This window comes from Streptomyces achromogenes subsp. achromogenes (assembly GCF_000720835.1).
In the GTDB taxonomy this organism is placed as follows: domain Bacteria; phylum Actinomycetota; class Actinomycetes; order Streptomycetales; family Streptomycetaceae; genus Streptomyces; species Streptomyces achromogenes.
Map to the genome: position 1 here is coordinate 112,320 of NZ_JODT01000012.1, position 56,661 is coordinate 168,980.

51 protein-coding genes (2 of these 51 running past the window's edge) are annotated in these 56,661 nt (G+C 73.1%); 16 read left to right on the forward strand and 35 right to left on the reverse strand.

Going from position 1 to position 56,661, the window contains the following annotated elements:
- Positions 1-329 carry the end of a DUF72 domain-containing protein gene (locus tag IH25_RS0114170; RefSeq protein ID WP_030608542.1) on the forward strand. Its footprint begins 442 nt before the window's first position, so only the last 329 of its 771 coding nucleotides appear in the window; the start codon falls outside the window, past its left edge; it ends in the stop codon at positions 327-329.
- Positions 330-378: 49 nt separating this feature from the next.
- Here the strand turns inward: IH25_RS0114170 and IH25_RS0114175 are convergent, their stop codons facing one another.
- Positions 379-750, reverse strand: a complete 372-nt coding sequence (locus IH25_RS0114175) for a GntR family transcriptional regulator (RefSeq protein ID WP_030608545.1) — start codon at positions 748-750, stop codon at positions 379-381.
- Positions 751-822: 72 nt separating this feature from the next.
- Here IH25_RS0114175 and IH25_RS0114180 point away from each other — a divergent pair, with 72 nt between their 5' ends.
- Positions 823-1,752, forward strand: coding sequence for a GNAT family N-acetyltransferase (locus IH25_RS0114180; RefSeq protein ID WP_030608549.1), 930 nt, complete (start codon positions 823-825; stop codon positions 1,750-1,752).
- Positions 1,753-1,757: 5 nt separating this feature from the next.
- Here IH25_RS0114180 and IH25_RS0114185 read toward each other — a convergent pair whose 3' ends face one another.
- The gene (locus IH25_RS0114185; RefSeq protein WP_030608552.1) at positions 1,758-2,378 is read right to left on the reverse strand and encodes a class I SAM-dependent methyltransferase; all 621 of its coding nucleotides are present in this window, start codon (positions 2,376-2,378) and stop codon (positions 1,758-1,760) included.
- Positions 2,379-2,515: 137 nt separating this feature from the next.
- On the opposite strand from IH25_RS0114185, the gene IH25_RS40655 reads away from it, so the two are divergent.
- Complete coding sequence (locus IH25_RS40655) at positions 2,516-2,653, forward strand: hypothetical protein (RefSeq protein WP_107058380.1); 138 nt, start codon at positions 2,516-2,518, stop codon at positions 2,651-2,653.
- Between the two features lie 32 nt (positions 2,654-2,685).
- On the opposite strand, the gene IH25_RS0114195 is transcribed toward IH25_RS40655, so the two are convergent.
- On the reverse strand, positions 2,686-3,165 hold the full coding sequence (locus IH25_RS0114195) for a GNAT family N-acetyltransferase (protein WP_051753926.1): 480 nt from the start codon (positions 3,163-3,165) through the stop codon (positions 2,686-2,688).
- A 169-nt stretch (positions 3,166-3,334) separates the two neighbouring features.
- Between IH25_RS0114195 and IH25_RS0114200 the strand changes: the two genes are divergently transcribed.
- Positions 3,335-4,336, forward strand: coding sequence for a lytic polysaccharide monooxygenase auxiliary activity family 9 protein (locus tag IH25_RS0114200; protein WP_030608590.1), 1,002 nt, complete (start codon positions 3,335-3,337; stop codon positions 4,334-4,336).
- A gap of 50 nt (positions 4,337-4,386) precedes the next feature.
- On the opposite strand, the gene IH25_RS0114205 is transcribed toward IH25_RS0114200, so the two are convergent.
- The 10 genes from IH25_RS0114205 to IH25_RS0114250 form a co-directional block, all read right to left on the reverse strand.
- Positions 4,387-5,253 (reverse strand): esterase/lipase family protein, encoded by an 867-nt coding sequence (locus tag IH25_RS0114205; RefSeq protein WP_030608609.1) that lies wholly within the window; start codon positions 5,251-5,253, stop codon positions 4,387-4,389.
- Positions 5,254-5,419: 166 nt separating this feature from the next.
- Entirely contained in the window at positions 5,420-6,388 is a 969-nt protein-coding gene (locus IH25_RS0114210; protein WP_030608622.1) for a DNA polymerase Y family protein, read from the reverse strand.
- Positions 6,385-9,927 carry a DNA polymerase III subunit alpha gene (locus IH25_RS0114215; protein ID WP_030608625.1) on the reverse strand — a complete coding sequence of 1,181 codons (3,543 nt, stop codon included), beginning with the start codon at positions 9,925-9,927 and terminating at the stop codon, positions 6,385-6,387. The genes IH25_RS0114210 and IH25_RS0114215 overlap by 4 nt, the downstream gene beginning before the upstream one ends.
- 200 nt (positions 9,928-10,127) lie before the next feature.
- Positions 10,128-11,030: a S1 family peptidase gene (locus tag IH25_RS0114220; protein ID WP_030608628.1), complete on the reverse strand. Its 903-nt coding sequence runs from the start codon at positions 11,028-11,030 to the stop codon at positions 10,128-10,130.
- Between the two features lie 244 nt (positions 11,031-11,274).
- Positions 11,275-12,057 (reverse strand): DUF1684 domain-containing protein, encoded by a 783-nt coding sequence (locus IH25_RS0114225; RefSeq protein WP_030608631.1) that lies wholly within the window; start codon positions 12,055-12,057, stop codon positions 11,275-11,277.
- A gap of 22 nt (positions 12,058-12,079) precedes the next feature.
- Positions 12,080-13,381, reverse strand: coding sequence for an NtaA/DmoA family FMN-dependent monooxygenase (locus tag IH25_RS0114230; RefSeq protein ID WP_030608634.1), 1,302 nt, complete (start codon positions 13,379-13,381; stop codon positions 12,080-12,082).
- A complete protein-coding gene (locus IH25_RS0114235) occupies positions 13,378-14,460 on the reverse strand; it encodes an LLM class flavin-dependent oxidoreductase (protein ID WP_030608637.1) in 1,083 nt (360 codons plus the stop codon). Before IH25_RS0114235 ends, IH25_RS0114230 begins: the two co-directional genes overlap by 4 nt.
- A gap of 52 nt (positions 14,461-14,512) precedes the next feature.
- Positions 14,513-15,274 (reverse strand): amino acid ABC transporter ATP-binding protein, encoded by a 762-nt coding sequence (locus IH25_RS0114240; protein WP_030608640.1) that lies wholly within the window; start codon positions 15,272-15,274, stop codon positions 14,513-14,515.
- A complete protein-coding gene (locus IH25_RS0114245) occupies positions 15,271-17,052 on the reverse strand; it encodes an FAD/NAD(P)-binding protein (protein ID WP_030608643.1) in 1,782 nt (593 codons plus the stop codon). Before IH25_RS0114245 ends, IH25_RS0114240 begins: the two co-directional genes overlap by 4 nt.
- Positions 17,049-17,906, reverse strand: coding sequence for an amino acid ABC transporter permease (locus tag IH25_RS0114250; RefSeq protein ID WP_030608645.1), 858 nt, complete (start codon positions 17,904-17,906; stop codon positions 17,049-17,051). Before IH25_RS0114250 ends, IH25_RS0114245 begins: the two co-directional genes overlap by 4 nt.
- A 438-nt stretch (positions 17,907-18,344) precedes the next feature.
- Between IH25_RS0114250 and IH25_RS0114255 the strand changes: the two genes are divergently transcribed.
- Positions 18,345-19,265 (forward strand): ABC transporter substrate-binding protein, encoded by a 921-nt coding sequence (locus IH25_RS0114255; protein WP_037654926.1) that lies wholly within the window; start codon positions 18,345-18,347, stop codon positions 19,263-19,265.
- A gap of 299 nt (positions 19,266-19,564) precedes the next feature.
- Complete coding sequence (locus tag IH25_RS0114260; RefSeq protein WP_030608651.1) at positions 19,565-20,002, forward strand: cell division protein SepF; 438 nt, start codon at positions 19,565-19,567, stop codon at positions 20,000-20,002.
- A gap of 37 nt (positions 20,003-20,039) precedes the next feature.
- Here the strand turns inward: IH25_RS0114260 and IH25_RS0114265 are convergent, their stop codons facing one another.
- Both IH25_RS0114265 and IH25_RS0114270 read right to left on the reverse strand, forming a co-directional pair.
- The gene (locus tag IH25_RS0114265; protein WP_030608654.1) at positions 20,040-21,233 is read right to left on the reverse strand and encodes an acyl-CoA dehydrogenase family protein; all 1,194 of its coding nucleotides are present in this window, start codon (positions 21,231-21,233) and stop codon (positions 20,040-20,042) included.
- 145 nt (positions 21,234-21,378) lie between these two features.
- Positions 21,379-23,004 (reverse strand): MFS transporter, encoded by a 1,626-nt coding sequence (locus tag IH25_RS0114270; RefSeq protein WP_030608657.1) that lies wholly within the window; start codon positions 23,002-23,004, stop codon positions 21,379-21,381.
- A gap of 260 nt (positions 23,005-23,264) precedes the next feature.
- Here IH25_RS0114270 and IH25_RS0114275 point away from each other — a divergent pair, with 260 nt between their 5' ends.
- Together IH25_RS0114275 and IH25_RS0114280 are read left to right on the forward strand one after the other, a co-directional pair.
- Positions 23,265-24,527 (forward strand): glycosyltransferase family 39 protein, encoded by a 1,263-nt coding sequence (locus IH25_RS0114275; RefSeq protein ID WP_030608660.1) that lies wholly within the window; start codon positions 23,265-23,267, stop codon positions 24,525-24,527.
- 238 nt (positions 24,528-24,765) lie between these two features.
- Positions 24,766-25,791: a phosphatase PAP2 family protein gene (locus IH25_RS0114280; protein ID WP_030608663.1), complete on the forward strand. Its 1,026-nt coding sequence runs from the start codon at positions 24,766-24,768 to the stop codon at positions 25,789-25,791.
- A 109-nt stretch (positions 25,792-25,900) separates the two neighbouring features.
- On the opposite strand, the gene IH25_RS0114285 is transcribed toward IH25_RS0114280, so the two are convergent.
- On the reverse strand, positions 25,901-26,116 hold the full coding sequence (locus IH25_RS0114285) for an I78 family peptidase inhibitor (RefSeq protein ID WP_030608666.1): 216 nt from the start codon (positions 26,114-26,116) through the stop codon (positions 25,901-25,903).
- A 425-nt stretch (positions 26,117-26,541) separates the two neighbouring features.
- On the opposite strand from IH25_RS0114285, the gene ctaD reads away from it, so the two are divergent.
- Positions 26,542-28,224, forward strand: a complete 1,683-nt coding sequence (gene ctaD / locus IH25_RS0114290; RefSeq protein ID WP_030608668.1) for an aa3-type cytochrome oxidase subunit I — start codon at positions 26,542-26,544, stop codon at positions 28,222-28,224.
- Between the two features lie 72 nt (positions 28,225-28,296).
- On the opposite strand, the gene IH25_RS0114295 is transcribed toward ctaD, so the two are convergent.
- Entirely contained in the window at positions 28,297-28,992 is a 696-nt protein-coding gene (locus IH25_RS0114295) for a LysM peptidoglycan-binding domain-containing protein (RefSeq protein WP_030608670.1), read from the reverse strand.
- A gap of 545 nt (positions 28,993-29,537) precedes the next feature.
- Here IH25_RS0114295 and IH25_RS0114300 point away from each other — a divergent pair.
- Together IH25_RS0114300 and IH25_RS0114305 are read left to right on the forward strand one after the other, a co-directional pair.
- Positions 29,538-30,329, forward strand: a complete 792-nt coding sequence (locus tag IH25_RS0114300; RefSeq protein ID WP_030608673.1) for a hypothetical protein — start codon at positions 29,538-29,540, stop codon at positions 30,327-30,329.
- A gap of 79 nt (positions 30,330-30,408) precedes the next feature.
- Positions 30,409-30,804, forward strand: a complete 396-nt coding sequence (locus IH25_RS0114305; RefSeq protein ID WP_030608676.1) for a hypothetical protein — start codon at positions 30,409-30,411, stop codon at positions 30,802-30,804.
- 64 nt (positions 30,805-30,868) lie between these two features.
- Here IH25_RS0114305 and der read toward each other — a convergent pair whose 3' ends face one another.
- The 5 genes from der to IH25_RS0114330 all read right to left on the reverse strand — a co-directional run bounded on the left by der (position 30,869) and on the right by IH25_RS0114330 (position 35,274).
- On the reverse strand, positions 30,869-32,350 hold the full coding sequence (der, locus tag IH25_RS0114310) for a ribosome biogenesis GTPase Der (protein ID WP_030608679.1): 1,482 nt from the start codon (positions 32,348-32,350) through the stop codon (positions 30,869-30,871).
- An 83-nt stretch (positions 32,351-32,433) separates the two neighbouring features.
- Positions 32,434-33,021, reverse strand: coding sequence for a lysophospholipid acyltransferase family protein (locus IH25_RS0114315; RefSeq protein WP_051753928.1), 588 nt, complete (start codon positions 33,019-33,021; stop codon positions 32,434-32,436).
- A 62-nt stretch (positions 33,022-33,083) separates the two neighbouring features.
- Positions 33,084-33,779 carry a (d)CMP kinase gene (gene cmk, locus IH25_RS0114320; RefSeq protein ID WP_030608685.1) on the reverse strand — a complete coding sequence of 232 codons (696 nt, stop codon included), beginning with the start codon at positions 33,777-33,779 and terminating at the stop codon, positions 33,084-33,086.
- A gap of 176 nt (positions 33,780-33,955) precedes the next feature.
- A complete protein-coding gene (locus IH25_RS0114325; RefSeq protein ID WP_030608688.1) occupies positions 33,956-35,041 on the reverse strand; it encodes a prephenate dehydrogenase in 1,086 nt (361 codons plus the stop codon).
- The gene (locus IH25_RS0114330; protein ID WP_030608706.1) at positions 35,038-35,274 is read right to left on the reverse strand and encodes a chorismate mutase; all 237 of its coding nucleotides are present in this window, start codon (positions 35,272-35,274) and stop codon (positions 35,038-35,040) included. The genes IH25_RS0114325 and IH25_RS0114330 overlap by 4 nt, the downstream gene beginning before the upstream one ends.
- A gap of 146 nt (positions 35,275-35,420) precedes the next feature.
- On the opposite strand from IH25_RS0114330, the gene IH25_RS0114335 reads away from it, so the two are divergent.
- Together IH25_RS0114335 and IH25_RS0114340 are read left to right on the forward strand one after the other, a co-directional pair.
- Positions 35,421-35,897, forward strand: coding sequence for a Rieske (2Fe-2S) protein (locus IH25_RS0114335; RefSeq protein ID WP_030608709.1), 477 nt, complete (start codon positions 35,421-35,423; stop codon positions 35,895-35,897).
- A 22-nt stretch (positions 35,898-35,919) separates the two neighbouring features.
- Entirely contained in the window at positions 35,920-36,663 is a 744-nt protein-coding gene (locus IH25_RS0114340) for a nucleotidyltransferase domain-containing protein (RefSeq protein ID WP_030608713.1), read from the forward strand.
- Here IH25_RS0114340 and IH25_RS0114345 read toward each other — a convergent pair.
- From IH25_RS0114345 to IH25_RS0114395, 11 genes are all read right to left on the reverse strand, one after another.
- On the reverse strand, positions 36,589-37,338 hold the full coding sequence (locus IH25_RS0114345; protein WP_030608715.1) for a nucleotidyltransferase domain-containing protein: 750 nt from the start codon (positions 37,336-37,338) through the stop codon (positions 36,589-36,591). The two genes, IH25_RS0114340 and IH25_RS0114345, sit on opposite strands and share 75 nt — an antisense overlap.
- Before the next feature lie 4 nt (positions 37,339-37,342).
- Entirely contained in the window at positions 37,343-38,350 is a 1,008-nt protein-coding gene (locus tag IH25_RS0114350) for an ADP-ribosylglycohydrolase family protein (protein ID WP_030608721.1), read from the reverse strand.
- Between the two features lie 64 nt (positions 38,351-38,414).
- On the reverse strand, positions 38,415-39,476 hold the full coding sequence (locus IH25_RS0114355) for a pseudouridine synthase (protein WP_030608724.1): 1,062 nt from the start codon (positions 39,474-39,476) through the stop codon (positions 38,415-38,417).
- Between the two features lie 13 nt (positions 39,477-39,489).
- On the reverse strand, positions 39,490-40,107 hold the full coding sequence (scpB, locus tag IH25_RS0114360; protein ID WP_030608727.1) for an SMC-Scp complex subunit ScpB: 618 nt from the start codon (positions 40,105-40,107) through the stop codon (positions 39,490-39,492).
- Positions 40,104-41,246, reverse strand: coding sequence for a segregation and condensation protein A (locus IH25_RS0114365; protein WP_030608729.1), 1,143 nt, complete (start codon positions 41,244-41,246; stop codon positions 40,104-40,106). The genes scpB and IH25_RS0114365 overlap by 4 nt, the downstream gene beginning before the upstream one ends.
- Before the next feature lie 18 nt (positions 41,247-41,264).
- Entirely contained in the window at positions 41,265-41,813 is a 549-nt protein-coding gene (locus tag IH25_RS0114370; RefSeq protein WP_078844237.1) for a hypothetical protein, read from the reverse strand.
- A complete protein-coding gene (locus tag IH25_RS0114375) occupies positions 41,798-42,931 on the reverse strand; it encodes a ParA family protein (RefSeq protein ID WP_078844238.1) in 1,134 nt (377 codons plus the stop codon). Before IH25_RS0114375 ends, IH25_RS0114370 begins: the two co-directional genes overlap by 16 nt.
- A 425-nt stretch (positions 42,932-43,356) precedes the next feature.
- Positions 43,357-44,481: an alanine dehydrogenase gene (gene ald, locus IH25_RS0114380; RefSeq protein WP_030608735.1), complete on the reverse strand. Its 1,125-nt coding sequence runs from the start codon at positions 44,479-44,481 to the stop codon at positions 43,357-43,359.
- Between the two features lie 135 nt (positions 44,482-44,616).
- Positions 44,617-46,692, reverse strand: a complete 2,076-nt coding sequence (locus IH25_RS0114385) for a tetratricopeptide repeat protein (protein ID WP_030608738.1) — start codon at positions 46,690-46,692, stop codon at positions 44,617-44,619.
- A gap of 181 nt (positions 46,693-46,873) precedes the next feature.
- Positions 46,874-47,500 (reverse strand): NUDIX domain-containing protein, encoded by a 627-nt coding sequence (locus tag IH25_RS0114390; RefSeq protein WP_030608740.1) that lies wholly within the window; start codon positions 47,498-47,500, stop codon positions 46,874-46,876.
- An 87-nt stretch (positions 47,501-47,587) separates the two neighbouring features.
- Positions 47,588-49,237, reverse strand: a complete 1,650-nt coding sequence (locus IH25_RS0114395; RefSeq protein WP_030608743.1) for a CTP synthase — start codon at positions 49,235-49,237, stop codon at positions 47,588-47,590.
- 542 nt (positions 49,238-49,779) lie between these two features.
- On the opposite strand from IH25_RS0114395, the gene IH25_RS0114400 reads away from it, so the two are divergent.
- Both IH25_RS0114400 and IH25_RS0114405 read left to right on the forward strand, forming a co-directional pair.
- Positions 49,780-51,582, forward strand: a complete 1,803-nt coding sequence (locus tag IH25_RS0114400; RefSeq protein ID WP_030608746.1) for a glycoside hydrolase family 15 protein — start codon at positions 49,780-49,782, stop codon at positions 51,580-51,582.
- 84 nt (positions 51,583-51,666) lie between these two features.
- Entirely contained in the window at positions 51,667-53,028 is a 1,362-nt protein-coding gene (locus IH25_RS0114405; RefSeq protein ID WP_030608749.1) for an FAD-binding oxidoreductase, read from the forward strand.
- A gap of 9 nt (positions 53,029-53,037) precedes the next feature.
- On the opposite strand, the gene IH25_RS0114410 is transcribed toward IH25_RS0114405, so the two are convergent.
- Complete coding sequence (locus IH25_RS0114410) at positions 53,038-54,651, reverse strand: flavin monoamine oxidase family protein (protein WP_030608752.1); 1,614 nt, start codon at positions 54,649-54,651, stop codon at positions 53,038-53,040.
- Between the two features lie 9 nt (positions 54,652-54,660).
- Positions 54,661-56,169 (reverse strand): APC family permease, encoded by a 1,509-nt coding sequence (locus IH25_RS0114415; RefSeq protein WP_030608755.1) that lies wholly within the window; start codon positions 56,167-56,169, stop codon positions 54,661-54,663.
- A gap of 223 nt (positions 56,170-56,392) precedes the next feature.
- Between IH25_RS0114415 and IH25_RS0114420 the strand changes: the two genes are divergently transcribed.
- Positions 56,393-56,661, forward strand: partial view of a PucR family transcriptional regulator gene (locus IH25_RS0114420; protein WP_030608756.1) — the 5' end (the start) only. The gene runs 1,378 nt beyond the window's last position; only the first 269 of its 1,647 coding nucleotides appear in the window; it begins with the start codon at positions 56,393-56,395; its stop codon lies off the right edge, out of view.

The following is a 56,661-nucleotide window of genomic DNA, read 5'->3' on the forward strand; positions in this document are numbered from 1 at the left end:
TGCGCGAGGTGCTGGTGTCCCGTGGCGCGGCCCTGTGCTGGGCGGACGTCCTGGCCCGCCCGGCCGGCCCGTTGTGGCGCACCGCCGACTGGGGTTACGTCCGCTTCCACCAGGGCCGCGCCCGGCCCTGGCCGCGCTACGGCCGGCGCAGCCTGGAGACCTGGGTGGACCGCGTCGCGACGACCTGGTCCGCCGACCGGGACGTGTACGCGTACTTCAACAACGACCCGGGCGGCGCGGCGGTGCGGGACGCGGTGGTGTTCGGCGGGGCGGCACGCCGGGCGGGGCTGACGGTGACGAGAACACCGGAGCCGGCGAGCCTCGGGTAGGCCCGCCCCGCCGGTGACGAGAACGGTGCGGGGGAACGCGCGCCTCTCCTCAGTCCTCCCCGTAAGCCGCCCGCAGGGCGTCCCGCACGGCGCTCAGTGCCTGGTCCTCGCCGAGGCCGAGCCGCCGGACGCGCTCGGCGTACGCCTGGGCGGCCGAGGACGCCTCCCGCTCCGCGGCCGAGCCGGCGGCGGCGACGAACGTGCCGTTGCGCCCCCGCGTCTCGATCACCCCGTCACCCTCCAGCGCCCGGTACGCCTTGGCCACCGTGTTCACCGCGAGCCCCAGTGACTCGGCCAGCCCCCGCACGGTGGGCAGCCGGTACCCCACCGGGAGCGCCCCGGACCGCGCCTGCTCGGAGATCTGCGCCCGCACCTGCTCGTACGGGGGCGCGCTGTCATCGATGCGGATCTTCAGGCTCACGGGGCCGATTGTCCCGCACCCGCCGGAAAATGGGAGGCAGCCCGGCGGCCCGGCCTCGTACGGTGCGGTGCCATGACCGTCCTCGTGCGTGACCTGCGCCCCGATGTCCCGGCCGACGCGGAGGGCTTCGCCCGGGTACGCCGCCTCGCGCTGCCGTACATCCTGTTCACCCCGGACTCGGTGCGGCACACGGCCGCCCATGTCCATCCCGCCGCCCGTTTCCGGCCGCTCGTCGCGGAGGAGGACGGCGAGATCATCGGCACGGCGCAGGTCCACCTGCTCCACGACAGCCCCGAGCCGGGCCAGGGCGCGCTGAACATCTACGTCCGCCCGGACCGGACCGGGCGCGGGGCCGGCCGGCTGCTGGCGCGCGTCGCCGAGGAGTACCTGGCGGACCTGGGCGCGACCCGGCTGCTGGCCTGGGCCCTGGACGAGCCGGGCAACCGGGCCTTCGCCGAGCGGCACGGCTACCGGCCGGGCCGCGGCGCGCACTTCCTCCGGCTCGACCTGGCGCACGGCACCCTGCCGCCGCTGCCCGGGATCCCGCCCGGGGTCGAGTTGCGCACGGCCGCCGACTTCGCGGCCGATCCCCGGCCGCTGTTCGAGCTGGACGCGGAGACGGTGCGCGACGAACCGGGCGATGTGGACACCGAGTTCACGGACTACGACGCCTGGGTGGAGGAGGTCTGGCACCACCCGCTGCTGAACCGGGAGCTGACCGTGGTGGCCTGTGCCGACGGCCGGCCGGTCGCCTTCACCGTGGCCTACACCGACGGCGGCACCCGCTACTCGACGGCGATGACCGGCACCGTCCGCGCCCACCGCGGCCGCGGCCTGGCCAAGCTCGTCAAGGCCCACTCCCTGCACCGGGCCCGTGCCGCCGGCATCACCGAGGCGTTCACGGGCAACGACACCGGGAACGGTCCCATGCTCGCGATCAACAACTGGCTCGGGTACGAATTCCGGGCGCGCGAGGTGCGCTACATCCGCGAACTGGGCTGAGCGGGTCACACCGTGGCCACCACCGCGTACCGCTCGTCGTCCACCTCCTTGCCCCACAGCGCGCGGTGCCCGGACAGTCGCTCCACGCGCACGCGCGAGGCCAGCGGCTCCAGCAGGGCGGTGAGCCGCGCGGCGGGTATGCCGACCGGGGTGAGGGTTCCCCACACACCCTCGATCAGCACGATCCGGCCTCCGGGGCGCAGCAGGTCCCGCCAGTGCCGCAGCGCCCCGGCGGGGTCCGGCAGGGCCCACAGCACATGGCGGACCAGGACCGCGTCGAAGCGCCGCTCCCCCACCGGCGGGGCCGCCGCGTCCCCGCGCAGGATCTCGGCCGTGTGCCCGGCGAGCTTGGCGCGGGCCCGTTCGACCATCGCCGGGGACCGGTCGACGGCCGTCACCCGGTGTCCCTGCTCGACGGCGAGGAGCGAGAGGCTGCCGGTGCCGCAGCCGAGGTCGAGCAGGTCGGCGGGGTGGCCGGGAAGCCAGGCGCGCAGCCGCTCCGCCCAGGCCGCGCGCACCTCGGGGTCGCGCAGTCCGTGATCCGGCTCGTCGTCGAATCCGGCGGCCAGCGCATCCCAGTCCGCTTCCGGGGCACCAGCACCCCTGTGCGTGTTCTCGCTCTTCATGCCCAGAGGGTGACACACGCCACTGACAGTACGGACGTGACAGCCACCACTGACAAACCAGTACCGATGAGGAAATCTCCCGGAAAACGTCTACCTCCGTGACAACACGGAACCCGGTAGCCACGAAGGAGGCAGCGATGCGCCGCATGACCGTGCAGAAGAAGCCCCTGAAGCGGACGGACAGCCGCCGGATGTCCGAGGAGGCGGAAGAGACCCCGGCGGGACGGCCGGAGGTGCGCAAGGACATAGCGCGCACCTGGTGGCCCGACGCCTGACCCGAGGGCGGTTCAGTGCAGCAGCTTGCGGTTCAGTCCAGCAGCTTGCGGTAGTGGACGCGGTCGTAGGGGCCGTCGACCCGGCGGGCCACGACCTCGTAGCCGTAGCGCGGATAGATCTTCTGGTTCTCCCACATCATCGCGTTCGTATAGAGCCTGATCTCGCCCAGCCCGAGCGCACGCGCGCGTGCGTCGACGAAGCGCAGCAGGCGGCGTCCGACACCCGTGCCGTGGACGCGGGGGTGGACGGCGACGCTGTCCAGGAAGAGATGGTCGGCGAACGCCTCGACCACCACCAGCCCGACGACGGGTTCGCCGGTGACGAACACCTTGCCGGCGGCCACGTCCGCCGCGTGGTCGGCCTCCATGGGCTGGGGCACGACCCCGATGCGCTCGATGTAGTGGTGGTACGCCGCGTCCGTCACCGCCCGTACGGCGGGCACGTCCCGTGCGCCGGCCGGCCGGACCTGTTCCGTGCCGGTGTCACCTTGCGTGCCGGTGTCGCCTTCCATACCGCCGTGGCCCTTGTCGATCATGTGGCGCACGCTATCTGTCTGAGCTGAGTCTGAGCACTCCCTTAAGCGGAGCATAAGGATCTCCTCCGACGGCTCCCGACGGGCGTTCCGGCGCCGGCCCGGGGCTAACGTCGGATCACCCACGGACCGTTCGGAGGAGTTCCGCATGCCCAGCAGCCGCAAGGCCACCGCGTCCGCCGTCACCGTCGCCGCGCTCGGCCTGAGCGTGCTCACCACGTGGCCCGCGTCCGCGCACGGCACGATGGGCGACCCGGTCAGCCGGGTCGCGCAGTGCTACGCGGAAGGCCCGGAGAGCCCGGAGTCGGCCGCGTGCGAGGCGGCCGTGGCGGCGGGCGGCACGCAGGCCCTGTACGACTGGAACGGCATCCGGATCGGTGACGTGGCCGGGCGGCACCGGGAGTCGATCCCGGACGGCCGGCTGTGCAGCGCGGGCAACGAGGAGTTCAAGGGGCTCGACCTGGCCCGCGCCGACTGGCCGGCGACGCGCGTGCACGGCGGGTCGTACACGTTCAAGTACCGGGTGACCGCGCCGCACAAGGGCACGTTCACCGTGTATGCCACGAAGCCGGGGTACGACCCGGTGAAGCGACTGGCCTGGGCCGACCTGGATCTGGAGCACCCGGTGGCGCAGGTCACCGACCCCGTCGCGGCGGGCGGCTTCTACTCCTTCACCGGCACCCTGCCCGAGCGGTCCGGCCGGCATCTGCTGTACGCGGTGTGGCAGCGCTCGGACAGCCCGGAGGCGTTCTACTCCTGCTCGGACGTCGACTTCGGCGGCGCCGGCGGCGGCAGCGCTCCGGTGCCGAGCGCGTCCGCGCCCTCCGAGGAGCAGATCGCGGCCGGTGCCGACAAGTCGACGATCGAGCACCACGGGCACGGGGACGACGACGCGCGCACGTCGGCGGAGCCGACCGCCGCCGTCCCGGCGAACGCGGAACCGACCGCCGCCGGCCCGGCGGAGCAGCCTCCCGCACCACCGGCCAACCAGCCGGAAGCGGACGGGAGTTCGGTGCACCTCGCCGAGACGGGCGCGCCCGCCGGCACCTCCACCCTCGCTATCGGCGGCGCGGCGGCGCTGGCGGTCGGCTCGGCCGCGCTGTTCCTGTCGGTGCGGCGGCGCGCGGCGGGCGGCGGCCGGCGCCGGTGAGGCTCCGGGGCCTGTCCGGCGGCTCAGACCGGACAGGCCCCGGCGACGGCTCAGCCGAGGGCCGAGGCGCAGGTGGTGGCGGTGGCGTGGGCCGGATCGAGGGCGTTGGCCACCTCGTGGAAGGCGATCCGGTCGAACAGGCCGATCGCGAGGTGCTCGGACAGGTCGAGCGGGCAGAGGTCCTGGAGCAGGACGTTGCGGACGCCCGCACCGCTCAGGTACTGGGTGCGCCAGGGGGTGACCACCTCGTCGTACCGGGTGGCGATGACGGTGTAGCGCACGCCGGGGACGGTGTCGCCGCCCGCGTTGAGCCTGGTGAGGAAGTCGGAGCCGACGATCTGGTCGGCGAGGCCGGGGGTGGCGGCGTCGAGCAGGTCCTCGGCGCCGGGGAAGTACGGCAGCAGGTTGGTGAGGCCGTCCAGGTCGGTGCCGTGGTTGTCGGGGGCGATGCCGACGAGGGCGTGCACCTTGGCCGCTCCGCCGAGGAACTTCAGGTAGTAGCGGGGCATCATGCCGCCCTGGGAGTGGCCGACCAGGTCGGCCTCGGCGGCTCCGGTCGCGGTGAGCACCTTGTCGACGAAGGCGGACAGTTGCGCGGCCGACTTGTCGATGGGGCCGAGGCCGTGGAAGAGGGGCACCCCGGGAAGCTCGCCGTAGTCGAGGGAGTAGACGCAGTACCCGCGGCTCGTGAGGTACGGGGCGAGGCCGAGCCAGTTGTCGACCGAGTTGCCGAAGGTCCCGTGGACGAGGACGACGGGCCGGGGATGGGCGGCGGACGGCTTGCACGCGTAGTCGTTCCAGCCGCTGCTCGTCGCGGCGGTGCCGGAGGCACTGGCGGTGGCGGCCGGTACGACGGCGGCGGCGACGGCGAGCAGAAGCGCGGCGAGCGGTCTGACCACTCGCTTCCAGGGCAGCATCGTGTGATCTCCTTGCGGCTCAAGGGGAGGTGCACGGCCCACCCTGTGATCCGGATCACGGGATGCTGTTCACTCGTCAAGTTACGGTCGAGTAGTCCAACTGTGAAGTTACGCGGCAGTAAAAACTTGCAGCGCTAACCAGCCGGGAGCGCGCGGCGGGCGGGAGTCACGCCGCCAAGGCGCCCGGGAACACCGCCTGGGGGCCGAACTTCGCTCGGACCCGGTCTGCGGTTTCCTCGATGCGGCGGGTCTTTTCGTCCACCGGGTCGAAGGTGAGCTGGTGGGCGGCCTGGTCGGCGGGGGTCAGGTCCTCGGCGCGCAGGGCGAGCGCGCGGACCCGGGCGCGTTGCAGGCCCAGCGCCTCGTACATGCCGTAGGCCGTCCGCGTCAGGGCCGCCGAGTGCGCGGTCGGCTCCTTCAGGGCGCGGCCTCGCGTGGTGGCGGACCGGTCGGCGTAGCGCACGGTGAGGGTCAGGGTGCGGCAGACCTTCTCCACCGCGCGCAGCCGGGCGCCGATCTCCTCGGCGGCCGACAGCAGCGCCCTGCGGTGCCGGTCGGGGTCCAACTCGTCGAGGGGGAAGGTCCGTTCCGTCACCAGTGAGCGGGAGACGGCGTTCGGGACGACCCGGCCGCGGTCGATTCCGCTCGCCTTCTCCCGCAGTTCCCGGCCCGCCCGCGCCCCGATCAGCCGCTGGAGCGTGGACAGCGGCGCGGCGGCGACCCGGCCCAGGGTGTCCAGGCCGTACTCGTCCAGGGTGCGGGCGGTCGCCGCGCCGACGCCGGGCAGCGCGGTGACGGGCTTGCCGGCGAGGAACTCGGCGACGGCGTCCGCCGGCACCGCGCGGGTCACCCCGGGCCGGGCCTCGCGCAGCGCCACCCGGGCCAGCATCGGGCCCGGCCCGGCGCCGATCGCGCAGTCGACGCCGTACCGGGCGAGGGCCCGTACCCGGATCACCGAGGCCAGCTCCACCGCGTCACGCCCGAAGTACCGCTCGGCGCCGCGCAGATCGGCCAGCGCGCCGTCCGGCGGCAGCGCCTGCACCACCGGGGTGAACTCCTCCAGCAACCCGAGCAGCCCCGGCAGGGCCGCCTCGTACATCGGCGGCAGCTGGAAACGTACGCAGAGAATGGTCATCCCGCACTCCCCGGACTCTGGTGCCACAACTTCCGTATCGCCGCGGGACCTCGCGCGGCGTCCTCACCCGCGGGCCGCAGATCGGCCCAGGGGTGCAGCTCGTACCCGGTGGGCATGCGGATCGTCCGGTCCGCCGGCGGGTCCCGGTCCGCCCCCGGGTCGCGGGCCGCCATCGGGTCGCGGGCCGCGGAGCCGGCCGGTGCGGGCAGCCCCTCGGAGCCGGCGACCCGGGCCCGGAACGGACCGTCGCCGCCCTTCGCCGGTGTCCCGTCCGCGCCGGCCGGCGCGGCCAGCCGGGCCGCGACCCCGTCGAGCCCCTCCGCGCGCCGCACCTCCACCAGGTCGGCGAGGTTCCAGGCGGCGGAGCCGACCACGCTGAGGCTGCGCGGGCCGCGCCGCTGCACCACCCCGCGCACCAGCAGCAGCCAGGAGTGGAAGACGGTGTGGGCGCAGGCGTCGTGGGAGTCGTCGAAGAAGGCCAGGTCCACCAGCCCCGTGCCGTCGTCCAGGGTGGAGAAGATGACCCGCTTGCCGGAGCGGACGGGAGGAGTCTGGGTGGCCGCCTTGGCGCCCGCGACCAGCACGGTCTCCCCGTGCCGGGCCGTGCGCAGCCGGCGCGCGGAGACCACGCCCAGCTCGGTGAGAAACTCCCGGTGGTCGTCCATGAGATTGCGCGAGGCGTCCATGGACAGCACGCCCAGCTCGGCGCTGAGCCGCTCCTCGGGGGTCAGGTCCGGCAGCCCGGCCGGCGCGGTCTTCCGGCCGCCGGCCAGGGGGAGCTGGCCACCGCCGCCGCCCCGGGCCCCCCGGTGCAGCTCGGACAGGTGCAGTTGCAGATCGCGCCGGTTGGCGCCGAAGGCGTCCAGCGCGCCCACCTGGGCGAGCCGCTGGGCCAGCGGGCGGCTCGGCCGGGCCCGCTCCCAGAAGTCCACCAGTGAGGAGTACGGCTGCCCGTCCGCGATCCGCCGCGCCTCGGCCTCGCTGATGCCGTGGACGTCGCACAGCGCCAGCCGCAGCCCCCACCCCTTCGAATCAGACACCAGTTCGATCCGATGGGCGGCCCCGGAGACGTTCACGTCCAGCGGCAGGATCGGCACCCCGCGCCGCCGGGCGTCGGCCAGCAGCAGCCGCTTCGGGTACATCCCCGGGTCGTGGGTGAGCAGCCCGGCGTAGAAGGCGGCCGGGTGATGGGCCTTCAGCCACGCCGACTGGTAGGTGGGCACGGCGAAGGCGACGGCGTGCGCCTTGCAGAAGCCGTACGACCCGAAGGCCTCCACGATCTCCCAGGTCCGTCCGATCGTCTCCGCGTCGTATCCCCGGGCCGCCGCCCGCTGGGCGAACCACACCCGGATCCGGCCCTGCGAGTCGGGATCGGACAGCCCGCGCCGCACCCGGTCGGCCTCGCCCCGCCCGCAGCCGGTCATGATGGCGACGATGTCGATGACCTGCTCGTGGAAGACGACGACCCCGTACGTCCCCTTCAGCGGCTCCGCCAGGTCCGGGTGCGGATAGCGCACCGGCGCCCGTCCGTGCCGGGCCTCGATGAACGGCCGCACCATGTCGGCGGCGACGGGGCCGGGCCGGAACAGCGAGATGTCCACGACCAGGTCGTGGAAGGTGCTGGGCTGGAGCCGCCCCACCAGGTCCCGCTGGCCGGGCGACTCGATCTGGAAGCAGCCGAGCGTCTCGGCGGACCGGATCAGCCGGTAGGTCTCCGGGTCGCCGGGCTCCACCGCGTCCAGGTCGATCCGCTCCCCGGTGGCCCGCTCCACCTCGGCGACCGCGTGCGCCATCGCCGACTGCATCCGCACCCCCAGGACGTCCAGCTTGAGCAGCCCGAGGTCCTCCACGTCCTCCTTGTCGAACTGCGCCATGGGCAGTCCCTCGCCGCTGGTCGGCACCACCGGCGTACGGGCGGGCAGGGAGGCGTCGGACAGCAGCACCCCGCACGGGTGCATGGCGACCCCGCGCGGCAGCGCGTCGAGCGCCTCGACCAGCTCCCACAGCCTGCCGTACTTCTCCTTCTCCCCGGCGAGCCGCCGCAGTTCGGGCAGTTCCGCCAGGGCCGCGCGGGCGTCGCGCGCCCGGATGTGCGGGAAGGACTTGGCGATCCGGTCGATCTCGGCCGGGTCCATGGACAGCGCGGCGCCCACGTCCCGGATGGCGTGCCGGACCCGGTAGGTCTCCGGCATGGCGACGGTCGCGACCCGCTCGGTGCCGAACCGGCCGATGATCGCCCGGTAGACCTCCAGCCGCCGCGCGGACTCCACGTCGATGTCGATGTCCGGCAGCACCACCCGCTCCTTGGACAGGAAGCGTTCCATCAGCAGCCCGTGCTCGACCGGGTCGGCGTGCGCGATCCCGAGCAGGTGGTTGACGAGCGACCCGGCCCCGGAACCGCGGGCGGCCACCCGGATGCCCATCGCCCGTACGTCGTCGACCACCTGGGCGACCGTCAGGAAGTAGGAGGCGAAGCCGTGGTGGGCGATGATGTCCAGCTCGTGGTGCACGCGTTCCCAGTACGCGCGCCGTCCACCGTAGCCGAGCCGCAGCATGCCCGCCGCCGCCCGCGAGGCGAGCGCCCGCTGGGCGGTGCGCCGGCCGGCGCCGACGAGGTGCGGCTCGGGGAAGTGCACGCTGCCCAGGCCCAGGTCGTCCTCGGGGTCGACCCGGCACTCGGCGGCGGTGACCCGGGTCTGCTCCAGCAGCCGGTGGGCGGCCTGCCGCCGGAATCCGGCGGCCTCCACGATCCGCTCGGCGGCGTCCAGCATGGCCGGGGCGTCCTTCAGCCAGGCCTCGCCGGAGTCCAGCTCGCCCCGGGGGTCGATGGGCACCAGGCGCCGGGCGGCGTCCAGCACGTCGGCCACCGGTCCCTGCCCGGGGTCGGCGTACCGGACGGCGTTGCTGAGCACCGGCCGCACCCCCTGCTCGGCGGCGAACCCGACGGTACGGGCCGCCAGCCGCAGCGAGCCGGGGCCGGTGCCGGTACGGCCGTGCCAGACGGCCTCCAGCCGCAGCGCGTCGCCGTACACCTCGCGCCACGGGGCCAGCAGGGCCGCCGCCCGGTCGGGCCGGCCGGCGGCGAGCGCCCGCCCCACGTCCGAGTCCGGTCCGAGCAGCACCACCAGCGCGTCGCCCTGGTTGCCGGCCCACGGCAGCAGCGGGGTCCCGCCGCCCGCGTGCGCCGCGGTGACGAGCCGGCACAGGCCGGCCCAGCCGCGGGCGCCGCCGGCGGCGAGGAAGGTCACCCGGGGGTCCGACTCGTCCAGGAAGGCGCCGCCGCGCACCGGGCTGCGGCGCTTGTCGCGGCGTACGGGCTCCCTCGGCGCCACCGCCAGGTCCACCCCGAACAGCGGGCGGACGCCCGCCCCGGCGCAGGCCTTGGCGAAGCGCACGGCACCGGCGAGGGTGTCGCGGTCGGTCAGGGCGAGGGCGTCCATGCCCCGCTCCGCGGCGCGCTCGGCCAGCCGCTCCGGGTGGGACGCCCCGTACCTCAGGGAGAACCCGGAGACGGTGTGCAGATGCGCGAAGCCCGGCACACCCACCTCCCGCACACGTGAGCCCCGAAAACGACTCTCGAACATCAGTTCCCTACTGCTCTCCCCACCATACCTCCATTCCCGAACATGTGTACGACACCCGTTCGACCGCCTCCGACCTGCGCAAACGCGCCGCGATCCCACGACGAAGCCCCCGCACGCCGGGGCGTGCGGGGGCCGGGCCGGTCCGGGCGGGGGCGTCAGAAGACGTGCACCCCGTAGGCGCTCAGCGCCTCGGTGACCGGCTGGAAGAACGTCGTGCCGCCGGAGGTGCAGTCGCCGCTGCCGCCGGAGGTCAGGCCGTAGGCGACGGTGCCGCCGTACAGCGGGCCGCCGGAGTCGCCGGGCTCGGCGCACACGGTGGTCTGGATCAGGCCGGAGACGATGTCGCCGCCGCCGTAGTTGACCGTGGCGTTGAGCGCGGTGACCCGGCCGCTGTGCGTGCCGGTCGTGGAGCCGCGCCGGTAGACGGTCGTGCCCACCGACGGCGTGGCCGCGCTGGCGATGTCCTGGCTGCCCACGGCGCCCGACTTGGTCACCGAGCTGTTGGTGTAGCGCACGAGGCCGTAGTCGTTGCCGGGGAAGCTGGACCCGGCCGTGGTGCCGAGCGTGGTGGTGTGCGAGGAGTTCGACCACCAGGTGCCCGCGCCGTCGGTGCAGTGCCCGGCGGTCAGGAAGTAGTAGTTGCCGCTGGAGTCCTGGACGTTGAAGCCCAGCGAGCAGCGCCAGCTGCTCGCGTAGATGGCGTCGCCGCCGGAGATCAGCTTGTTGAACTTGCCCGGCGTGTGCTTGATCACCAGGGCGTCCGCGCCGGCCCCGGCCTGCTTCTTGATCTTGGCGATCTCGGCCGGGGACACCGTGCTGTCGACGGTGACGACGACACGGTTGGTCTTGGCGTCCACCGCCCAGGCCGTGCCGGGGACGTCGGCCTTGAGGACGGAGTCGCTCGCCCGGGTGAGCTGGGTGGCGCTGAAGGTGTGGGCGTCACTGGCGTTCGCGGTGGGGACGGCGAACGCCGCCGCGGCGAGGAAGCCCGCGGCCACGGCCGTCAGCCGGGTCCGTCTTGTGATGCCGCCGCGGGGAGTGGTGCGCTTGATCCTCACTTTTCGTTCCCTCCAAGGGAAGTCGGGGGCCCGCGTGGGGTCGGGGCCCGTGAGGCGCAGCCAGGAGCCCGACCGGGTTGCGATGTACATGCCCCTGACAAGCGCTGGGGTGGAGTATTCGGCCGAACGGCCGGTCGGCACAAGGGTGCCTTTCGGCCGTCGGCCCGGAACCACCCGAACGCGCGCGAGACACCACCGGGCCGGCCCCGCGCCCCCGGGGCGGGACCGGCCGGCGCGCCGCGGCTCAGCTCAGCCGGCGCTCCCCCGCCTCCACCGCCACGTCCAGCGTGTTGCCGGGGGCCGGCAGGGGGCAGATGAAGTGGTCGGCGAAGGCGCACGGCGGGAGCTGTGCGCGGTTGAAGTCGACGGTCACGCGCCCCTCGGCATCCGGCGCCGCCGGGAAGAGGAAGCGGAACCGGAAGCTGGTGTCGCCGCTGGTGGCGTCGGCGAACACCGCCCACAGGCCGCCGTCCGCCCGCCGCGCGACCTTCAGCGTCCGTTCCCGGCCGGCCAGCGGGAAGACCAGCTCACCGGCGAGCTCGAAGCCGCGCTCGCGGCCGTCGGCGTTGCCGAGCCGGATGGTGCGGGCGGAGTCGTACGGCGTGAACCGGCCCGGCACCGACCAGCGGGGGTCGTAGGGGGCGGCCTCGATGCCCCGGAAGGCCCGCCGGGCGGCGGCGGAGGGGTCGTACACCCGTACCCCCCACACGCCCTCGCGCACCAGGACGACCAGCCGCTTCTCCCCCAGCGCGACCCGTGCCCCGGCCTCCGGGCCGCTGTCGGCGGCCAGCCGGGTCTCGCCCGCGAAGGGCCGGCCGGCGACGGTGAGGCCGTCGGCCTCGACGGCGGTGAGCACCACTCCGTCCGGCTCCGCCACCCACTTCCCGGGAATGTCCGGAAGTCGACCATCCGGATAGTCCTCGATCCAGTGTGTCGCGGTCAGCGCGAGCGGCCCGTAGGGCGCCGAGACGCTCTCCACCCGCTCCTCGTGCCACTGCTTCCAGGCGTCGGACGCGTCCGTCGTCATCTCCTCGGTTCCTTTCCTCATGTCATCCGTCGTCATCCGTCGTCCCTCCCGGCACCCCGAGATGGGAGCGGAGCGTGTCGCCCCGGTATTCCGTGCGGAAGGCGGAGCGCTCCTGGAGCAGCGGCACCACCCGGTCCACGAACTCCTCCAGCCCGTCCGGGAGCTGCGGGGCCAGCAGGAAGCCGTCGGCGGCCCCCTCCTCGGCGTACCGGTGCAGTTCGGCGGCGACCGTGCCGGGCGTGCCGACGAAGGACTGCCGGCCGCTCGCCTCGATCACGGTCTCCCGCAGGGAGAGCCCCTTGTCCTCGGCCAGCGCACGCCAGCGCTCGGCGAGCGCGCGCGTACGGCGGTCCCGGGCGCGGGGTTCGCTCCGGGGCAACGGGCCGTCGGGGTCGTATCCGGACAGGTCCCTACCCCAGACCCGCTCCACCGCGCACAGCGCGTGAAGCGGAGTGATGAGCCGCCGTCTGATCCCGGCGGCCCGCTCCTGCGCCTCGGCCGCGGTGTCCCCGAGGACGACGGTGATCCGGGACATCACCTTCAGGTCCCCGGGGGCGCGGCCGTACGCCGCGAGCCGCCGTTTGACGTCGGTGTAGCGGGCGCGGGCCGGCTCCGCCGGGGCGTGCCGGACGAGGAGCACGTCGGCCCCGGCCGCGGCCGGCTCCCGGGCCCGCTCGGACTCCCCGGACCGGATCACCACGGGGTGGCCCTGGGGTGAGCGGGGCAGCCCGAACCCGCCCGCGATGTCGAAGTGCCGGCCCCGGTGGACGAACGGCCGGGGCACCCCCTCGGGGGTCCAGGAGTCCCATAACCTCCGTGCCGCGAGGACGAGTTCGGCGGCCCGGCCGTACGGGTCCGGGTGCCCGGCGAAGCGCCGGCCGTCACCGGTGCCGGGGTCCGCCGAGACCGCCACCCGCCAGCCCGCCCGGCCCGCGCTCAAGTGGTCCAGGGTGGCCAGCCTGCGGGCGAGTTCGTACGGCTGGGCGCGGGCGGCGTTCACGGTGGCGGCGAGGCCGAGCCGGGTGGTGACCCCGGCGAGCGCGTTCAGTACGGCGACCGGCTCCGGCCCGCCGGCCGGCGCCGGCTCGTGCGGCCGTCCCCGGTGCTCGGGCAGCGGCGGCTCCTCGTCCAGCAGCAGGAAGTCGAACAGGCCGCGCTCGGCGGTGCCGGCGAGCCGCTCGTAGGAGGCGAACGCCATCCGGGACCCGGCGCGGGTACCGGCCCACACGGCGTCGGGCCCCAGGCCGGCCGGGTCGTCGGCGCCCCCGTCGGGCCGGCCCGCACCCGGTGGCGCGGCCGCCAGGTGCAGCTGTCGTACGGTCATGACGCCCTCCGGGACACGGCCGGCGCCCCGGACGCGGCGTACCGGCCCGCGGGCCGGGCCAGGCCCAGGTGCTCGCGCAGGGTGCTGCCCGGGTAGAAGGTGCGGAACAGACCGCGGTGCTGGAGCAGCGCCACCGTGCCGTTGACCAGCCGCTCCAGGTCCCGGCGCGGTTCGACCGGGACGAAGTGGAAGCCGTCGGTGACGCCCTCGGCGTGCCAGGAGGCCACCAGCTCCGCGAGGTCGACGGGGCCGCCCCGGTACAGCGGCCCGTGCACGGTGGGGCGCGGCCCGCCACCCCCGTGGCCGGGTTCGGCGGCGTGTTCACCGTCGCCGAGGTCCACCAGCAGGCTCACCAGCACCCGCAGCGTGTCCGGGTCCCGTCCGAAGGCCCGCGCCTGCTCCCGCAGCCGGTCCCGTACGCCCGCGGCCTGGGCGGGTGAGGCCGCCCGGACCAGGGCGACGTCGGCGTGCCGGGCGGCGACCGCGCAGGCGTGGGCGTCGGTGGCGTCGACCACGCGGACCGGGTGGCCCTGCGGCGGCCGGGGCACGGTCGAGGGCCCCTGGACCGAGAAGCCGGTGCCGGTGAAGTCGACGCGGTGCACCCGGTCGCCGTCCAGGAAGCGGCCGGTGGCCTCGTCCCGGATCTCGGCGTCGTCCTCCCAGCTGTCCCACAGCCGCGCGGCCACGTCGGCCACCTCGTCCGCCTTCCGCCACAGGGCGTCGGCGGGGGCCGTGTGCCGGCGGCCGAACAGCCGGGCCTCGTCCTCGGTGACGGACACGTCGATCCGCCAGCCGGCCCGGCCCCGGCCGACCCAGTCCAGGGTGGCCACGGCGGCCTGCACCCACAAAGGCTCGGTGTGGGTGGTGGTGACCGTCGGCACCAGTCCGATCCGCCGGGTCGCGGGCGCCACCCGGCACAGCACGCCGAGCGCGTCGGGGCCGGGCCGGGCGAAGGAGTCGTCCAGCGTCACGAAGTCCAGCCCGCCGCCCTCGGCGAGCCGGGCCAGAGCGGCGAAGGCCCCGCCGTCGAACTCCCCCGGCAGATCGAGCGCGGCGGCGAGATGCACCAGCCCCCTCATGCCGGCCCCTCCCCCTGCACGTGCCGTTCCACCCTCACGTGCCGTTCCACCCTCACAGCACCTTCGCCAGGAACGTCCGGGTCCGCTCCTCGCGGGGCGCGCCCAGCACCTGCTCCGGGGTCCCCTGTTCCACGATCCGGCCGTCGGCCATGAAGACCACCGTGTCGGCGACCTCGCGGGCGAACGCGATCTCGTGGGTGACGACGATCATCGTGGTGCCCTGCGCCGCCAGGTCCCGGATGACGTCCAGCACCTCTCCCACCAGCTCGGGATCGAGCGCGGACGTCGGCTCGTCGAACAGCAGCAGTCTGGGCTCCAGCGCGAGCGCCCGCGCGATGGCCACCCGCTGCTGCTGTCCGCCGGACAGCTGGCGCGGATAGGCACCGGCCTTGTCGGCGAGCCCGACCCGCTCCAGCAGCCGGAGCGCGGTCTCCTCCGCCGCCTTCCGGGGCCGCTTCAGCGCGGACACCGGCGCCTCGGTGACGTTCTCCAGGACGGTGAGGTGCGGGAAGAGGTTGAAGTTCTGGAAGACGAACCCGATCCGGGTGCGCTGCCGCAGCACCTCGCGCTCGGACAGTTCGTGCAGCTTGTTCCCGGAGCGCCGGTAGCCCATCAGCGCGCCGTCCACGCTGATCTCGCCCCGGTCCACCTTCTCCAGGTGGTTGATGGTGCGCAGCAGGGTGGACTTGCCGGAGCCGGAGGGGCCGAGCACGACGGTGACCTCACCGGTGCGCACCTGGAGGTCGATGCCCTTGAGCACGTCGAGCGAGCCGAAGCTCTTGTACACCGACCGGATGTCGACCATGACGCTCATCGCGTGAGTTCCTTTGCTTGGGGGGCGGCGTCGGGGGCTGCCTGTGAGTTGAGGAAGAAGAGCGCCGCCCGGGCGGTCGCGTCGTTCTGCCGGAACGCGGGGCCGCCGGTGCGCGGCCGGGTGAACGCGCCGGGGGCGCGGACGTCGGTGTACGGGCCGAGGGCGAACCGCCGGGGGTGCGGGCGCCCGGCGGTGTCCAGGATCCGGCCGTCGCCGGGGTCGGTGCGGAGCAGTCCGTCGGGGGTCTCGGCGGCGCCGTCGGCGCGCAGCGCGCGCAGCAGGCCGTCCCGGGTCCGGCCGACGGCGGGGTCGGGCAGCCGGGCCTCCACCAGGGCCCGGGCGGTGACGGAGAAGCCCGGCACGGTGGGGCTGGCGGCCCGGAACACCCCGTCCTCGGCGGTGACGGTCATGTCCGCCCCGACGAACCGGAGCAGCCCGGCCCGGGACAGCGCGAGCATCTGCCGCAACCGGGGGCCGGGCGGTCCGGACGCCAGGTAGCTGAAGAACCCGTGCCACCAGGGCCCGATGTCGCCGAGCCGCACCAGTTGCCCGTAGACGGAGAGCAGTCCGAGGAAGACGGCCAGGTCGGGGCTGTGGGCGGGGTCGTGACGGCGGCGCAGGTCGGCCTCGATGTAGTCCCGCAGCCCGTCCTGGAAGGCGTCGTGCGAGGCGTACCGCACGCCCTCCAGCGGGTGGTCGAGCGCGGCCAGGTCGAGCCGGTCGGCGGGGTCGGGCACGGCGGCGGCGACCAGCGCCCGCAGTTCGGCGGGGCCGTCGGCCGTCGCGTACTTCTCCTCGAAGTCCGGCCAGGCCATCGCCGTACGCCCGGGGTGGGCGGTGAACAGCCGGTGGTAGTGGGCGAAGCCCAGCTCCTTCTCGACCAGCGGCCACACATCGCGCCGGAAGTCCGGGCCGCCGGGCCGGGCCAGCAGGGCGTCCACCTCGGCGGGGCCGAAGAAGCGGGGCAGCGGCGGCCGGTCGCCCGCGAGGTCGTAGCCGATCTTCGAGTGGTACGGCACTCCGCGCCGGGAGCCGACGTAGAGCACCGGCTCCCGCCCCGAGGGCAGATACGTTTCCCCCTCGTACCGTCCGCCGCGGCCCTCGGTGAGCAGCACCATCAGGTCGACGAATGCCAGTCCGAAGCCGCGGACGAGGACGGGTTCGCCGGGTCGCAGCGCGGACAGGTCGCTGTCGGCGGTGAAGTCGGGCGGCAGGTGCACCAGGCCGTGCCGGCGGGCGTAGGCGGCCAGCGCGGCCTGCTCGTCGTCGGGTTCGGCGTCCAGGTGGCCGAGGGCGAGGATCACCAGGTCGGCCGGGAGCGGGTGCGGCCGGCCGTCGAGCCACACCTGCTGGCGGCCCTCGCGGGGTCCGCTGATCCTGAGGGCGCGCCGGGGGTGGTGGTGGACGGTGACGTTCGGCGGCAGGGCGGCCCGGGCCTGTTCGTAGACCCAGCGCAGATACTGGCCCTGGAGCCGGCGGTCGGGGAAGACGCGGCCGTCGAGTCCGGCCCACTCGTGCAGGGTGGGGCCCGGGCGCACCGGGCCGTCCATGGCCACCGTGTCGTCGGTGAACATGGTGACGTCCTCGGCGTGCGAGTTCATCCACAGCAGCGGGGACTGCTCCTGGCGCCATATGCGTCCGCCGCCCGGCGGGTGGGGGTCGACCAGGTGGATGTCCAGGCCCTCGCCCGCGTACAGGGCGGGCGCGTTGGCGGCGAGGCGCTCGAGGACGCCGGTCCCCCGCGGCCCGGCCCCGACGATCACCAGCTGCTGCCTCATCGGGTCCGCTCCGTGCCGCGCGCGTAGCGCTTCTCCACGTAGTACTGGCCGACGCCGAGCAGCGAGGTGACCACGGCGTACCAGAGGGTGGCGACCATCAGCAGCGGGATCACCTGGTAGGTGCGGTGGTAGACCAACTGGGCGGAGAACAACAGGTCGTTGACGGCGATGATGCTGACGATCGAGGTGCCCTTGAGGGTGCCGATCAGCATGTTGGCGGCGGGCGGCACGATGGAGCGCATCGCCTGCGGCAGCACGATCCGCCACCAGCGCCGTCCGGGGCTCAGTCCGAGCGCCTGGGCGGCCTCGATCTGCCCGCGGTCGACGGAGAGGATGCCGCCGCGGACGACCTCGGCGGCGTAGGCGGCCTCGTGCAGGGTGAGGCCGACGATCGCGACGGCGACCGGGCTGAGCAGGTCGACGGTCTTCACGCCGAAGACCTGCGGGTACAGCGCCCCGATGTTGAACCACAGCAGCAGCTGCACCAGGATCGGGATGGACCGGAACAGCCATACGTAGCCCCAGGCGACCGCCCGCAGCACGGGGTTGGCGGACAGCCGGAACGCGGCGAGCAGGGTGCCGAGGGCGAAGCCGAGGGCCATCACCACGGCGGTCAGCCACAGGGTGAGCCACAGTCCGCGCAGGATGGCGTCCGAGGTGAAGTAGTCGGCGACGACGTCCCATTGGAACGCCTTGTTGCGCAGGACGGAGTTGACGGCGAACCCGAGCAGCACGAGGACGGCGACGGCCGCCGTCCACTGGCCCAGGCGGCGCCGCGGCACGATCCGCGGGGCGTCGGCGAGGTCGGGTGTCTTGGCCGGGGTGGGGACTTGGGCGAGGGTGTCGGATGACATGCGAAGGCTCCGTGACGCGTGAATCGTCGGAACGAAGGTGATGCCTTCACACGGGCGCGCCGCGCGGCGCGGATACGGCCGAGCCCCTCAGCAGGGCCGTATGCCGAGAGTACGGGGCCGTTTCGGTCCGCTGTCAAGGCTGTCCATACTGTGAGCCGTACATCTCAAGTCAGTTGACGCGGAACCGGATGCCTGTTCCACTTGGCCCATGCATCCACAGCAGTGGCTGGTCACCCGCTCCCACATCGACTTCGGTCGCGTGTGGTCCTCTTCCTGTTGAGCTGACCCCCTGCGCGCGCCCGCCGTTCCGGCGGGCCTCCTCGCGTTCTCTTGCTCCTTCCCCCGCCTTCACACGCGCCCCCTCCCCTCGCGTTTGTGCATATCCGTCTGCTCTCAGGAGACCGCTGACCGATGCGTACGCCCATTTTTCGGTATGTCATGCCCTTTACCGCCATCACATCGGCCGCCCTGCTGCTCACCGCCTGCGGTTCCGGTTCCGGCGGTACGGGCGGTACGGACGCCTCGGGAGTGGCGGCCAAGAACGCCGGGATACCCACCACCGACGTCGTCTCCGCCATCCGGAAGGACCCGGCCGCGGCGAGGCTGCTGCCCGCCGGCACCACGAGCCTGACCGTCGCCCTCAGCGTCGGCGGCACCCCGCCCGGCACCGCCTACCTGGGCGACGGCAAGACCCTGACCGGCCAGGACGTCGACTTCACCCAGGCCGTGGCCCGGGTGCTCGGCCTCAAGCTGAAGGTGGAGCAGGCGAGCTTCGACGCGATCCTGCCCGCCCTGGACAGCGGCAAGTACGACTTCGGCGCCAGCAACTTCGGCGTCACCGACGAGCGCCGCAAGACCGTCGACTTCGTCACCTACGTCAACGACGGCCAGGGCTTCGCCACCCGCAAGGACAGCGAGCTCACGAAGGTCACCGACCTGAAGCAGCTGTGCGGGCTGAACGTGGCGACGGGCGCCGGCACCACCTTCGAGGCCACGCTGGAGCGGAACAAGCACCTGTGCTCCGAGGCGGGCAAGAAGGCGTACCAGGTGCAGACCTACAGCGAGCCGAGCGCGGTGTGGTCCTCGCTCCAGCAGGGCCGCAGCGATGTGGTGATGTCCACGATCAACGGCCTGCGCTACGCCGTCACCCATCAGGGGGGTCTGAAGTTCCTCAACGAGTACCACCGCCTGGACGTCGGCTTCGCCTTCAAGAAGGGGTCGAAACTGGCACCGGCCTTCCAGGCGGCCGTCAACAAGCTGCTCTCCGACGGCTCCTACGAGCGGATTCTCAAGAAGTGGGGGACGACCGGCTCGGCGATCAAGGAGTCCCGCATCAGCCCGCCGGAACAGAGCGGCTGAACCGGTCAACTCACGGCCTGACGGGCCCCGGCGACCGGCCGGGGCCCGTCTGAGTGTCTGTCAGGATCACCCGGACGCACCTCTTCTCACCCGTCCGCCGCGAACAATCATATTTCACTCTCAGTCAGCAGCGGTGTGACTCACGGCCCTTGGGGCACAAGGACTCTCGACGGATCCGCTGTGCACCAGTACCGTCACAAACCCCCCGCGCGGCGTCTATCCACTTGGCGCGCCGTCCGCATCATGGATGACCATAGGGATGCGGAAAGCAAGAAGGACCGCTGTGAGAGGAGGCGTCCATGGGATCGGTACGCAAGGCGAGTGCATGGCTCGGCCTCGTCGACGACAACGATGACGAGCGCTATTACGACGACGACTACTCCGAGGGCACCGAGACCGGGGACGCCTGGGTCACCGACCCGCGCGTGCGGGTGGCCACGGACACCGCCGAGGACAAGGGCCGCCGGATCGGCACGGTGACCCCGGACAGCTTCCGGGACGCCCGCGCCATCGGCGAGCTGTTCCGGGACGGCGTCCCGGTCATCATGAACCTCACCAACATGGAGCCCGGCGACGCCAAGCGGGTCGTGGACTTCGCGGCCGGGCTGATCTTCGGGCTGCGCGGCTCGATCGACCGCGTGTCCAACCGCGTGTTCCTGCTCACCCCGGCCGACACGGAGATCATCAGCGGCGAGGCGTCCGCGCACCGCTCCGACGGCTTCTTCAACCAGAGCTGAGGCAGGGCCGCTCACCGGCCCCGCCCTGCCAGGGGGCTCACCGGAAGGCGTCCAGCCCGGTGAGCGCCTTGCCCAGCACCAGCTGGTGCATCTCGACGGTGCCCTCGTAGGTGAGCACCGACTCCAGATTGGTCGCGTGCCGCATCACCGGGTACTCCAGGGAGATCCCGTTGGCACCGAGGATCGTCCGCGCCGTACGGCAGATCTCGATGGCCTCGCGGACGTTGTTGAGTTTCCCGAAGCTGACCTGTTCCGGACGCAGCCGCCCGGCGTCCATCCGCCGCCCCAGATGGTGGGCGAGCAGAATACCCTTGTGCAGTTCCACGGCCATGTCGGCGAGCTTGGCCTGGGTGAGCTGGAAGCCGCCGATGGGCCGCCCGAACTGCTCCCGCGTCCTCGCGTAGTCCAGGGCCGCCTCGAAGCTGCTGCGCGCGGCGCCCATCGCGCCCCACACGATGCCGTAGCGGGCGTGCGAGAGACAGCTGAGCGGTCCGCGCAGCCCGGTGACCTCCGGCAGCACGGCGCCGGCGGGCAGCCGTACGTCGTCCAGGACCAGTTCGCTGGTGACGGAGGCGCGCAGGGACCACTTGTGCTTGATCTCCGGCGCCGAGAAGCCGGGGCTGTCGGTGGGCACGACGAAGCCGCGGATGCCCTCCTCGGTCTGCGCCCAGACCACGGCCACCCCGGCGACCGAGCCGTTGGTGATCCACATCTTGCGGCCATTGAGGATCCAGTCTCCCCCACCGTCGCGCTTGGCGTGGGTGCGCATCGACGCGGGGTCGGAGCCGTGGTCCGGCTCGGTCAGCCCGAAGCAGCCGATCACCTCGCCGGCCGCCATGCGCGGCAGCCACCGCTGCTTCTGCTCCTCGCTGCCGAACCGGTGGATGGCGTACATCGCCAGGGAACCCTGCACGGAGACCAGCGACCGGATGCCCGAGTCGGCCGCCTCCAGCTCCAGGCAGGCCAGCCCGTACTGCACGGCGCTCGCGCCCGCGCAGCCGTACCCGGTGAGCGACATGCCGAGGGCGCCGATCGCGCCCAGTTCGCGGGCGAGGTCCCGGATGCCGGGCAGCTCGCCCTTCTCGTACCAGTCGGCGACGTACGGCAGGACGCGGTCGGCCGCCCAGCCGCGGACCGTGTCCCGGATCGCCAGGTCCTCCGGTTCCAGCAGATCGTCGATGCCGAGCGGGTCGGCGGCATCGAACGGGGGCAGCTTCGCGGACGCGGACATGGGACACCCTCCGGGACGGAAACGCGACAAAACTAGCACCGCTAGTTACGGCTCTCCGGCCGACGTTACGGCGGAGCGTCCCCCACGTCCAGAGCGGACCGGCAGGGTGTCGCGCACGTCGGGGCAGCTCGGGGCGCAACCCGGGTCAGGCGGTGACCCGGGGTTTGCCGGCGGCCGGCTCCGCCTCCCGGGGGGCCGGCAGCTCCACCTCCGCGCCACCCGGTTCCTCGCCGCACTGCATGACCCACGGCAGCCGCAGCGCCAGCACCGCGCCCAGCAGCAACAACCCCGCGCTCACCAGCAGCGTCACATGCAGCCCGTGCACGAAGGAGTCGCGCGCCGCCCGGCGCAGCGCGGCCCCGGCGCCCCCGCCGAGCCGGCCGGACACCTCGTAGGCCTCGCCGAGCGAGTGGCCCGCCGCCTCCGCCGCGGACCGGGGCACGCCGGGCACCGAGCGGAGCCCCGGGGCGTAGGCCGCGTTCATCACGCTGCCCAGCAGCGCGATGCCGATGCCCGCGCCGAGCTGGTACGACGTCTCGCCGATCGCCGCCGCGCCCCCCGCCTGGCCGGCCGGGGCCTCGCTCAGCATCGACTCGTAGGCGCCGAAGAGGGTGGTCTCCAGGCCGAAGCCCAGCAGCACGAACCCGGCCAGCAACAGCGGCGGGTCGTCGGTGCCGCCCATCGCGGTCAGGGTCAGCACCGCGGCGGCCGTCAGACAGAACCCGGCGCACACCATCCGGCGCGGCCCGAAGCGGCGCAGCACCCGGGCGCCCGCCAGGCCCGCCGCCATCGCCGCGACGGTCAGCGGCAGCAGCCTCAGGCCGGTCTGCAGCGGGGACAGCCCGAGCACCAGTTGCAGGTACTGGGCGGCGACCAGCTCCAGGCCGACCAGCGCGAGCATGGCCAGCACGATGCAGCCCACCGAGGTGCCGAACGCGGGCCGGGTGAACATCCGCAGCTCCACCAGCGGGTGCGGGTGCCGCCGCTGGCGCCGTACGAAGAGGAAGAGGAGGGCAACGCCGGCCAGCAGGGGCAGCACGGTGAGCGGGCTCGCCGCCGCCTCACCGCCGCCGAGCCGCTTCACCCCGAGGACGGTGCCGAAGAGCCCGCCCGCCGCGAGCAGCGCGCCGGTCACGTCCCAGGGTCCGCCGTCCGTGCCCCGCGACTCCGGCAGCAGCATCCGGCCCACCGGAAGACTGACCAGCATCAACGGGATGTTGACCAGGAAGACCGAACCCCACCAGAAGTGCTCCAGCAGGAACCCGCCGAGCAGCGGTCCGACCGCCGCGCCGACCGCCGCCACCGCGCTCCACACGCCGATGGCGAGGGCGCGCTCCCGCCGGTCGGGGAAGACCTGCCGGAGGATCGACAGGGTCGCCGGCATGATCATCGCGCCGCCGGCGCCGAGCAGCGCGCGGGCGAGGACGAGCATCGGCGCGCTCCAGGCGAACGCGGCCAGGGCGGAGGCGATGCCGAAGAGGCCGTAGCCGAGCAGCAGCACCCGTCTGCGGCCGATCCGGTCTCCCAGGGTGCCGAAGAGGATCAGCAGCGAGGCGCAGACCAGCGGATAGACGTCGACGATCCACAGCAGTTCCACGGCGCCGGGCCGGAGGTCCTCGGTGACGGCGGGAACCGCGACGTGCAGCACGGTGGCGTCGAGGGCGACGAGCAGCAGGCTCACGCACAGGACGACGAGGACGACCCACCGGTCGGCACCGGCCCCGGCCGCCCGACGATGCCGCCCTACGGCAGCCGTGGTCGTCCCGGACATGTACGTACCTCCCAGATGATCCCTCGCGCGGGGCGGACCGACGGGGTGGAGACTGCCCGTCGTACGGCCGGAAGCGAGCGGTGTCTCCGGCCCGCGCGGACCCACGCGAGTGACTCGTCAGCGTACGCGAGTCGGCCGTGCGGACACGTGGCGGACCTCTCACACGCGTGAGGCAACCCGTGTGGCGTACCGCACGTCCCCGTCCCTCGACCGCGACCCGGCGGCCGGTCCGGTGCACGGCGCGGTCGATAATCGAGCCCGTGAGCGATCTTGAAACGCGCGTGGTCCCGGCCCGCGCCCCTCTCCCGCGCCGGGCGGCCCCGGCCCTGCTGGGCTACGCGGCGGTCCGCGCCCTGGGGCTGGCGGTGCTGGCGGGGTGGAGCGCGGCGCGCGGCAAGAGCGCGTACACGCTGCTGACCGCGCGCTGGGACTCGCTGTGGTACACGCGGGTCGCCGAGCTGGGCTACGGCTACGAGGTGCGGCTGCCGAACGGGGACGTCCACTCCAACCTGGCGTTCTTCCCGCTGCTGCCCTGGCTGGAGCGGCTGCTGCACGCCGTCGCCCCGCTGTCGTACGCGGACGCGGGGTTCGTGGTGAGCCTGCTGGCCTCGCTCGCCGCCGCGGCCGGGATCTTCGCCGTCGCGGACCGGCTGTACGGGCCCCGGGCCGGCTTCTTCGCGGTGCTGCTGTGGGCGGTGCTGCCGGTCGGGATCGTGCAGTCGATGGCGTACAGCGAGTCGCTGTTCACGGCGCTGGCGGCCTGGTCCCTCTACGCGGTGCTGACCGGGCGATGGGTGAGCGCGGGGGTGCTCGCGGCGCTGGCGGGGCTGACCCGGCCGGTGGGGGCGGCGGTGGTCGCCGCGGTGTGGACGGCGGGCGTGATCTCGTTCGTGCGAGAGCGAAGCGCACGGCACGCGCCGGGCGCACACCCCGACGCCCACGCCCCCGGCGCACACGGACCCGATGCCCACGCCCCCGGTGCGCCCGTTGTGGCACCGGCCGGCTCGTCCGCGTCCGGCGCCCCCGCCTGGCGGCGCGTGCTCGGCATGCTGCTCGCCCCGCTCGGGGCCGCCGGGTACGTCCTGTGGGTCGGCCGGCGCACCGGCGCGGGCCCGCTCGGCTATCTGGACGTCCAGGCCGGTTGGCGCAACGGCTTCGACGGCGGCTACGCCTTCGCCCGCTTCGTGGCGGGCCGGTTCACGTCCTTCCCGTCCGCCCTCGCCGGCCTCGGCCTGACCGCCGGCGTGGCCCTGCTGATCTGGCTGTACGTCACCTGTGTGCGCGGGCGCCAGCCGGCCGCGCTGCTGGTGTACACGGGCGTCGTCCTGGCCCTCGCCCTGTGCGCGTCGAGCTACTTCGGTTCCAAGCCACGGCTGCTGATGCCCGCCTTCCCCCTGCTGCTGCCGCTCGCCCGCGCCCTGGCCCGGTCGCGGCCCCGGGTCGCGGCCCTGGTCACGGCCGCGCTGGCGGGCGCGGCGGCGGTCTACGGGGCGTTCTGGCTGAACGGTTCCGGGCCGCCGTGATCGACTCCGCCGGCCCGGTGACGTCCGGGAGAATTCCACGCCAGGACCGGGTTAACGCATTCATAAGCGCCATATAAACAACACCCGGCGTGATCAAAGGAATTGGCCCGATCGGTCTCCCCGGATTGCGGAATCGCGGGAATTCTGGCCGCCCTTGAGAGGTTTCCCACATCACATCGTCATCACAAAGACGCAGTTTCGACCGGGAACACCGCTCACTCGCTGTAACGTCGATTGGGTGCGTACCGAACGAAACCTCACCCGGCGTCTGGACCGGGTGTTCGCCAGACTGGACCGGGAGCCGGAACGACCGGCCCACATCGATATGCCGCGGATGAGCCGGCACCGGGTCGTGCTGTTCTCGGCGACCCTGGCCTTCTACCTGGCGATCGTGTGGGCCGTCGTGACCACCTCCTGGCTCGTCCGGCTGGACTGGCAGGTCATGTTCTTCCGGCCGTACCAGCAGTGGCCGGAGATCCACGCGTTCCTCGACTACTACGTGGTGCTGGGCCAGCGCGGCCCCACCGCCGTGATGGTCGCGGCCTGGCTCGGCTGGCGCTCCTGGCGGCAGCACACCGTGCGCCCGCTGCTCACCCTCGCCACCTCGCTGCTGCTGCTGAACGTCACCGTCGGCGCCGCCAAGATCGGCATGGGACGGCTCGGCCCGCACTACGCCACCGCGATCGGCTCGAACGAGATGGGCCTGGGCGGCGATATATTCCCCAGCGGCCACACCGCCAACGCGGTCGTCACCTGGGGCATCCTGGCCTATCTGGCCTCCACCCCGAGAGCGCGCCGCTGGCTGTCGGCCCTCTCCGCGGTCACCTCGCTCGGCGTCGGCCTCACCACCGTCTACCTCGGTACGCACTGGCTGAGCGACGTGTTGCTGGGCTGGGCCGCCGGCCTGCTGATCCTGCTCGCCCTGCCCTGGTTCGAGCCGCTGATCGCCAAGGCCGAACTGTGGCTGTTCGACCTGCGCGACCGCTGGCGCGACCGCCGCCGCCGGCCCGCACCCGAACCCGTGGTCCCGGTCGCGCCGGTCGCGCTCCGGCCGCTCGGCACCCCGGCGGAGCAGCCGGCCCCGGCCCGTGAACCGGTCTCCCCGACCCGGGCCTCCCGGGGCCTGGCGCACCTGGCACCGGGACCGCACACCACCCGGTCGGAGCGCACCCCGGTCACCCCGGTGGGCAGCCGGCGCCCGCCGCACGCCGACCGCCTCCCGCGCGGCACGAGCCAGCCGGCCCGCCCCCTGACGGGCGGCTGACGAAGGGTCGGACGACGGGGCCCGGTACGCACCACCTCCCCCGCGCCGACGGCGAAGGCCCCGCTCCTGGGACAGGAGCGGGGCCTTCGCCGTACCGGCGCCGGGCGGGTCACCCCCGCCAGGCCCGGCTCACCCGGCCGTCCTGTACCTCGAAGTTCAGCCGTCCGGGCCGGTACTCCATGGTGATGATCGCACCCGGCGGCAGCGACCGTACCGTGGTCCAGCCGCGCCGCCGGGCGAGCCGTTCGGCGTGGGCGGCGTCCAGGCCGACGTACCCGTCCGGATTGTCCTGGGGCTCCGCTGGCGGAGTGGGAATCGGTGCCATACGGCCACGCTAGCCGGGTCCGGCCGGACAGGAGAAGCGGCCGTCCCCGGTCACATCTCCGTCACAGCTTCCGGACCCGGGTTTTGTCCGAAGTCCGTCACACGTGCGGGGGGTTTCCGTTCGGCTTACCGGGGTAATCGAACAGAATTCACGCGTGTCGGACGGCGCCTTCGAATTCCGCGGCGGAAAGTGCCGCAGTGGGGATCGGGGCGGACCCGGGGCGCGATTCCCCGCGCAATCCGGTGCGGTGCCACGGCATCTGACGCCACATGGGAAATTCACGGATCCAGCGCGACCGCCGGCCGCGTCCCGCCCCGGCGCACGGCCCGGCGGGCGACCGGGCGGCCGCTCGCGAGTACCCGTCCGCGGGCCGGGGCGGCCGGCGGGCGGGCCCGGGCGCGACGATGCGAAGGGGCGAGCGAGCGATGGGCACCGAGACCGCAGGGGTGACGGCACGTCCGGCGGGGCGCCACCGGGCCGGCCGGGTGGTGGTGGACTGGCTCTCCACCACCGACCACAAGAAGATCGGTCACCTGTACCTGATCACCGCGTTCGGCTTCTTCCTGGCCGGCGGGGTCATGGCGCTGCTGATGCGCGCCGAACTCGCCCGGCCGGGACTCCAGCTGATGGACAACAACCAGTTCAACCAGCTGTTCACGCTGCACGGCACGATCATGCTGCTGCTGTTCGCGACCCCGAGCTTCGCGGGGTTCGCCAACGAGCTGATGCCGTTGCAGATCGGCGCCCCGGACGTGGCCTTCCCCCGGCTGAACATGCTGTCGTACTGGCTGTTCACCTTCGGCGGGCTGATCGTGCTGGGCTCGCTGGTGGTGCCGGACGGGCCGGCCGCCTTCGGCTGGTTCGCCTACGCGCCGCTCAACGACGCCCACCACTCCCCCGGCGTCGGCCCGGACCTGTGGATCATGGGCCTGGCCCTGTCCGGCTTCGGGACGATCCTGGGCGCGGTCAACTTCATCGCCACGATCATCGGGATGCGGGCGCCGGGCATGACGATGTTCCGGATGCCGATCTTCACCTGGAACACGCTGTTCACGTCGATCCTGATCCTGATGGCGTTCCCGGTGCTGGCGGCGGCGCTGCTGGTGCTGGAGTCGGACCGGCGGTTCGGCTCGCAGGTGTTCCAGGCGGCGAACGGCGGGGCGCTGCTGTGGCAGCACCTGTTCTGGTTCTTCGGGCATCCCGAGGTCTACATCATCGCGCTGCCGTTCTTCGGGATCATCACGGAGATCATTCCGGTGTTCAGCCGCAAGCCCGTCTTCGGCTATCTGACGCTGGTCGGCGCCACGATGGCGATCACGGGGCTGTCGATGGTGGTGTGGGCGCACCACATGTTCGCCACCGGCGCGGTGCTGCTGCCGTACTTCTCCCTGATGTCGTTCCTGATCGCGGTGCCGACGGGGGTGAAGTTCTTCAACTGGACCGGCACGATGATCAAGGGCTCGCTGTCCTTCGAGACGCCGATGCTGTGGGCGATGGGCTTCCTGGTGACGTTCCTGCTCGGCGGCCTGACGGGGGTGATCCTGGCCTCGCCGCCGCTGGACTTCCACGTCACGGACTCGTACTTCGTCGTCGCCCACTTCCACTACGTCGTCTTCGGCACGGTCGTCTTCGCGGTCTTCGGCGGCTTCTTCTTCTGGTGGCCGAAGTTCACCGGCAGGATGCTGGACGAGCGGCTGGGGAGGATCCAGTTCTGGACGCTCTTCACCGGCTTCCACACCACCTTCCTCGTGCAGCACTGGCTGGGCGCCGAGGGCATGCCCCGCCGGTACGCCGACTATCTGGCGTCCGACGGCTTCACCGCGCTGAACACGGTCTCGTCGATCGGTTCCTTCCTGCTCGGACTGTCCACGCTGCCGTTCCTGTACAACGTCTGGAAGACCGCCACGCAGGGCGAGAAGGTCCGCACCGACGACCCCTGGGGCTACGGCCGCTCGCTGGAGTGGGCGACCTCCTGCCCGCCGCCCCGGCACAACTTCGTCACCCTGCCCCGCATCCGCAGCGAGTCCCCCGCCTTCGACCTGCACCACCCGAAGTACGCGGACCAGGCCCCGCAGCCCGAGCCGAAGGGGCATCAGGCGCGGTCGTGAGGTGGGGTGCCGCACGCGGACGGCCGCCGTCCCCGGCTGGGGCGGCGGCCGTCCGTACGCCGTGTCCGGCGCTCAGAGCGCGAGGCGCTGACCGGGCACGATGATGTCGGGGTCGGCGCCGATGACGGACCGGTTGGCGGCGTAGATCCGCTGCCAGGTGGTCCCGTGCCGGGCGGCGATGGTGCTCAGGGTGTCGCCCTCGCGGACCGTGTAGTCACCGCGCGAGGCGCTGCGGCCGGTGCCGGCCGCCGGGCGCTCCGGCGCCTTCGCCGGGGCGGAGCGGGTGGGGGCGGACTTCGCGGGGGCGGACCTCGTCGTCGCGCCGCCGCTGTGGGCCGCCGTGCCCGAGGAGCCGGTGCGGGCGGCCGCGGGGGCCGCGCCGGAGGCTCCGGCGCGGGCGGAGCAGACCGGCCAGGCGCCCCAGCCCTGGGCCTGCTGGACCCGGGTGGCGACGGCGATCTGCGCGCTTCTGGAGGCCTGGTCGGCCGTCGGGGCGTAGGCGGTGCCGCCGTACGCGCGCCAGGTGCCGGCGGAGAACTGGAGCCCGCCGTAGTAGCCGTTGCCGGTGTTGATGTGCCAGTTGCCGCCGCTCTCGCACCGGGCGATGCGGTCCCACACCCCGTTGTCCGCCGCGGCGGCGTTGCCGGTCGCGGCCAGCAGGCCCAAGGGGGCCAGCAGGGCGGCTCCCGCCAGGGTGGCCGCGGTGCGGCCCTTGCGGGTGCCCTCGGAACGGGCGGGGCGGCGGGTGGTATCGGCACACTCGGACATATGGTTCCCTCTCCACGAACCCGGGCTCCCCCGGGCGGAACGCGCCGGGACCCCGCACGACCGCGGTCCCTCGCGCCCGCCCCGTCCGCCGCGGCCGGTGTCGGCGATCGTGCTCTGCCTGACGCCGGCCGGCGGACGTACCCGAGCGGTGCTCGTTGCACACGGCGGAGGAATCTAGAGAGGACGAGCGCCCGGAATCAACCAACTCACCGTCGTGCCAGGCCAGTTGCCGGTTACCGGAGGTAGCGGCGATTTCCGGACACCCACTACATGCGTCGATTTCCCGATATTCCCACCACCGCCCCCCGGCGACCTGTGAGCCACCTCACCCCTTCAAGTGCCTTCGCTCTACATGAAGTTGACGGAGTGTGGCGGATTCCGCACCGGAGGTGACGTCGCGCGGGACACGTCGCGAACCAGTCCTCCCCGGGGCGTGACTCCCACCACAGAACGTCCGTTGTCTTCTTCATGAGCCCGCAACCCCGGGGCTCATCGGCCGGGAGCCAACCGGCCGACACCAGCACCGCATCCCGAGGGAGCCACCCGTGCCGCGCATGCTCGACGTCAGTGACGCCGTACGCGCCGAGATCGGCGACGAAGAAGCCGAACGGCTGCTCGCCGGAGAGAACGCCCCGGGCAGTTACGACTGCACGTCCTGTCGCACCCCGGGCGACTCCGAGCAGGAGCGCACCAGCACCGTCCTGTTCGTCGGCGACGAGACCGCCGTCCTCGCCTTCGCCCACGCCGGCTGCCTGCCCTCGCAGGTCGTGCAGGTCACGGAGGAGCAGTTGCGGGGCGCCGTCCGGTCCATCGGCGTCGCCGACGACGCGCCGGCCGGCGGCGAGCCGCAGCGGTCCGTGCCCGAGCAGGCGGTGCTCGGCGTGACCAGCGGACTGGTGCTGATCGACGGCGAGTTGCACCCCGCGCTCGTGGTCGAGCCCACCTCCGCGATCGTCCGGCCGGGCACGGACGGGCCCGGCGACGACTTCCTCCCGCTGCTCATCGAGCAGGGCTTCACGCCGGTGACCGAGCTGACCGGCGTCCCCGAGGTGCTGCACGGCTGGTCCGTGCTGCTGGCCGTGGGCCGGCTGCACGCGGTGCTCCAGCCGGGCGGCGACGGCGGCCGGCCGGTGGCCTGGTGGCAGGCGCACCAGCCGCTCCAGGTGACCGACGGGTGGCGGGCCGCCGCCAACAAGCACCAGCAGGTGCTGATGTTCGCGGCCCCGGTGGGGTCCATCGGGCGGCAGCCGCGGGAGGACCTGCTGCGGGAGGCGCTCGACCGGGCCGCCGCGCAGGGGAGGCTGGTCGCCGCGGCGCTGCCTCTCGCCGGCACCTGAGGTCCCCCGCCGGACGGGCCGCGCCTCCTGGTGAGTGGTACGACCGCATCCCTTCGGGGTCCCGGTCGTTTGGACATACGTGCACGCATACGACACACCGCCCCGTCGGTCCTTCTCCTCCGTGCCGTCCGCCCGGGCGGCGCAGGAGCCTTCCGGTGGACCGTCGGCCACGCCGATCTACGACACGCTCTACGCGGAGTGGGTCAAGACCTTCCGCACGCTGCCCGGGGACCGCAGCGGTGAGGAGGAGCTGAGGTTCAGCGCCTTCGGGGACTTCCCGGACGGCAGCAGCAGATACGGCGGCCACCGGGCGGGGACGTTCAGCAGCTCCTACAGCGCCTACAGCGCGGGGGCCTACAGCGCCCGGCAGCAGTCCCAGTGGCAGCGGGTCGGCACGCTCGGCCGGCAGCAGGACTCCGGGGCGCCATACGTCCCGGCCGCCGCCCTGCCACCGGGACAGCGCCGCGGCGCCTGAGACCCCCCGCACACGACGGGCGGCCCCTGGAGAACCAGGGGCCGCCCGTCGTGTCGTACCGCCGTTACTTCTTCTTCGCGCCGCGCTTCTCGCGCACCCGCACCGAGATGTGGATCGGGGTGCCCTCGAAGCCGAACTCCTCGCGCAGCCGGCGCTCGATGAAGCGCCGGTAGCCCGCCTCGATGAAGCCGGAGGCGAACAGCACGAACCGCGGCGGCTTGGTGCCGGCCTGGGTGCCGAACAGGATGCGCGGCTGCTTGCCGCCCCGGATCGGGTGCGGGTGGGCCGAGACCAGCTCGCCGAGGAAGGCGTTCAGACGGCCGGTGGGCACCCGGGTCTCCCAGCCCGCGAGGGCCGTCTCGATCGCCGGGACCAGCTTCTCCATGTGCCGGCCGGTGCGCGCCGAGACGTTCACCCGGGGCGCCCAGGCGACCTGGCCGAGCTCGGTCTCGATCTCCCGCTCCAGGTAGTAGCGGCGCTCCTCGTCGAGGGTGTCCCACTTGTTGAAGGCCAGGACGATCGCGCGGCCCGCCTCGACGGCCATGGTGACGATCCGCTGGTCCTGGACCGAGATGTTCTCGGAGGCGTCGAGCAGGATGACCGCGACCTCCGCCTTCTCCACGGCGGCCGCCGTGCGCAGGGAGGCGTAGTAGTCGGCGCCCTGCTGGAGGTGCACCCGCTTGCGGATGCCGGCGGTGTCCACGAACTTCCAGGTCTTGCCGCCGAGTTCGATCATCTCGTCCACGGGGTCGCGGGTGGTGCCCGCCAGCTCGTTGACGACGACGCGCTCCTCACCGGCCACCTTGTTCAGCAGCGAGGACTTGCCGACGTTCGGGCGGCCGATCAGGGCGATCCGGCGGGGGCCGCCGACCGCGGTGCCGAAGGACTGCTCGGGCGCGTCCGGCAGCACCTCCAGGACGGCGTCGAGCATGTCGCCGGTGCCGCGGCCGTGCAGCGCCGAGACCGGGTGGGGCTCGCCGAGGCCGAGGTTCCACAGATAGGAGGCGTCGGCCTCGCCGCTCGGGCCGTCGACCTTGTTGGCGCACAGCACGACCGGCTTGCCGGCCTTGCGCAGCAGCCGGACGACCGCCTCGTCGGTGTCGGTAGCGCCGACCTTGGCGTCCACCACGAAGACGACCGCGTCGGCCGCCTCGATCGCGTACTCGGCCTGGGCCGCCACGGAGGCGTCGATGCCGAGGACGTCCTGCTCCCAGCCGCCGGTGTCGACGACCTTGAAGCGGCGGCCGGCCCACTCGGCCTCGTAGGTGACGCGGTCGCGGGTGACGCCCGGCCGGTCCTCCACGACCGCCTCACGGCGGCCGATCATCCGGTTCACCAGAGTCGACTTGCCGACATTGGGGCGGCCGACGACGGCGAGCACGGGCAGCGGACCGTGGCCCGCCGCCTCGATGGCGCCCTCGACGTCCTCGATGTCGAAGCCCTCTACCGCGGCGAGCTCCATGAACTCCGCGTACTCGGCGTCGCCGAGAGCCCCGTGCTCGTACTCGTGCGCGGCCGAGCCGTCGGGCTGGATGTCGTCGTTCATGAAGTCCGTACCTCGTCGTTCATCGGTGGTGATCGGTGGACCGGCCCGGTGGGGGCTGATCCACTACTCAAGTCAAGTGTCGCCTAGCGCCCGGTCAGGCGCCTGGCGTTTTCCAGGTGGCTGGTGAGCTGTTTCCGGATCCGCTCGGTCGCCGCGTCCAGCGCCGCCCGCGTCCGCCGTCCGCTGCCGTCACCCGCCTCGAAGGGGTCCCCGAAGACCACGTCGACGCGGGAGCGCAGCGGGGGCAGTGCCTTGATCAGCCGGCTGGGGCGCTCGGCGCTTCCCAGCACGGCCACCGGGACGATCGGCGCCCCGCTGCGGACCGCGAAGTAGGCGAGCCCGGCGCGCAGCGCGGCGAAGTCGCCCTCGCCCCGGGTGCCCTCCGGGAAGATGCCCAGCACTCCCCCGTCCGCCAGCACGCCGAGGGCCTGGGAGATCGCGCCCCGGTCGGCCGTGGCGCGGTCCACCTTCAGCTGGCCGATGCCGGTCAGGAAGGGGTCCAGCGGGCCGACGAAGGCCTCCTTCTTGATCAGGAAGTGCGTGGGGCGGGGTGCCACGCCCATCACCATCGGTCCGTCGATGTTGTGGGAGTGGTTCACGGCGAGGATGACCGGGCCGGCGGCCGGCACCTTCCAGGCGCCGAGCACCCGCGGCCGCCACAGGCCGTACATCAGCCCGACGCCGATGCGGCGGCCGACCTCCGCACCCCGCTGTGAGGGCACCGGCGCCGAGGTCACTTCCCGGCCCGCTTCTCCTCGACCAGGGTGACGACGCACTCGATGACCTGGGCGAGGGTCAGCTCGGTGGTGTCCACCTCGATGGCGTCGTCGGCCTTGGCGAGCGGCGAGGTCTTGCGGCTGGAGTCGGCCGCGTCCCGCTTGATCAGGGCCTCGCGGGTGGCGTGGACGTCGGCGCCCTTCAGCTCGCCGCTGCGGCGGGCCGCGCGGGCCTCCGGGGAGGCGGTGAGGAAGATCTTCAGGTCGGCGTCCGGCAGGACGGTCGTGCCGATGTCCCGGCCCTCCACCACGATGCCGTGCTCCGCGGCGGCGGCCAGCGAGCGCTGGAGCTCGGTGATCCGGGTGCGCACCTCGGGCACCGCGCTGACCGCGCTGACCTTGGAGGTGACCTCCTGGGTGCGGATCGGGCCGGACACGTCCACGCCGTCGACCGTGATGGTCGGGGCGGCCGGGTCGGTGCCGGAGACGATCTCCGGCTTGCCGGCCACGGCGGCGATCGCGGTCGGGTCCTCCAGGTCGATGCCGTTGGTCACCATCCACCAGGTGATCGCCCGGTACTGGGCGCCGGTGTCCAGGTAGCTGAGACCGAGCTGTGCGGCGACGGCCTTCGACGTGCTCGACTTGCCCGTGCCGGAGGGACCGTCGATCGCGACGATCACGGGCCTGGGGGTCGGGGCGGCGCCGTTTTCCACGGGGGGACACCTTCCTGGTGCGGTGCGGGCGGGGTGCGGGGAGCGAGAGCGCCCCGCACAAGGTTACTGGGTGCGGGTCACTCGTCCGGACGTACGCGGGCGGCGGGGCCCGGAGGCGGCCAGGCCTCCGGACCGGCGGGGCCCGTGTGCGGCGGGCGGGCCGGGCCGCGCGGGCGCTACTGGCGCAGCGCCCAGCCCCGCTCCCGCAGTGCCTCCTTCAGTGCCGCCTGGGCCTGGGGTTCGACCATGAGCTGCACCAGACCGGCCTGCTGTCCGGTGGCGTGCTCGATGCGCACGTCCTCGATGTTGACCCCGGCCCGGCCGGCGTCCGCGAAGATCCGGGCCAGCTGGCCGGGCTGGTCGTCGATGAGGACGACCACGGTCTCGTAGGCCCGCGGCGCGGACCCGTGCTTGCCGGGTACCCGCACCTGGCCGGCGTTCCCGCGGCGCAGCAGGTCCGCGATGCCCGCGCTGCCCTCGCCGCGCCTGGCCGCGTCGGCGGACTCCAGGTCGCGCAGCGCCCGGACCGTCTCCGTCAGGTCGGCGGCGACCTCGGAGAGCAGGTCGGCGACCGGGCCCGGGTTGGCGGACAGGATGTCGATCCACATCCGCGGGTCGGAGGCGGCGATCCGGGTCACGTCCCGGATGCCCTGCCCGCACAGCCGTACGGCGGACTCCTCGGCGTGCTCCAGGCGCGCGGCGACCATGCTGGAGACCAGGTGGGGCATGTGGGAGACGAGCGCCACGGCGCGGTCGTGGGCGTCGGCGTCCATGACGACCGGGACGGCCCGGCAGTGCGAGACCAGCTCCAGGGCGAGGTTCAGCACCTCGGTGTCGGTGTCCCGGGTGGGGGTGAGCACCCAGGGGCGGCCCTCGAAGAGGTCGGCGGTGGCGGCCAGCGGGCCGGACTTCTCCCGGCCGGACATCGGGTGGGTGCCGAGGTAGAAGGTCAGGTCCAGGCCGAGCGCCTCGAGTTCGCGGCGCGGGCCGCCCTTGACACTGGCGACGTCCAGGTAGCCGCGGGCCAGGCCGCGGCGCATGGCGTCGGCGAGCACCTTGGCGACATGGGCGGGCGGGGCGGCGACGATCGCCAGGTCGACCGGGCCGTCGGGCGCCTCGTCGGTGCCGGCGCCGAGCGCGGCGGCCGTGCGGGCCTGTCCGGGGTCGTGGTCGGCGAGGTGGACGGCGACGCCGCGCCGGGCCAGGGCCAGGGCGGCGGAGGTGCCGATCAGGCCGGTTCCGATGACGAGAGCGGTTCTCACTGGGCGATGTCCTTGCGCAGGGCCGCGGCGGCGCCGGGGTAGACGTGGGTGATGTCGGCCGGGAAGCCGCCGTGCGGGTCGGGGGTGGCCGTGACCCGGATGCCGATCAGGTCGTCGGCGGTCAGCCCGGCGCGGTCGAGGACGGCGGTGAGCAGCGCGCCGGCCTGCTCTCCCAGGTGTCCGGCGTCGTCCCGTTCCCGCTGGACGGCCCCCCGGACCGCTCGTACCGCCACGGCGCTGCTCCTCGCTGACATGCGTGTTCCGTTCTTGGTCCGTCCAGCGTAGTCAGCCGCGCGGTACGGGCGTGCGCCGACCGCGCGCTGAGACGATGCGGAACGTCCGCTATCCATGGATTTATACGTCTGTACGGAGGTCTGACATGCCCCAGCCAGCGACACGGCGCACCGTTCTCGCCACGGGCACCGGCGCGCTCGCCCTGGGCTGCGTGGGGTGCGGCGGCGGCTCCACGGCCCCGCAGCCGCCCACGGCCCCGGCGTCCTCGCCCTCCCCCGCCGCCGAGGGCGGCGCCGGGGAGACGTCCCCCGCCGCGCGGGAGGCCGCGCCGGCCGGGGAGGCACTGGCCCGGACCGAGGACATCCCCGAGGGCGGCGGCAAGGTCTTCGCGGACCGCAGAATCGTGGTCACCCAGCCGGAGAAGGGCCGCTTCAAGGCGTTCTCGGCGGTCTGCACCCACCAGGGCTGCACGGTGAGCCAGGTCACGGACGGCACCATCCTGTGCCCGTGCCACAGCAGCCGGTTCCACATCAGCGACGGCTCGGTGACCGCCGGCCCGGCGAGCAGGCCGCTGGCCGAGGAGCCGGTCACGGTGCGCGGAAATTCCCTCTACCTGACCTGAGCCGCCCGCGTACGCTCCGGGGATGCAGCCGCAGGACCTGGTACGCGACCACACCGTCTACGCCTGTGTCATGGGCTCCCGCGCCTTCGGCCTGGCGACGGACGCCAGCGACACCGACCGGCGCGGGGTGTTCCTCGCCCCGACCCCGCTGTTCTGGCGGTTCGACAAGCCGCCGACGCATGTGGAGGGGCCGGGCGAGGAGCGCTTCTCCTGGGAGCTGGAGCGGTTCTGCGAGCTGGCGCTGCGCGGCAACCCGAACATCCTGGAGTGCCTGCACTCCCCGCTCGTGGAGCACGTGGACGACACCGGCCGCGAGCTGCTGTCCCTGCGCGGCGCCTTCCTGTCCCGGCAGGCCTACGACACGTTCACCCGGTACGCCCTCGGCCAGCGCAAGCGGCTCGACGCCGATGTGCGCACCACGGGCGCCCCGCGCTGGAAGCACGCGATGCACCTGCTGCGTCTGCTGACGTCCGCCCGGGACCTGCTGCGCACCGGCGAGCTGCGGACCGGCGTGGGCGGGCTGCGCGAACCTCTGCTGGAGGTCAGGCGTGGGGAAGTGCCGTGGGCGCGGGTGGAGGCGTGGATGGTCCGGCTGGCGGGCGAGGCGGAGGAGGCCCTGCGGGTCAGTCCGCTGCCGGCCGAGCCGGACCGGGCGCGCGTGGAGGCCTTCCTGCACCGGGCGCGCCGGGCCTCAGCCCTCCAGGCGGAGCCGGACCACGAGGTCGTGCAGGGCGTCGTGGGCGGTGGCGGTGCCGGGCAGCGCTGAGCCGGCCTGCGCCTCGTCCAGCGCGGTGTGCAGCCGCTCCACGTCCGTCGCCACGCGTTCCCGGTCGACGTCGGCGCGGGCGTTCTCCCGTTCCCGCTTGGCGGCGATCAGCTCGGGCAGATAGCCGGGGCCGCCCGCCAGCTCCAGGAGCGTGGGCAGATGGGCCTGGACCTCGCCGCTGCGCATGAGGTGGATTCCGGTGAGCAGCACCCGGAAGGTGTAGAGCAGCGGCTTGAGTTCGCCGGTCTTCTCGAACAGCCGCCACTGGGTCGCGGCGAACCCGCGGTAGTGGTGGGCGTGGTGGCTGGTGAGGACGCCGGGGACGAGCGCGGTCAGCTCCCGGTGGGCCTCGCCGGTGTGCGCGACCAGCGGGGAGAGCAGCTGCTCCAGCACATAGCCGTTGCGGCGGAGCATCAGACGGGCGAACTTGCGCAGGTCGTGGGTGACGAGGTCCAGCTCGACGCCGTAGCGGACCCAGGTCCGCGAGCGGGTCTCCTCCGGCTCGCCCAGGCCGACGAGGTCGGCGGCGGGGAGCAGGTGGACGCCCCTCAGGTCCACGTCGGAGTCCTGGGAGGGGAAGCCGTACAGATGGGCTCCGGAGACGGTCGCGAACAGCAGGGGGTCGGGCTGTTCGGCGACCACCGGAGCCAGGTCTATGTCGAGGTCGGCCAGCATGGGCCTAAGCGTCCCAGAGCGTGCCCAGGGCCAACAGGTCGCCCCGGTACTCGATCCGCTCCGCCCAGTCGGCGGGCCAGGCCCCGGCGCCCAGCCGGGCGCCCGCGAAGGCGCCGGTGAGGCAGGCGATGGAGTCGGAGTCGCCGGCGGTGCAGGCGGCCCGGCGCAGGGCGGTGACGGGCTCGTCGGGGAAGAGCAGGAAGCACAGCAGCCCGGTGGCGAGGGCCTCCTCGGCGATCCAGCCCTCACCGGTGACCAGGCAGGGGTCGGTCTCCGGGGAGACGGTCCGCACGGCCTGACCAAGCCGGTCGAGGATCTCCAGGCACTCGTCCCAGCCGCGCGCGATGAAGTGCTCGGGGCCGGGGTCCTGGGCGCGGGTCCACAGGTCGCCGAGCCAGGCGTGGTCGTAGCGCGTGCGCTGTTCCAGGGCGTACGAGCGCAGCCGCCCGACGAGTCCGGCGGGATCGGTGCCCTGGGCGAGCAGGTGGACGGCGTGGGCGGTGAGGTCGGCGGCGGCCAGCGCGGTGGGGTGGCCGTGGGTGAGCGCGGCCTGCAACTGGGCGGCGCCGGCGCGCTGTTCGCCGCTGAGACCGGGGGCGAGGCCGATCGGGGCGACCCGCATGTTGGCGCCGCAGCCCTTGGAGCCCCTCTGGCTGGCGTCCTGCCAGGCCCGGTGCCGGTCGGTGAGCAGCTCGCAGGCCCGCAGACAGGTGCCGCCGGGGGCGCGGTTGTTCTCGGGCGACCGGTACCAGTCGGTGAACTCCGCGCGCAGCGGCCCCTCCAGCCCCCGAGGCGTCACGTCACCGCGGTCCATGGCCGTCCGCAGGGCGCGCCCGACGGCGAGGGTCATCTGCGTGTCGTCGGAGACGAAGGCCCGCTCGGGCAGCTCCATCTCGCGCCAGGGCCCGCACTTGGCGAGGATCGACGGCACGTCGTCGAACTCGGTCGGAAAGCCGAGGGCGTCCCCGAGGGCGAGTCCGAGAAGCGCTCCGGTCGCCGGCTGCTTGGGCATATGCACCATCCCCCTTTATCGTCATCATGACAATAAAGGGGGATGGTGATCATGGCAAGGCGCTCTAGAGCTCGACTTCCTTCATCAGCATGCCGACCTCGGTGTTCGACAGGCGGCGCAGCCAGCCCGACTTCTGGTCGCCGAGGGTGATCGGGCCGAAGGCGGTGCGCACCAGCCGCTCGACCGGGAAGCCGGCCTCCGCCAGCATGCGGCGCACGATGTGCTTGCGGCCCTCGTGCAGGGTGACCTCGACCAGGTAGTTCTTGCCGGTCTGCTCGACCACGCGGAAGTGGTCCGCGCGGGCGTAGCCGTCCTCCAGCTGGATGCCGTCCTTCAGCCGCTTGCCCAGGTCGCGCGGGATCGGGCCGACGATGGCCGCGAGGTAGGTCTTCTTCACGCCGTACCGCGGGTGCGTGAGGCGGTGCGCCAGCTCGCCGTGGTTGGTGAGCAGGATGACACCCTCGGTCTCGGTGTCCAGCCGGCCGACGTGGAAGAGCCGGGTCTCGCGGTTGGTGACGTAGTCACCGAGGCACTGCCGGCCCTCCGGGTCCTCCATGGTGGAGACCACGCCCGCGGGCTTGTTCAGCGAGAAGAACTGGTACGACTGGGTCGCCACGGTCAGGCCGTCGACCTTGACCTCGTCCTTCTCCGGGTCGACCCGCTTGCCCTGCTCGGTGACGATCTCGCCGTTCACCTCGACCCGGGCCTGCTCGATCAGCTCCTCGCAGGCCCGCCGGGAGCCGTAGCCCGCGCGCGCGAGGACCTTCTGCAGCCGCTCGCCCTCCTGCTCGGCGCCCGGGAAGGTCTTGGGCAGCTTGATGTCCTTCTTGCCCGCGTACCGCTCCCGGTTGCGCTCCTCGACCCGTGTCTCGTACTCGCGCGAGCGCGCCGGGGCCGTACGGCCGCCCTGCTGGGTCCGCTTCGGACCGCCCTTGGCACCGCCGCGCGCGGCACCGCCGCGTCCGGCCTTGGGGCCGTCCTTGGTGGCCCCGGGGCCCACGTCGTAGCGGCGCTCCTCGGGGCGGGGCTTGCGGGGCCGGCCCTGCCCCTGCTTCTGGTCCCTGTCGTTGCCGGCACCGCGGTAGTTACCGCGCCCGCCGCTCTTGCCGCTGCCGCTGCTTCGCATCAAGGTTTCCGTCTTAGTCGTCTGCGTCCTGACCGCCGGACACGTCGGGCGCGTCCGGGTCGAACGACGGGACCCCCTCCTGGGTCTCGGCCTCGATCGCCTCGGCCTCGGGGAGGAAGGGCGCGAGCTCCGGAAGCTCGTCCAGGCCACGCAGGCCCATCCGCTCCAGGAAGTAGTTCGTCGTCCTGTACAGGATCGCACCTGTTTCGGGTTCCGTGCCCGCCTCCTCGACCAGACCGCGCTGGAGCAGGGTGCGCATCACGCCGTCGCAGTTCACCCCGCGCACGGCGGAGACCCGGCTGCGGCTGACCGGCTGGCGGTAGGCGACCACCGCCAGGGTCTCCAGCGCCGCCTGGGTGAGGCGGGCGGTCTGGCCGTCCAGGACCAGCCGCTCGACGGCGGGCGCGTAGGCGGCACGGGTGTAGAAGCGCCAGCCGCCCGCGACGAACCGCAGCTCGAAGCCGCGGCCCTGCGCGGTGTACTCGTCGGCCAGCTCGCGCAGGGCGTCCGCGATCTGCCGCCGGGGCCGCTCCAGCAGCCGCGCCAGGTGCTCCTCGGTCGCGGGCTCGTCCACGACCATCAGCATCGCCTCCAGGGCGGGCTTGAGGTCGAGACCGGCGGGCTCGCTCATGCCTTCCTCTCCTCCCCGGGCCGCTCGGGCGGCCGGTCGAACTCGTCGGTGACCAGCGGCGCCGGATCCGTGTCCCCGCCGGTCCAGCGCACCGTCAGCTCCCCCAGCGCGGTCTCCTGCTCCAGCGCGACGGCCTTCTCCCGGTACAGCTCCAGCAGCGCCAGGAACCGGGCCACGACGGTGAGGGTGTCCCCGGCGTCCTCGGTGAGCTCCCGGAAGCCGGCCTCGCCCAGCTCGCGCAGCCGCGCCACCACGATCCGTGCCTGCTCCCGCACGCTGACCAGCGGAGCGTGGATGTGGTCGACGTAGACCTGCGGCCTGGGCCTGGGCTGCATGGCCTTGACGGCGAGCTTCGCGAAGCCCTCCGGGCCGATGCTGATGACGACCTCGGGCAGCAGCTCGGCGTGCCCGGGCTCCAGGCCGACGGTACGGGGGTAGCGCCGGGCCTCCTCGTCGAGCCGCTCGTTGAAGATGTCGGCGATCCGCTTGTAGGCGCGGTACTGGAGCAGCCGGGCGAAGAGCAGGTCGCGGGCCTCCAGCAGCGCGAGGTCGGCCTCGTCCTCCACCTCGGCGGCGGGCAGCAGCCGGGCGGCCTTGAGGTCGAGCAGCGTGGCCGCGACGACGAGAAACTCCGTGGTCCGGTCCAGGTCCCAGTCCGGCCCCATGGCCCGGATGTGCGCCATGAACTCGTCGGTGACCTTGGACAGGGCGACCTCGGTGACGTCCAGCTTGTGCCGGGAGATCAGCTGGAGCAGCAGGTCGAAGGGGCCCTCGAAGTTGGCGAGACGGACCGTGAAGACGCCGTCGGGAGCGGACTCGGGCTCGGCGTGCTCCCGCTCGGTCGGCTCCGCCTCGGTCGACTCGGACCCGGCCGGACCAGGCTCGGGCGCGGGCTCGGCGTGCTCGGCCACCACGGGAGCGACGGCCTCGGCCGGCTCGGACCCGACATGCTCGCGCTCGATCGGCTCGGACCCGGGCTCACGCTCGGCACGCCCCGGTGCCGGCGGCTCCGCTTCGGCGGGCCCGGCGTGCCCCGCGGGTACGGCGGCCGGCTCGGCCGGCCCGGCACCCGGTCCCCGCCCCAGCGCGCGCCGACGGCCGGCCGGTGCGCCGGGGGCAGGGGCTTCGTTCCAGGTCATAGCCCCCGCAGGCTATCGCTACCGCCCGCGCAGCCGGCGTACGAGGATGCTCGCGTCCCCGCGGGACTCCAGGTCGGCCAGGACCACGGCCACCGCCTCGCGGACGATCCGCCCGCGGTCCACCGCCAGCCCGTGCTCGCCGCGCAGCACCAGACGGGCGTGCTCCAGGTCCATCAGTTCCTCGGCGGAGACATAGACGGTGATCTTCTCGTCGTGCCGTTCGCGCCCGCTGGGCCGCCGGGTCGCCGACCGCCCGCGCTTGCGCGGCTGCGCGGCGGCCGGGCCCTCCTGGGCCGCCTGGCGGCGCACCGGGCGGCTACGGGACTCGCCGGCCTCACCGGCCTCGGCGTCCGCCGCCACGTGCTCCGCGCCCTCTCCGTCGCCGCCCCGGACGGGTACCGACGGCGGTACGTCCTCCCCGGCGGCCGTCTCGTCGCTCTCCCCGGCGGGAGCCGGCACCCGGGCCTCACCGCCCGCCGCGCGCCGGGGAGTGGACGGCTGGAGCGCCATCCCTCCTGTCGTACGGAAGAGTTCGTCGGCCCCGGGCAGACTCACTCGGCGTGACACCGGGCGAGCACCTCCCTGGCGAGCTGGCGGTAGGCGGCGGCACCGACGGAGTTGGAGGCGTACGTGGTGATCGGCTCACCGGCGACCGTGGTCTCCGGGAAGCGGACCGTGCGGCCGATGACCGTGTGGTACACGTGGTCGTCGAAGGCCTCGACCACGCGGGCCAGCACCTCGCGGCTGTGGACGGTGCGCGAGTCGTACATCGTGGCGAGGATGCCGTCGAGCTCCAGCTCGGGGTTGAGCCGCTCCTGGACCTTCTCGATGGTCTCGGTCAGCAGGGCCACACCGCGCAGCGCGAAGAACTCGCACTCCAGCGGCACGATCACCTTGTGAGCGGCCGTCAGGGCGTTGACGGTGAGCAGGCCGAGCGAGGGCTGGCAGTCGATCACGATGTAGTCGTAGTCGGGCAGCAGCGGCTTCAGGGCCCGCTGGAGCGTGGACTCGCGCGCGACCTCGGAGACCAGCTGGACCTCGGCGGCCGACAGGTCGATGTTGGAGGGCAGCAGGTCCATGTTGGGGACCGCGGTCTTCAGCAGGACCTCGTCCGCGGACATGCCCCGCTCCATGAGCAGGTTGTAGACGGTGAGGTCCAGCTCCATGGGGTTGACCCCGAGACCCACCGACAGCGCGCCCTGCGGGTCGAAGTCCACGAGCAGCACGCGCCGGCCGTACTCCGCGAGCGCGGCGCCCAGGTTGATGGTCGACGTCGTCTTGCCGACGCCGCCCTTCTGGTTGCACATCGCGATGATCTTCGCGGGGCCGTGGTCGGTCAGCGGGCCCGGGATCGGGAAGTAGGGCAGCGGGCGTCCGGTCGGGCCGATGCGCTCACGGCGCTGGCGGGCCGCGTCGGGCGCGAGCGTGGCCGCGTACTCCGGATCCGGCTCGTACTCGGCGTCGGGGTCGTAGAAGTGCCCCTCGGGCAGTTCGTCGTAGTCGGCGAAGTGGTTGTGGGGCGCGCCACTTCCGTCGCCGGCCATGGCGTTCACGTGATGGCCATCCATGCTCTGGTGTGCTGTCCCGGCCGCGTGCGGACCGGAACTCTGGTGGGCTGCGAAGGTGCGCACAGCTACGGAGCCGACAGCCTCGAATCCCGCGGGGCCCTGGCCCCGGACCGGCATTCCTGGTTGACCACCCCCGGGAGAAAATGTCGACTCATTCACAAGTCGTCTTACCTCCTTGGTGACCAGGAAACTTCTAGACAAGGTCAGCGTGGCACCATGCCGACGGTTGGCGACTCTATGGCGTGTCGGCGGTCCGCAGCAACACAATCCGCCGGACCCGGCAGGATGTGTCGGCAATGAAACATGTCGCTGTCAAGGGCGTACGGCCGTCGCACAGCAGGTTTCCCCGGTGTACGAATCGGTCGAAGCGTTACGTTCGAGGCGAGTTGACCGAGAGCCGCAAAGTGACCATACACACATCCGGCCGGACCTTGTCGGGCAAGGTCCGGCCGGGCGTGTGTGATTGACGAGTCGTGTTGACGAATCGCCTTTTGGCGGGTGGTGACTTGACGGCTCACCCGGTCGTGACCTGCTGGCGCAGGTCAGCCGAGCAGCGAGTCCAGCTCGACGTGCGGCAGGCCGTGGGCCTCCGCGACCTCCTTGTAAACCACCTTGCCGTCATGGGTGTTGAGGCCCTTGGCGAGCGCGGCGTCGCGGCGCAGCGCCTCCACCCAGCCGTTGTTGGCCAGCGAGACGATGTAGGGCAGCGTCGCGTTGGTGAGCGCGTTGGTGGAGGTGTTGGGCACACCGCCGGGCATGTTGGCGACGCAGTAGAAGACCGAGTTGTGCACCTTGAAGGTCGGCTCGGCGTGCGTGGTGGGGCGGGAGTCCTCGAAGCAGCCGCCCTGGTCGATCGCGATGTCGACAAGGACACTTCCGGGCTTCATCCGGGCGACCATCTCGTTGGTCACCAGCTTCGGGGCCTTGGCGCCCGGGATGAGGACCGCGCCGATGACGAGGTCGGCGTCGAGGACGGCCTTCTCCAGCTCGAAGGAGTTGGACATGACGGCCTTGACCTTCGTGCCGAAGATCCTGTCGGCCTCGCGCAGCTTGTTGATGTCGCGGTCGAGCAGGGTCACGTCGAAGCCCATGCCGATGGCGATCTGGGCGGCGTTCCAGCCGGAGACACCGCCGCCGATGACGACGGCCTTGGCCGGGGTCACGCCCGGGACGCCGCCCGGCAGCACACCGCGGCCGCCGGCCGCGCGCATCAGGTGGTAGGCGCCGACCTGCGGGGCCAGCCGGCCCGCGACCTCGGACATCGGGGCGAGCAGCGGCAGGGCGCGGTTCGCCAGCTCGACGGTCTCGTAGGCGATGGCCGTGGTGCCGGAGGCCAGCAGCGCGTCGGTGCACTCCTTGGACGCGGCCAGGTGCAGGTAGGTGAAGAGGGTCTGGTCCTTGCGGAGGCGGTGGTACTCCTCCGCGATGGGCTCCTTGACCTTCAGCAGCAGGTCGGCGCTCGCCCAGACCTCGTCCGCGGTGTCCAGGATGGCGGCACCGGCGGAGACGTACTCCTCGTCCGTGATCGAGGAGCCGAGGCCGGCGCCCCGCTCGACGACGACCTGGTGGCCGTTGCGCACCAGCTCGTGCACACCGGCGGGGGTGATGGCCACCCGGAACTCGTTGTTCTTGACCTCGCGGGGGATGCCGACCTTCACGTCGATCACGGTCCTTGGCTCAGAGGGTATGGGGGTGCAATAAAGACGTACCCAGACATGCGGGGGCATACCGGGAGACGCCGCAAGAGTGTGCGGCAGAGCCAGTCTAATGAAGGTGTTCTGGCTGTCTAGCCTTTCATTGCATCAATCTTCGCTGGATGCGGTGCGGATTTCGCAGGCGTTAGGGTCGTGTTCCGGCCTTGCTTCGTCCTCCGGCCGCTCCTCGGCCAGCATGCGCTCCGCCGCCGCCCGGTGCAGCCGGGCCGCCGCCGGGTCGCCGAGCCGGTCCAGGGTGTCGGCCAGCCGTAGCTGCACCGCGGCCTGGAGCCGGGCGTCCTCGGCCCGCCGGGCCCACTCGACGGCCTCCTGGCAGGTGCGCAGCGACTCCTCGGGCCGTCCCGCGTACTCCTGCACCCGGGCGATCTCGCTCAACGCCCGTGCGCTGGCGGCGATATCACCGCTCCTGCGGTAGCCGGCCAGGGCGGCCCGCCAGTTGCGCAGCGCCTCGCCGTAGCGGCCGGCGTAGGTGTGGGCGGTGGCGATCCTGCCGTACAGCCGGGCGGCCTCCGGGACCTCCCCGCGGGCCAGCCGCTCGGCCAGCGCCCGGCCGAACCAGTCCGCGGCCCGGTCGTGATCGCCCAGCTCCTGGTGGGCGCCGCCTACGGATTCCATCGCGCGGCCGGTCGCGTACGGGTCGTTCGCCTCGCGTCCGGCGTCCAGCGCGGCCCGGTAGCGGGCCAGCGCCTCCCGGGTCCGGCCGGTCTGCGCGTCCAGGTCGCCCAGGTTCAGCAGGGCCGCGGCCTTCTCCCGGGGCAGCCCGCGCCGCTCGGCCACGTCCAGCACGAGGCTGTGCACCCCGTACAGGTCGGCGGCGGCGGCCTGGGTGCCGACATGGGCCGCCAGGGCCCGCACCAGCTGGGACATCAGCCGGCGGGCGAGGGTGTCCAGCTCGCCGTCGGCCACCGCCAGGCGCACCGACGCCAGCAGCGCGGGCCGCCGGATGCGCAGCCAGTCGGCGGCGGCCCGCGGGTTGGGGAAGCGCAGCGCGGGCGGCATGCCGTTCAGCTTCTCCCGGGCCTGCGGGCTGTCCGTCTCGGTGATCGCCCGGCAGGACTGGAGCAGCCGCACCGTCCGCTCCAGCATCCGGGCCCGGGCCAGCTGGAGCTCGGCGGGCCGCTCCTGGATCTCGGCCAGGGCGCGCAGCAGCGGGTGCAGCCGGCCGGGGACCTCGTACTGGGGCAGCGGGGAGTCCACCGCGCGCAGCAGGCCGAGGGCGGTGAGGTCGTCGAGGGTGGCACGGGCGGCGTCGACCGAGCAGCCGGCCAGGGCGGAGGCGGTGTGCGGGTCGGCGAGGCCGGCCGGGGCGAGGCAGAGCAGCCGCAGCAGCCGGGCGGCCGGCCCGGGCAGCTGGTCGTGGACGAGCCGGAAGACACGGGACAGCGGGGACGCCTCGGTGCCCTCCGTGCCGTCCTCGGCACTCGCGTGCAGTCGCTTGGCGAGGTCGGAGACGGTCGCCTTGGGGCGGGCCGCGAGCCAGCCGCCGGCCAGCACCAAGGCGGCCGGGTGGCCCTGGCACGCCTCCACCAGGCTCTCCGCGGCGCGCGGGTCGACGGTGACCCGGACGGCGCCGGCGTAGCCGGTGAGCAGGTCCACCGCGGACTTGGTGTCGAGGCCGCCCAGTGTGCAGGGGCGGACGTCGGCGATACCGGTGAGCGGGCCCCGGGAGACGGCGACCACCAGGCAGTCCGGGGCCTCGGGCAGGAGTGCGTCGACCTGGTCGGCGCCGGCCGCGTCGTCCAGCAGCAGCACCGCCCGCCGGCCGGCCAGGGCCGCCCGCAGGGCCGCGGCGAGGTCGTCCTCGGCGGCTCCGGCGGGGGCGGGCAGCTCCAGCGCCTCCAGCAGCGCGCGGGCCGCCCGCTCGACGGGGACCGGGGTGCCGTCGGGCTCGCTGAGCCGGGCCCGCAGCACCCCGCCCGGGTAACGGCCGGCGACCCGGCGGACGAGTTCCTCGGCGAGGCTGGTGCGGCCGGAGCCGGGGCGGCCGGCGATGAGCAGGACGCGCGCGCGGGGCGCCTTGCGGCCGGAGAGGGTGTCCAGGCCGGCCCGCTCGATGTCGGCGCGCAGCTCCTTCAACTCCCGGACCCGGCCCAGGAAACGGTCCTTCGGAGCCGGGTGCGCGGACAGCTCCGCACCGTCTGGGTCCACCGCCTGTTCCGTCACGGGCCACACTCCCGTCCCACCGCACGCGCAAGCCCGCCGGTGTCTTCCGTACGGGCGTTTGCAGAGCCTAGTTCACGCTCTGCGACGTACCCGGAGGAGCGCGGCGAACGCATCGCCCGATCGGATCAGGCGATGGTCACACCAGTGGTCCGGACGGGTCGGGTGGTGCGGACGGGCCGGGTCAGCTCTGGAAGGGGCGCGCGGGCCAGGGCGCGTCGGCCGGGCGCAGGGCGTCCAGCCCGTCCCCGCCGCGGGCGGCGACCAGGGCGAGCACGCCGACCACGAGACAGTTGTTGTGCACGTCCCCGGCCAGGATCCGGCGCACGAGTTCAGCGACCGGCACGCGCGCGTGCTCCATGTCGGTCTCCTCGTGCTCCGCCTCGAAGCGCTCCCCGTCGGCCTCGGACAACTCGCGGGCGAGGAAGATCCGCACGGCCTCGTCGCAGCCGCCGGGGGTGGTGTACACGTCGGTCAGCACCCGCCAGTCCTCGGCCTTGACGTGCGCCTCCTCGTACAGCTCCCGCTGGGCGGCGTGCAGCGGGTTCTCGCCGGGCACGTCCAGCAGGCCGGCCGGGATCTCCCACAGCTTGTGCCGCACGGGGTGGCGGTACTGGTTGATCAGCAGGACCCGGTCCTCCTCGTCCAGGGCGAGGACGGCGACCGAGCCGGGGTGGACCTGGTAGTCCCGGCGGACCACCGTGCCGTCGGGCATGACCACCTCGTCCGTGCGGACGGAGGTCTTGTTGCCCGTGAAGGGGGTCTCCGTGGCCCGGATCTCCCACTCCTCGCGGGTGTCCTTGATCGTCATGCCCTGTCCCTTCCGCATACACACAGTGAAACCGGGGTGCCCACCTCCTACGAAGGTACGCACCCCGGCCACCGTACAACCGGCGTGTTACTTGGCGTTCTTCCGCTCGACGGCCGCCTTCACCAGACCGGCGAACAGCGGGTGCGGACGGGTCGGCCGGGAGCGCAGCTCCGGGTGGGCCTGGGTGGCGACCAGGTACGGGTGGACGTCCCGCGGGTACTCCACGTACTCCACGAGCTTGCCGTCGGGGGAAGTGCCGGAGAAGAGGATGCCGGCCTTCTTCTCCAGTTCCGCGCGGTAGGCGTTGTTGACCTCGTAGCGGTGGCGGTGGCGCTCCTCGACGTACTCCTTGCCGTCGTAGACCTCGCGGACGATGGAGCCCTCGGCGAGCTTGGCCGGGTACATGCCGAGCCGCATCGTGCCGCCCATGTCGCCCTCGCCGGCGACGATGTCCATCTGCTCGGCCATGGTGGAGATCACCGGGTGGGCGGTCGCCGGGTCGAACTCGGTGGAGTTGGCGTCGGGGATGCCGGCCAGGTTGCGGGCGGCCTCGATCACGATGCACTGCAGGCCCAGGCACAGGCCGAGCAGCGGGATCTTGTTCTCCCGGGCGTAGCGGATCGCGCCGACCTTGCCCAGCACACCGCGGTCGCCGAAGCCGCCGGGGATGCAGATGCCGTCCACGCCCGCCAGCTGGGCCTTGGCCCCGGCCGGGGTCTTGCAGTCGTCGGAGGTGACCCACTTGATCTTGACCCGGGCGCGGTTGGCGAAGCCGCCCGCGCGCAGCGCCTCGGTGACCGACAGATAGGCGTCGGGCAGGTCGATGTACTTGCCGACGAGGGCGAGGGTGACCTCGTGCTCGGGGTTGTGGACGCGGTCGAGCAGGTCGTCCCAGGTCGTCCAGTCCACGTCCCGGAAGGGCAGGTCGAGCTTGCGCACCACGTAGGCGTCCAGGCCCTCGGTGTGCACGACCTTGGGGATGTCGTAGATCGAGCGGGCGTCGGGGCAGGCGACGACGGCGGCCTCGTCCACGTCGCACATCAGGGAGATCTTCCGCTTGATCGCGGTGGGGACCTCCCGGTCGCAGCGCAGCACGATCGCGTCGGGCTGGATGCCGATGTTGCGCAGCGCGGCCACCGAGTGCTGGGTGGGCTTGGTCTTCAGCTCGCCGGAGGGGCCGATGTAGGGCAGCAGCGAGATGTGCACCACGAAGACGTTGTCCCGGCCGACCTCGTGGCGGACCTGGCGGACGGTCTCCAGGAACGGCAGCGACTCGATGTCGCCGACCGTGCCACCGACCTCGGTGATGACCACGTCGACCTCGTCGGTGGCCATGCGCCGGATGCGGTGCTTGATCTCGTTGGTGATGTGCGGGATGACCTGCACGGTGTCGCCCAGGTACTCGCCGCGCCGCTCCTTGGCGATCACGGTGGAGTACACCTGGCCGGTGGTGACGTTGGCGCTGCCGTCCAGGTCGCGGTCGAGGAAGCGCTCGTAGTGGCCGATGTCCAGGTCGGTCTCGGCGCCGTCGTTGGTGACGAACACCTCACCGTGCTGGAAGGGGTTCATCGTGCCCGGGTCGACGTTCAGGTACGGGTCGAGCTTCTGCATCACGACACGCAGGCCGCGGGCCTTGAGCAGCATGCCCAGGCTGGAGGCGGTCAGGCCCTTGCCGAGCGAGGAGGCGACACCCCCGGTGACGAAGATGTGCTTGGTCGTCGTGGATTTGGGCGGCATGGCCAAGAGGGGGCTCCCGTGGTCGCTGGCGGTGATGCGGTGCGGCTGCCGTCCCGGAGAGTTCCGGGGGTGCCGTCGCTGCGGTTCGGGGGGTTTTCTCCCACCGGTCCACGGGCTACCAGCGTATCAGCGCCTGAGCGAGATGGCTTCCGGCCACGCTCCGCGCCCGCCCGGGCACAGCACGAGTGCACCGGGGTCACTCATGCAACTTTCGCACCGGTCCGGGCACACGGTTCTCACCCGGCGCTCACTCGTTCGGCCCATACGGGTTGCCCGGAGCGGCCCCCGGATCATCTGCATGCGTCGTATCCTGCTCGGACACTCACTGCCGAGCCCGGCCGGTTACGACGGCACACCCCCGCCTGCACCAACCCGGAACAACGAGAGCGCGGCAGTTCGTTGAGCAAGGACTGTCGTGTTGCCTCAGGGCTCGCGGGCTGCTTTGCTTCACCGCTCAACGACACACACCCAACGACCCTTGACCGCACTAGCGACAGCCCCCTGCGCGGGGGTGTGACGTGGCCGTTCGACTGGAGTTGCACGTGGCCGGGCGCATCGAAGACTACGCACTCATCGGAGACATGCAGACCGCCGCACTGGTCTGCCGGGACGGCACGGTGGACTGGCTGTGCCTGCCCCGCTTCGACTCACATGCCGTCTTCGCCGGCCTGCTGGGCACCGAGGAACACGGCTTCTGGCGGCTCGGCCCGGCGCACGCGGCCGACGCCAAGCCGCCCACGGCGGCCCGGCGCGGCTACCGCGGCGACTCGCTGATCCTGGAAACCGAGTGGGACACCCCGCGCGGCACCGTACGCGTGACCGATTTCATGCCCCCGCGTGACGGCGCCCCCCAGCTGATCCGGATCGTGGAGGGCGTCTCCGGCCGGGTGCCGATGCGCTCCGCCCTGCGGATGCGGTTCTCCTACGGCCGGGTGGTGCCGTGGGTGCACAAGCACGAGGGCCGCACGGTGGCCGTCGCCGGACCCGACTCGGTGTGGTTCGACACGGAGGCCGAGACCTACGGCAAGGCGCTGACGACCTACGCCGACTTCACCGTGGCCCCGGGCGACCGCATCGCCTTCACCATCTCCTGGCAGCCCTCTCACAAGGAGCCGCCGCCGCTGCCGGAGCCGGAGGCCTCGCTGGAGGCCACGGAGGACTTCTGGCGCGAGTGGGTCGAGCACTGTACGTACCACGGGCCCTACCGCGAGGCGGTGATCCGTTCGCTGATCACCCTGAAGGCGCTGACGTACGCCCCCACGGGCGGCATCGTCGCCGCCCCGACGACCTCCCTGCCCGAGGACATCGGGGGCGTGCGCAACTGGGACTACCGCTACACCTGGCTGCGGGACGCGGCGATCACCCTGTCCTCGCTGCTGCGCACCGGCTACCGCGAGGAGGCGCGCGCCTGGCGCGAGTGGCTGCTGCGGGCGGTCGCCGGCGACCCGGAGAACCTCCAGATCATGTACGGCATCGCCGGCGAGCGGGAGCTGGGCGAGGCCGAGCTGGACTGGCTGCCGGGCTATGAGAAGTCCGCCCCGGTCCGGGTCGGCAACGGCGCGGCGCACCAGCTCCAGCTGGACGTGTACGGCGAGGTCACCGAGGCCCTGCACCTGGGCCACATGACCGGTCTGGCCCGCAACGACTACGCCTCCCTGCTCCAGCTGAAGCTGATCCGCTACCTGGAGGACCACTGGCAGGAGCCGGACGAGGGCATCTGGGAGGTGCGCGGCCCGCGCCGGCACTTCGTGCACTCCAAGGTGATGGCCTGGGTCGCGGTGGACCGCACCATCAAGCTGATCGAGTCCGGGGACGCGGACGGCCCGCTGGAGCGCTGGCGTGAGCTGCGCGACGACATCCACCGGGACGTGTGCGAGAAGGGCTACGACAAGGAGCGCAACACCTTCACCCAGTCCTACGGCTCCAAGGAGCTGGACGCCTCGCTGCTGCTGATCCCGCAGATGGGCTTCCTGCCGCCGGACGACAAGCGGGTGATCGGCACCATCGAGGCGATCCAGCGCGAGCTGTCCACCCCGGACGGGTTCATCCTGCGCTACCCCACGGAGGGCGAGGACGCGGGCGTCGACGGCCTGCCCGGTGACGAGGGCGCCTTCCTGGCCTGCTCGTTCTGGATGGCGGACGACCTGGCGATGATCGGCCGGGTGGACGAGGCCCGCAAGCTGTTCGAGAAGCTCCTCGCGCTGCGCAACGACCTCGGCCTGCTCGCCGAGGAGTGGGACCCGCGGCTGAAGCGGCAGGTGGGGAACTTCCCGCAGGCGTTCAGTCACGTGCCGCTGATCGACACGGCGCTGCGGCTGACCGCGTCCGGCGCGTACGGGGGGTAACCGCCGTCGGTCGTCCTCGGGGACGTCGTAGCTGGTCGCGCGATTCCCCGCGCCCCTTCGGGGCGCTCCGCCTAGGCTGACGGCGTGGCCTTCTCCACGGCGCACTCGGCGCTCGCCGCCCTCCGCGAGGAGCTGGCCGGTGAGGTGGTCGCCCTGTGGGACCCCGGCTACGACGCGGCCCGCGCGGTGTTCGACGCGCGGGCCGACCCGCGGCCGGCGGTGATCGCCCGGTGTGCGGACACGGCCGACGTGGTGCGGGCCGTCCGCTTCGGCCGGGAGCTGGACCTGCGCATCGCGGTGCGCGGCGGCGGCCACGGCGCGGCCGGTACGGCGGCGGCCGACGGCGCGCTGCTGGTGGACCTCGGCCGGATGCGCCGGGTGACCGTCGACCCGGTGGCCGGGGCGGCCCGGGTGGAGGGCGGTGCCACGACGGGCGACCTGGACCGGGCGGCCCTGCCGTACGGGCTGGCGACCACCGGCGCGCGATCTCGCACCACCGGCGTGGCCGGTTTCGTCCTGGGCGGCGGCACCGGCTGGCTGGACCGCCTCTTCGGCCCGGCCGTCGACAACCTCCTCGGCGTGGAACTGGTGACCGCCGACGCCGAGCGGGTGCGCGCGAGCGCCGACGAGCACCCCGAGCTGTTCTGGGCGCTGCACGGCGGGGGCGGCAACTTCGGTGTCGCCACCGCGCTCACCCTGCGGCTGCACGAGCTGCCGCGGTTCTCCCTCGCCGTGCTGCGCTGTCCGCCCGGGTACGGAGCCGAGGTGGTCAGCGCCTTCCGGGAGGTCTTCCGGACCGCGCCCGACGAGCTGGGCGGCGCGGTGCTGTACCTGGCCGGGCCGCCCGCGCCGGCGGGCGGCCCGCGGTGCGCGGCCGTGCTGACCTACGCCGGCGGCGCGGACGGGCTGCGCGATCTCGCCGGGCCGCTGTGGGCGCTGCCGCACGAGGCGGGGCCGGCCGGCGAGCTGCCGTACCCGGCGGCACAGCGCCTGCTCGACACCCCGCCCGGGCTGCGCCACCACCGGTCGGCCCGGTGTCTGACCGGGCTGCCCCGGCAGGCGGTGGACGCCTTCCGCGCGGGCGGGGAGGACGTGCCGGCGGCGACCTGCTCCCGGTATCTGTTGTTCCCGCAGGGCGGGGCGGTCGCCGCCGGGCCGCGCGGCTACCCGGTGGCCTGGCGCGACGCCCCGTGGACCGCGCAACCGTGCGCCCTCTGGGCGGACCCGGCGGACGACGAGCGGGCGCTGCGCTGGGTGCGGGAGGCGTGCGCGGCCCTGACGCCGTGGAGCACCGGGGCCGTGTGCCTGAACCTGATCGGCGACGAGGGCCCGGAGCGGGTCCGGGCGGGGCTGGGTGCCGGGAACCTCCTGCGGCTGGAGAAGGTGAAGCGGCGCTACGACCCCGACAACGTCTTCCGCTGCAACCACACCATCCGGCCCGTGTGAGGCCCCCGGTCAGCCCAGGGCGGCGATCACCTCCCGCGCCGCCCGCTCGCCCTCGCTCGCGCCGCCCTCCATGAAGCCCTGGAAGTCGTAGGAGCAGTGCTCGCCGGCCAGGTGGATACGGCCCTGGGCCGTGCCCTCGTAGCCGGCGTACCGGTGCAGGTATCCCACCGGCCAGTACGAGTAGGCGCCCAGGGCGTACGGGTTGAGGTGCCAGGCCGACAGCTGGGCGCGCCCGGTCCAGGCGGCCGACGTGCCGGGGAAGAAGGCGTCGATGTCCTTCAGGTACCGGGTGGCGAGGTCCTTGACGTACGGGTCGCTCTCGTACGAGAAGGGGCCCGCCGGGGTCAGCGACCTGGCGCGGCTGCCGCCGCCGTACTGGATGAGGATGCCGCCGGTGCCGGGCTGGACCTTGGTGGTGTCCCAGGTCTGCTGCACCCCGAGGTCGGTGAAGCAGTCGCCGGCGGACACCCCGGGCCAGGGGCCGGTGCCGCGCCAGGGGCGGCTGGTGAACTGCAGGTTGAGCTTGGTGCAGTAGCCCATGCGGGCATCGCGCAGCAGGCCGGTCATACGGGGGTCGAAGCCGGCTCCGGTCAGGTCCAGCCGCTGGAGGACGGGCAGGGGCACGCACAGGATGGTGTGATCGGCGGTGACCGTGCGGGTGCTGCCCGCCTCGGTGAAGGTGAGGGTCTGGGTGCCGTCGGCGCCGGCCCGCACCGCCTGGAGGGACCAGCCGTGCCGGAGGGTTCCCTCGGGCAGGGAGCCGGCGATGGCCCGTGGGAGCCGGTCGTTGCCGCCGACGATGTGGTAGCGCTCGTTGGACAGGCCCCAGACGTTGAAGTGGCCCGGATTGGGCTGGTAGCCCATGAGCAGGACGAGGGCGAGCGAGGACTGCTCGGTGGTGTCGGCGCCGTACTCGACGGCGTAGGCGACGTCGAAGAAGCGGCCGAGCGGGGAGGCGTGGCCACCCGGCACCCGGGTCTCGATCCACTCGTACAGGGACAGGTTGTCCAGGGCGGTGCCGGCCGGGGTGGCGCTGTCCCACCTGACCTCGCCCGCGGCCTGGAGGTCCGCGCGCAGGGCCTGGTAGACGGCCTTGAAGTCCTCGTCGGCCCGGTCGCGCGGGTAGTACGCGCCGTCGAACCAGAGGACTTCCTCCGCGCCCTGCGGGCCGCCGCCGAGGAAGTCCTCCACGGGCAGGGAGAAGCGGCGGCACAGCTGGAGGATCTTCTTGTGGCCGGTGTCGATCAGCTCGCCGCCGATCTCCGAGGTCTGCCCCCAGGCCCAGTGGTCGCGCTGGGTGTACATCCGGCCGCCGACGCGGGAGGGGTGGGCCTCGTAGAGGGTGCAGGCGTATCCCGCGTCGCGCAGGGTGAGGGCCGCGGTCAGCCCGGCGATCCCCGCGCCGACGACGGCGACGCGGGGCGCGGACGCCCGGGCGGGCGGTGCCGGGACGGTGGCGGCGGCCGTCGCGGCGGCCGCCACCGCGGCCGTGCCGGCGGCGCCCTTGAGGACGCTGCGCCGGCGCACGGCCCGCGCCTCGGCGACGGGCAGACCGAGCCGCTCGGCGGCGGCGTGGTCGGCGGTGAGGGTGCGAAGGAGGTGCAGGAGCCGGGTGCGGGACACGGTGCCTCCTCAGGCGTTGGCGGGGGCTTGCTCGGCGTCGTCGTCCGTGCGCTCGGCCGCGTCCTCCAGGACGATCCGGCCGATGACCTCGTACCGTTCCGGCCGGCGGACCCGCAGGTACAGGCCGAGCCCGAGGCCGCCGAAGAAGACCAGCCCGACGATCCACGGGATGGCCTCGAAGAAGAGCGAGCCGGCCGCCGTACCGGCCGCGGTATCCATGTTGACCACCAGCAGCACCACGACGGCGGTCATGCCGAGGCCGCCGAGCAGCGGCGCGGTCAGGGTGCGGAACCAGTGCCGGTCCTCGGGGTGGTTGCGGCGGAAGTAGCCGATGACGGCGAAGGAGCACAGCGTCTGCACGATGAGGATGGCCATCGTGCCGAGGATCGCCAGCAGCGTGTACAGGTGGATGTACGGGTCCTGCCCGGTCGCCCAGAACGCGCCGACGATGACGACGGCGATGACGGACTGGGTGAAGGAGGCGAGGTACGGCGACCCGTGGCGCGGGTGGGTGCGGCCCAGCGCGGGGTGCAGGAAGCCCTCGCGGCCGATGGCGTACAGATAGCGGGACGCGCACTGGTGGAAGGCCATGCCGCAGGCGAACGAGCCGGTGATCAGCAGCCACTGGAAGGCGTCCACCGCCCAGGCGCCGATGAAGCCGCGCGCCGGGTCGAAGAACAGGTCGAGGGGGCTTGCGCCGGCGGAGACCCGTACCGCGCCGTCGAGGCCGTTGCCGGCGATGGTCATCCAGGAGACGTAGATGTAGAACAGGCCGACGCCGATGACCGAGATCAGGGTCGCGCGCGGGATGACGCGCTTGGGGTCGCGGGACTCCTCGCCGTACATCGCCGTCGACTCGAAGCCGACCCACGACCAGAACGCGAAGAACAGGCCGAGGCCCGCGGAGGCGCCGGTGAAGGCGTTCTTGGGGTTGACCGGCGCGACGGGGATGCCGTCCGGGCCGCCGCCGCGCAGCAGTACGGCGGTGGCGACCGCGAAGAGCACCGCGATCTCGGCGACGAGCAGCACGCCGAGCGCCTTGGCGGTCAGGTTGATGTCGAAGTACGACAGCACGGCCGTCACCAGCAGCATCACGGCCGCGTAAGCAGCCCACGGCAGGTCGGCGCCGAGCTGGTCGCGGACGGTGGTCTGCGCGAAGTAGGAGAAGACGCCGACGATGGACGCCTCGAAGACGACGTAGGCGAGCACGGCGAGCATGCCGGAGGCCATGCCCGCGATGCGCCCGAGGCCGTGCGAGATGTAGCCGTAGAAGGCGCCGGCCGCGGTGATGCGGCGGGCCATGGCGACATAGCCGACGGAGAAGACCGCCAGCACCAGCGTCGCGAAGAGATAGCCGGCCGGCGCCCCGGTGCCGTTGCCGAAGCCGACGGCGATCGGCAGGTTGCCGGTCATCGCGGTGATCGGCGCGGCGGTGGCCACCGCCATGAACACCACGCCCACCAGTCCTACGGAGTTCGCCTTGAGGCGCTGTACCTCTCGCGTGGGTTTCTCTGTCATTCCCGCCCCTCATGTGGTGCTCGCGCAACGAAATCCGAAGGTCAAACGGCGGTTCTTGTACGGTTGCGACAGTCTGCCGGGGCAGTGACGTACACCACAACAGACAGGCGGTCGGGTAATCACGTGCCGGGGGCGACGCAGTGTCGCTCGCGCGGGCCCGGCGACCGCCGCCGTGATCCCGCGGAGATGTCACCGAAACAGCCGCCCGGGTAGCGTCCGCTGCATGGACAGCCGTACGGACCACCGACTCGACACCCAGGGCGCCGGCATCACCGTGCAGCGGGCGCTGGAGCTGCCCGGACTGCGCAGCGGACTGCCGGAGATCCTGGCGGGCGCCGACCGGCTCGGCCGCACCGTGCGCTGGGTGCACGCGGGCGAGGTCCCGAACATCGCCTCGCTGCTCAAGGGCGGCGAGCTGCTGCTCACCACGGGCTACGGCCTGGGCACCCGGCCGGCCGAGCAGCGGGCGTTCGTGCGGACCCTGGCCGAGCG

Bases quoted from the DNA above. Each gene is read 5' to 3' on its own strand.
- IH25_RS0114365 (WP_030608729.1), bottom strand. From the start codon at position 41,246: ATGACCTGGAACGAAGCCCCTGCCCCCGGCGCACCGGCCGGCCGTCGG.
- IH25_RS0114315 (WP_051753928.1), bottom strand. From the start codon at position 33,021: ATGTACGGCCTGTGGCGGCCGCGGGTGCTCGGCGCCTGGAAGGTGCCG.
- ctaD (WP_030608668.1), top strand. From the start codon at position 26,542: ATGGGCACCGAGACCGCAGGGGTGACGGCACGTCCGGCGGGGCGCCAC.
- IH25_RS0114340 (WP_030608713.1), top strand. From the start codon at position 35,920: ATGCAGCCGCAGGACCTGGTACGCGACCACACCGTCTACGCCTGTGTC.
- IH25_RS0114395 (WP_030608743.1), bottom strand. From the start codon at position 49,237: ATGCCGCCCAAATCCACGACGACCAAGCACATCTTCGTCACCGGGGGT.
- IH25_RS0114205 (WP_030608609.1), bottom strand. From the start codon at position 5,253: ATGCTGCCCTGGAAGCGAGTGGTCAGACCGCTCGCCGCGCTTCTGCTC.
- IH25_RS0114210 (WP_030608622.1), bottom strand. From the start codon at position 6,388: ATGACCATTCTCTGCGTACGTTTCCAGCTGCCGCCGATGTACGAGGCG.
- IH25_RS0114200 (WP_030608590.1), top strand. From the start codon at position 3,335: ATGCCCAGCAGCCGCAAGGCCACCGCGTCCGCCGTCACCGTCGCCGCG.
- der (WP_030608679.1), bottom strand. From the start codon at position 32,350: ATGAACGACGACATCCAGCCCGACGGCTCGGCCGCGCACGAGTACGAG.
- IH25_RS40655 (WP_107058380.1), top strand. From the start codon at position 2,516: ATGCGCCGCATGACCGTGCAGAAGAAGCCCCTGAAGCGGACGGACAGC.
- scpB (WP_030608727.1), bottom strand. From the start codon at position 40,107: ATGAGCGAGCCCGCCGGTCTCGACCTCAAGCCCGCCCTGGAGGCGATG.
- IH25_RS0114415 (WP_030608755.1), bottom strand. From the start codon at position 56,169: ATGACAGAGAAACCCACGCGAGAGGTACAGCGCCTCAAGGCGAACTCC.
- IH25_RS0114375 (WP_078844238.1), bottom strand. From the start codon at position 42,931: ATGCCGGTCCGGGGCCAGGGCCCCGCGGGATTCGAGGCTGTCGGCTCC.
- IH25_RS0114225 (WP_030608631.1), bottom strand. From the start codon at position 12,057: ATGACGACGGACGCGTCCGACGCCTGGAAGCAGTGGCACGAGGAGCGG.
- IH25_RS0114390 (WP_030608740.1), bottom strand. From the start codon at position 47,500: ATGACGATCAAGGACACCCGCGAGGAGTGGGAGATCCGGGCCACGGAG.
- IH25_RS0114180 (WP_030608549.1), top strand. From the start codon at position 823: ATGACCGTCCTCGTGCGTGACCTGCGCCCCGATGTCCCGGCCGACGCG.
- IH25_RS0114265 (WP_030608654.1), bottom strand. From the start codon at position 21,233: ATGTCCGCGTCCGCGAAGCTGCCCCCGTTCGATGCCGCCGACCCGCTC.
- IH25_RS0114230 (WP_030608634.1), bottom strand. From the start codon at position 13,381: ATGACCGTACGACAGCTGCACCTGGCGGCCGCGCCACCGGGTGCGGGC.
- IH25_RS0114250 (WP_030608645.1), bottom strand. From the start codon at position 17,906: ATGTCATCCGACACCCTCGCCCAAGTCCCCACCCCGGCCAAGACACCC.
- IH25_RS0114260 (WP_030608651.1), top strand. From the start codon at position 19,565: ATGGGATCGGTACGCAAGGCGAGTGCATGGCTCGGCCTCGTCGACGAC.
- IH25_RS0114345 (WP_030608715.1), bottom strand. From the start codon at position 37,338: ATGCTGGCCGACCTCGACATAGACCTGGCTCCGGTGGTCGCCGAACAG.
- IH25_RS0114295 (WP_030608670.1), bottom strand. From the start codon at position 28,992: ATGTCCGAGTGTGCCGATACCACCCGCCGCCCCGCCCGTTCCGAGGGC.
- IH25_RS0114355 (WP_030608724.1), bottom strand. From the start codon at position 39,476: ATGCGAAGCAGCGGCAGCGGCAAGAGCGGCGGGCGCGGTAACTACCGC.
- IH25_RS0114195 (WP_051753926.1), bottom strand. From the start codon at position 3,165: ATGGAAGGCGACACCGGCACGCAAGGTGACACCGGCACGGAACAGGTC.
- IH25_RS0114240 (WP_030608640.1), bottom strand. From the start codon at position 15,274: ATGAGCGTCATGGTCGACATCCGGTCGGTGTACAAGAGCTTCGGCTCG.
- IH25_RS0114335 (WP_030608709.1), top strand. From the start codon at position 35,421: ATGCCCCAGCCAGCGACACGGCGCACCGTTCTCGCCACGGGCACCGGC.
- IH25_RS0114270 (WP_030608657.1), bottom strand. From the start codon at position 23,004: ATGTCCGGGACGACCACGGCTGCCGTAGGGCGGCATCGTCGGGCGGCC.
- IH25_RS0114245 (WP_030608643.1), bottom strand. From the start codon at position 17,052: ATGAGGCAGCAGCTGGTGATCGTCGGGGCCGGGCCGCGGGGGACCGGC.
- IH25_RS0114185 (WP_030608552.1), bottom strand. From the start codon at position 2,378: ATGAAGAGCGAGAACACGCACAGGGGTGCTGGTGCCCCGGAAGCGGAC.
- IH25_RS0114235 (WP_030608637.1), bottom strand. From the start codon at position 14,460: ATGAGGGGGCTGGTGCATCTCGCCGCCGCGCTCGATCTGCCGGGGGAG.
- IH25_RS0114285 (WP_030608666.1), bottom strand. From the start codon at position 26,116: ATGGCACCGATTCCCACTCCGCCAGCGGAGCCCCAGGACAATCCGGAC.
- IH25_RS0114350 (WP_030608721.1), bottom strand. From the start codon at position 38,350: ATGCCCAAGCAGCCGGCGACCGGAGCGCTTCTCGGACTCGCCCTCGGG.
- IH25_RS0114255 (WP_037654926.1), top strand. From the start codon at position 18,345: ATGCCCTTTACCGCCATCACATCGGCCGCCCTGCTGCTCACCGCCTGC.